This window comes from Paraburkholderia sp. JHI2823, from assembly GCF_038900695.1.
GTDB lineage: Bacteria > Pseudomonadota > Gammaproteobacteria > Burkholderiales > Burkholderiaceae > Paraburkholderia > Paraburkholderia mimosarum.
In genome coordinates this window covers 115343-173013 of sequence record NZ_JAYMRY010000011.1, presented here as the reverse complement: position 1 = coordinate 173013, position 57671 = coordinate 115343, and the positions used below count along the sequence as shown (strand labels likewise).

Below are 57671 nucleotides of genomic sequence, written 5' to 3'. Positions count from 1 at the left end.
CTCGGACCACAAGGCTGACGCGCTCGAATACATCAAGTGGTTTGCGCAGCCCGATGTGCAGAAGAAGTGGTGGCAACTCGGCGGCTACTCGGCGGCGAAGTCAGTGGTCGATGCGCCGGACTTTCCGAAGAGCGCGCCATTTGCGCCTGCATTCCTGAAGTCGATGGCGATCGTCAAAGACTTCTGGGCCGAGCCTGCGTATGCCGAGTTGCTGCTCGACATGCAAAAGCGCGTGCACGACTATGTGGTTGCCGATAAAGGCTCCTCGAAAGAAGCGCTCGATCTGCTCGTCAAGGACTGGAACAAGGTCTTCAAGGCTGAAGGGAAGAACTAGCGTCCCCGCACATGAACGCGCGGAGCGGCAAGCCGATCAATCTTGCCGGTCCGCGACAACAAGGAGTCAGGCATGTTGGCAAACAAGCCTTTTCCTCCGGAAGGGTTGCAGACGCAAGCGCAGACGCGCGCTGCCGCGCGCCTGCGCGGGCTGTCGGACCGGACGATCGCGTGGCTGTTCATTCTTCCGACTATCGTGCTGCTGCTCGCCATCAACATCTTTCCGTTGATCTGGGCATTGCGGCTGTCGTTCACGAACTTCAAGTCGAACATGCCGAGCGTGCCCGCGCGCAATGTCGGCATCGACAATTACACAGACATACTCACCGACGAAGACATCTGGTACGCCATGCAGGTGACGGCGCGCTTCGTATTCTGGTCGGTCGGGCTCGAAGTGCTGCTCGGTTTCGGGCTCGCGCTGCTGATCAACCGGCAGTTCCGCGGCCATAGCTTCTGGACCACGCTGATTCTGCTGCCGATGATGCTTTCGCCCGCTGTGGTCGGCAACTTCTGGACCTTCCTGCTTCAGCCGCAAACAGGACTTTTCAACCACATCGTGAGCTTTTTCACGGGCATTGCGCCGAACTCGTTTCAGATGATCGGCGACGTGCCTCTCGCGCCGTGGACCATCGTGATGGTCGATACGTGGATGTGGACGCCGTACGTGATGCTGATCTGTCTCGCGGGATTGCGTTCGATTCCGGACTACATCTACGAAGCGGCCGAAGTGGACCGTGCTTCGCCGTGGCGGCAATTCTGGTCGATCACATTGCCGATGACCCTGCCGTTCCTGATGCTTGCGATCCTCTTTCGCGGTATCGAGAACTTCAAGATGTTCGACATGGTGAACCTGCTGACATCAGGCGGCCCGGGCTCGGTAACGGAAACTGTGTCGATCACGCTCAAGCGCGCTGCATTCGAGAAGTGGCAGACGGGGTACTCGTCCGCACTGGCGATCATCCTGTTCGTGGTGGTCTTCGGCGCGGCGAATATCTATGTGAAGGCGCTCAACCGGGTGAAACAGCGATGACAGACCTTGCACTTCAACAGTCGGTGGTGGCGGCATCGCCGCGCAGCAAGACGTTCGCCGCCTTCATCGTAATCGCCTACGCACTGATTGCGGCGCTGCCGATCGTATGGATCATCCTCACGAGCTTCAAGACGCAGGAAGACGCGGTTGCCTATCCGCCCGTCGTGGTTTTCCACCCGTCGATGGAGGGCTATGTGAATCTGTTCACGATCCGCTCGCGGCAGACGCCCGAGTTCATCGCAAGCTTGCCGCCCGCTCAGACGTGGTATGACCGCGATGTGCGCAAGCGCAATATGGTGATTGCGGGGCCGTCGAAGGTCTTGCCGCGCTTCGTCAATTCGCTCGTGATCGGCTTCGGCTCGACCTTCCTTGCGGTTTTTCTCGGCACGTTGGCAGCCTATGCGTTCTCGCGCTTCAGGATCCCGCTTGCCGACGACTTGCTGTTTTTCATCCTGTCCACGCGGATGATGCCGCCAATCGCGGTCGCGATTCCCATCTATCTGATGTATCGCGCCATCGGCCTCTCCGATAGCTACCTCGGCATGATCGTGCTCTATACGGCTGTGAACGTGTCGCTCGCGGTGTGGCTGCTCAAAGGATTCATGGACGAAATCCCGCGCGAATATGAGGAAGCCGCCCTCGTCGACGGATATACGCGGTTGCAGGCCTTCGTCAAGGTCGTGCTGCCTCAGGCGATCACGGGTATTGCCGCGACGGCCATTTTCTGTCTGATCTTTGCATGGAACGAGTACGCGTTCGCATTGCTGCTGACGAGCGGCGATGCACAGACGATGCCGCCGTTCATTCCGTTCATCATTGGCGAGGGCGGACAGGACTGGCCGGCCGTCGCGGCCGCCACGACGCTGTTCGTTCTGCCCATCCTGATCTTTACCGTTGTACTGCGCAAGCATCTGTTGCGCGGGATCACCTTCGGAGCAGTGCGCAAATGAAAGCTCAACCCGCCATGCCGCGCCGCCGCCTGTTCCGACGGCGTTACTGTGAGGGGGCATCGACCGTGCTTATCGGCCTCGGCATTGCGATGCTCGTCCAGCCATTCACGGTCGGTCTCTACACCTGGTCGTTTCCCGTGATTCTGGTGGGTGCGCTGGCTTTCGTCGTGACCAGTCACTTCCCGGAGTGAGCCATGTCGACGATCGTTCTCTCCAACCTTCATAAACGCTTCGGCGCCTTCACTGCGGTGCATGATACGAATCTCACCGTGAGCAACGGCCGCTTCGTCGTGCTGCTCGGACCGTCCGGCTGCGGCAAAACGACGACGTTGCGCATGATTGCCGGGCTCGAACTGCCGACCTCGGGCCAGATTCTGATCGACGGCGAAGATGTGACGGGATTGCGCGCGCGTCAACGCGACATTGCGTTTGTGTTCCAGATGTTCGCGCTCTATCCGCATATGACTGTGCGCAACAACATCGCCTTTCCGCTGAAGAACGAAGGCATTTCGCGCCGCGAGATTGCGGCGCGCGTCGATGCGGCCGCGCATATGCTGCGCATCGAAAGTCTGCTGGACCGAAAGACGGGGGGACTGTCGGGCGGCGATCGCCAACGCGTCGCCTTGGGCCGCGCCATTGTCCGGCATCCGAAGGCTTTTCTGATGGACGAGCCGCTGGGCACGCTCGACGCGGATTTCCGCGAACTGATGTGCCTTGAGTTGCGCAAGCTGCACAATGCGCTCAACGCAACGACGGTCTACGTGACGCACGACCAACGCGAAGCGATGGCGATGGCCGACGACATCGTTGTGATGAGCGGCGGCGAGGTGCTCCAATCCGCGTCCCCGCATGAGGTCTATCACTTTCCAGCGACCGTGTTCGTTGGGAGCTTTATCGGCAGCCCGCCGATGAATTTTCTGGCCGTGGACGGCGGCGTCGAAGCGGGCGTGGAATCGGTCTCGCTCGGCGGTGTCGCCGTGTCCGTGCCGCGCACAGCTGCATCCGCCGCGAAAGCGCTGCTTGGCGTGCGGCCCGAGCACGTCGTGATCGACGAGCGCAGTGCGTTGCGTGGACGCGTGATCGCCGACGAGTATCTGGGCTCGCATCAGATTCTGGTCGTCGAAACGGCGCTCGGCGTGGTGCGCGTGCGGGTTGGCAAGGAAGAAGGACGAGCGGCGGGCGCGCAGGTCGGGTTGTCGTTTCACAAAGAGCGCACGCTGATCTACGACGCATCGAGCGGCGTGCTGCTGCCCGGCGCTGCGCGGCAGATGGCCGTCAACGGACGCGGCAACGGAGGTGCTTATGTCTGAGATTCGCCTGCATGGGGTGACGAAGCGATTCGGCGATATCGTCGCGGTGGATGATGTGTCGATCGACGTGAAAGAGGGCGAGTTTGTCGTATTGCTCGGGCCGAGCGGCGCGGGCAAGACCACGACGTTGCGTCTCATCGCTGGTCTCGAACGCCCCGACGAAGGCGAGATATTCATCGACGGTGCCGCCGCGACGGACATGCATCCGGCGGACCGGGACGTCGCCTTCGTCTTTCAGCAGTATTCGCTGTACCCGCATCTGACGGTGTTTGGCAACCTGGCGTTTCCACTGCGCTCCCCGCGGCGGCGCGTGAGCGAGGCGGAAGTCACCGCGCGCGTGCAGATGGTCGCGCAGATGCTGCATATCGAGTCGAAACTTGGCAATCTGGCGACGCATCTGTCGGGCGGCGAGATGCAGCGCGTCGCCATCGGACGCGCGCTAGTGCGTCAGCCCAAGGTGTTTCTGATGGATGAGCCGCTGTCGTCGCTCGATGCGAAGTTGCGCGAGGAGATGCGGATCGAACTGAAGCGCCTGCATCGCACGATCGGCGCGACGATCATCTACGTGACGCACGACCAGGTCGAAGCGACCACGCTTGCGGATCGCATCGGCATACTCGAACAAGGACGCATCGTGCAGATGGGGGCGCCGCGTGATGTGTATGGCAATCCCGCTTCGCTAGGCGCTGCGCAACGTCTCGGCTCGCCGCCCATCAACCTGCTGCCGCCCGTGTTGTTCGAGCCTTCCACGATGCCGGCGGGCACGTCGACGGTCGCGATCCGGCCTGAAGACATCGTGCTGCACGCACCTGATACGCGCGACGTGCTCAATCTTCGCGTGCTCGAATATTCACCGCTGCGACATCTGCTGATCATGGAGCGCGAAGGCACCGCCATCGTCGCGACGACGATGACCGAGCGCAATTTCACGCCTGGGCAAACAGTCGGCGTGTCGCTGCCCCCGCGCAGCCTTCTCTATTTCCGCTCCGACGGCAGGAGGATTCCGGCATGAACGGAAAAACGGTCATGGCGTGCATCGAGGCTGCGCATGCGACGCTAAAGATACACACGGACGAGATCGCCGCGCTCGATCAGCAGATCGGCGATGGCGATCATATCTTCAACCTGTTGCGGGGCGTCGATGCGCTGCTTGCGATGCGCGCCAATATCGAGGCCGAGGCGTTTTCGCCCGCGCTGGAGCAGGCCGCCTCCAAATTGCTGTCGACGGTGGGCGGTTCATCGGGGCCGCTGTTTTTTTCGTTGCTGCATGGCATGGCAAAGGCGGCGCAGAACGCGGACACCATGCGTGTGGAGGACGCGGCGCGGATCTTCGCTGCGGGTGTCGACGCCGTAGCCCAGCGCGGCAAGGCCGGCATCGGCAGCAAGACGATGATGGACGTGCTCATCCCTGTCGCGTCACGCTTCGTGGAACTAGCCGACGGGAGTGCGGCGCCCGAGGCCGTGCTCGACGCGCTGCCGCTGACGGCCGAAGAGGGCATGCGCGCGACGCGTGACATGCTCGCGACCAAGGGGCGCGCGTCGTTTCTCGGCGAGCGTGCACGCGGACACATCGATCCCGGCGCACGGTCGAGCCAGTTGATGATCAGTGCGATTTGCGCGCGGCTCGCGCAAGACAGAGAGTGAAAGGAGCGCAGGCCATGAAAAAATTTATCAACCATGTCGACGACTTTTTAACTGAGAGCCTTACTGGATTCGCCGCCGCGCACGGTGATCTCGTCGTGCTCGACAACGAACCTGTGTTCGTGCGGCGCAAGACGCTCAAGCCTGGCAAGGTTGCGCTCGTCTCGGGCGGCGGCTCGGGACACGAGCCTTTGCATATCGGCTTCGTCGGGTACGGGATGCTGGATGCCGCGTGCCCCGGCCAGGTATTCACTTCGCCGACGCCCGATCAGATGATGGCAGCCGCCAAGGCCGTCGATACAGGCGCGGGGACGCTCTTCATCGTGAAGAATTATTCCGGCGATCTGATGAACTTCGAAATGGCGTCCGAGATGTCGGAGTTGCCGAATGCGATGGTGTTGATCAACGACGATGTCGCCGTCGAGAACTCCAGTTATACAACGGGGCGGCGCGGCGTCGCGGGTGCCGTGATCGTTGAGAAGCTGGTGGGCAGTCTGGCCGAGAGCGGCGCCGATCTCGAACAATGCAAGGCGTTCGGCGACCGGATCAACAAGCGTACGGCGTCGATGGGCGTCGCGTTTTCGAGTTGCACGGTGCCCGCAGCGGGCACGCTGACGTTCAAGATCGGCGACGATGAAATCGAGGTCGGCGTCGGCATTCATGGCGAGCCGGGGCGGCGTCGCGCGCGCTTCGCCGCAGCCGATGCGATCGCGGCAGAGCTGCTGACGGCGATCATCGCCGATTTGAAGCCGGGGAACGGCTCCGAGTTGCTGGTCTTGATCAATGGACTGGGCGGAACGCCGCTCGGGGAACTGTATCTGTTGTTCAACTCCACACGCTCGTGGCTGCACCAGCGCGGTCTCGCGGTCGCGCGCGTGCAGGTCGGATCGCTTACGACGTCGCTGGAGATGGCCGGCGCGTCGATCACCTTGTGCGTGCTGGATGACGAAATGAAGCGGCATTGGGATAGCCCGGTCCACACGCCATCGCTCAGATGGGGAATGTAGCCCGTCGCCACCTGGCCGTCAGAGTCGCGCACGCGCGGCAGCGGAACCGCGCGCGGAGACAGGGTTTGGAAGCCTAACGCAGCGACTGGAAGCTCGCGCGAACCTCGTCCACGAATGTTTGCGGTTGCTCCCAGGCCGAAAAGTGGCCTCCTTTGGGCAGGCGGTTGTAATGAATCAGTTTGGGATACGCCTGCTCTGCCCAGCTTCGTGGGGCGGCATACAGTTCGTCCGGAAAGACGCTGACGGCAACCGGAATGGTGCGGCAGCCAGGGGCCGCCAGCGCGCCGCTGATCGCACGCAGAACAGCGAGCAAGCGAAGAGCGCCGAGCAGAAGCAGGCGACGCACCAGGCTAACACTGCCGGTCAGACGCGGGCGAAGGACCTGGAGAAGACGCAGGACGCAAACAAGGCACGGAGCAGGGAGCACACGAACGTGCGGGAGATCGCTCCGGCTGGCCACCGGAAAGCGCGCACCGACCAGCAGAAGAGGCCGGAAAGAACCCGCGACAAGGGCTGGCTACGTGAGCTTTAGACGCCGACCGCGGCACGAGTCCGAAATCCTTACGCGAGAACCGTGGGGCGGCGTCGCCCACGGTTGAGAAGCAAGTCCGCTCCCACCTTGCTCGCAGCATCCGGCCCGGTCGACGTCAACCGAATTGCAATTAAGCAGCTTCGCTCATCCTTGTTTCGGCACAAAACCCGCCGATTTATTCAGGATGATTTAAGAACATATATACGCCGAATACCTATCATTTCGGTACCAGGTGTTATTCGTTCCATTGTTTCACTGATGCGGAAATTCCCTTATCCAGCATAGTCATGGGTTGAGCCGTAAGGTGTGACTGCAGTTTGGTATCTGCGCTACCAATATCTCATAAGTAATCTTTCGTTGTGCGATCCATTGCGCATGAGGACGGGTAAGAATGGCACGCCGCGCGATATTTCGACAGCGGCTATTCCATCAGCACAGTTGACAAGGAATCCTGTTTGCGCCACTGTAGATCGCCGACTCGACTGAACGCACTGACGTTTGCGTGACGTGTGCAGGCTTCGGACGGGCTGGTAAGGCGGCAGGCCGGTTCACTGAGGTCCGAAAGGGCATGTGCGCGTGAGATAGACGGCAGCAGGATAGAAAGAGTATTCACTTTTCTATTTCATGGGTGCGCTATGGATGCCTCAGTATTTGAAGCGAATACCTCACATATTCAGCGTGTCCTCGCGGAGCGTTATGCTCCATTCCCGCCGCCAACAGAAGCCACACGTGAGTATGCCGAGGCTGTGTACACATTTCTGGAAGAGATAGGAGCACGCGCATCCGGCGTCATTGTAGTCGCTGTAGTGCCGGCAGGAAGACGTGGAGTTCGCGTGCTCGTCTCGCTTTCAGCAGCCCTCTTGAGGAATGCCAACGCATTGATCGGCGGCCCTGGTAACGGTGGATACAACGGTATCCGCGCATCAATGGAAGCCGATATCAAAAAGAAATTTAAAGGGGTTGCTGGTCTGACTCTGAGTACCAGATTACTAGAGGGCATGGAGCTCGTATGTAAAGCCAGTTGTGCAGAACCGAAGATCATCGCCTCGGCTGTTTTGAAAGCTGAGTATATGACCAGCTTTTGTATTATCGGATTTGGGCAGGGGCTCTCAAGTTACGAAACTATCGGTGACTCGAGTGGCACCTTGTACCTCGAACCATGCCAGGAGTGTAAGAATTTTGGTCGTCTCTTTGCGCGGCACCTCACCGAGCCACGAAATGGAGATCTCTGAATCGCCCTGATGTGCATCCGACGAATCCCGACGTGGTGGGCTTTGGCTGGAAACATGCAATGGTTTCCAGGAATAAGGGAGACAGCTGGCGTTTATTGGGAGGCGACTGGGTCAATCCGGATCACTGGGAATACGCCTCAATGCACATGCACGATGACGTTCATTGTCTCTACTTCGAGCCGGAGTTCACCAACCGACGCCTCTAAATTCTGAGCGATGGCGGCGTCATACAAACACAGAACTGGGACGGCGAATCCACAGACTTCAAGAGTGCCATGAACCGGAATCTCGCCAACCGCCAGTTCTACTCCACTGATGTTAGACGTGGCTTCTGGGGCACGATGGGAACAGCCGAATTTGCTCCGGTCGTCGGGGGCGGTCTGCAGGACAACGGCAATGTCTGGTGCGAACTAGCAGGCAGCTTTAACGAATGGAAGAAGGCCGAAGAAGGCGATGGCGGTTGGGTCGCATTCATCAAGCATGCCGGTGGGCAATTGCTCGCCAATAGCGAGGGTGCTGCGGTCGCCAAATTGGAATGGAAGAACCTGGTAAGACCGTGAGACAGATTGCCGTCGTTATCAGCCGTTGTGCTCCAGCAACGGTCTAACAGCCTGATGTCCATTAATTTTGCTAGCGCGTTCAAGGTGTTCTTTGATTCCGCTAGCACGGCTATTGAGCGATGTGAAAGATTAGCGGGCGCAGGGCGGGGCGAGCGGTATATCAACAGTGGTGCGTGCGATCGAGTGATACCTCTCTCGGCTATGCCTCGCGGAGGAAACGTGGCGTACTGTGGGGGTACTTGCATGTTACCCGGTGGATTTCGACGATCCGCATATCATGACCGGGACCGCGCTCGACGCAGCGTACTTCCATGCGTGCCAGAAAGTGAATGCGCGTCGAGCCGCGAAAGGCGTGCTAGCCAAATTGATGGCCCTCCATTAGCGTTCCTATGAACACGGCTAGCAGAATTAACGAAATCCAACACCGGTAGCCCACGTCGCCGAATAACCTGGGCGGTGCGGCCGTTATAGCTGCTGCTGAGCTGGTTCTTGAATCCGGTGAACCTCGGGGTGCGAGTCGCATCGATCGAATGCCACGTGAACGCGGTGCCGAGCCGAATGCCCAGCGCGCCGGACTAATCGCACAGGAATAGCGCGCGCAGTACCCTACCATGGTGGTCTGCCGCCCGGTGCACAGGATCTCGCTCAGCCTACCCCGAATATCTGCCCAGCTTGCCAGCCGATCATTGGCGGCGCATTCGCGGCGAACAGGAACTCATCGCGACTTAGGAGCCGCAGCGGTCCATCGCGACGCTTCCAGCTTTGCTGAATACAGCTGCAGACCGAAAGGGGCTGCTGACACTGCTAGACAGACTCCTTGCCGACGAACGCGTGCAAAAAGCAACTCCGAGCGCGCAGCAATGGGAGGCGTTGCAGCGCGTTCGCGCGGTGCTTGGCGCGCCGCGCGCGGTACGGCCTGTCGCTGCGCTGGAACATACACCGTCGTAAGAACGCGCGAGTGTTTGTAAGAGTATCAGACGCTCGCGCCGATGCGCACGGCCGTCCCCATACATGCGTGAGTAACTGGCTGCAAAGGAAATGTCATGGTTGAGCGCTTGCTGGGGTAATGTGCGGGACACCGTATCTGAGGGGGAAATCGACGAGTTTTTGCAGAGGTACGGATTCCCACCTTTCAATTCGATCGAGCGAGTGCCTGGAAGAACCACGCGATCGGCGCGCAGAGCCGGAGAGGGAAGACTGAGCCGCAGTGGTCGATCAGCGATATGCGTCTTCCCCAAGCGAGGGGCCGCGGCATGGCCTACGCGCTGCCCAAGCTTCACGGTGTCAATCTCATGATCTGGGTCAAGCTTTTGGCCTGGAGGGCGAGTAGCGTGATTCCAGGCTGACAGGTAACCGCGGCGGCAGTGCCGGCCGCAATCGTCTGCGTATAAAACTGGTGGGGTGGAACGGCTGGCGTGGGTCGGCGCCGCGAACCCGAAGTCGCGCCGGCCTTCCATTACGCCAGTCGTAGACCAACGCTGCTGGACCCCCGCACCATGCTGCCCATATCGACCATTTTTCGCACAACGAGGCGCCCATCGCGGCCCGCTGGAGTGGCGGGTCGCGGCAGGGCGGTAGCGTTCGCGGTGTCGCTCGCGGTCGTTCTGGCCGGTTGCGCAACACCGGTGATGCAACCCGCGGTCGAGGTGCCCGACAGGTTCGCGGCCACCTCAGCATCGACGGAGGAGCCCGAGGCCGCCTGGTGGGATAGCTATGGCGATCCGGTGCTGTCCGATCTGGTCCGTCGAGCGGCGCACGAAAACCGGGACATCCGCATCGCGGCGGAACGCGTGCGCGCCGCGCGAGCCGGAGAAACGATCAGCCGGTCGTGGCTCTGGCCGACCGTGATCGTTGGCGCCAACGGCTTCAATCACACGACGACCTACGATACCGCCCTGAAGAACTTCGTGCCCGAAGCGGCGAATACGCGGGCGGGGCAGGTCGGTATCGCCGCCTCGTGGGAAGTCGACCTGTTCGGCCGCCTGCGGGCAGGTGCGAAGGCGGCTGCAGCCGATGCTGCCGCAGTCGAGAATACCGCGCGCGGCGTGCGCCTTCTCGTGATGACCGATGTTGCGACGAACTACTTTACGCTCGTCGGGGCGTTGCGCCAGCTGGAGACCGTGCGCGCGATCTCGGCTGCGCAGGACGAGACGCTGCGCCTCGTGATCGCCCGTGAACGCGCCGGGCTCGCGACGCCGTTCGATGTCGAGCGCGTGCAGACGGAATCATCCAAAACGCACGCGTCGATACCGCCGCTCGAGACGCTTGCTGCGATCTCGCGCCATCGCATTGCGGTGCTCGTGGGAGACCAGGCTTTCAACGCCGAGAGCATCGCGCCATCGGGCGTCGAAGCCATCGTTCCGCCCGCGCATCCGGGGCAACCGGCCGCCCTACTGCAGCGCAGACCGGACCTGCTCGTCGCCAGCGCGCAGCTCGATGCTGCCAACGCGCGCAGGCAACAGGCGATGGCGGAATGGTTTCCGCGGCTCATTCTCGGCGCAGTGTTCGGCCGTGAGTCGATCGACCTCAACGGCGTTGCGCTCGGTCCTGCGCGCTTCAGCAACGTAGCGGGCCTCATCGCCATGCCGATCTTCAATGCGGGGCGGACGCGCGCGATCAACGACATCGCCGAAAGCGGTCAGAAGGAAGCGGTGCTGCACTATGAGGACGCGATCGTGCGAGCGCTCGAAGACGTCGAGAACGCGCTGGTCGCGCTCGACGACGAGCGTCAGCGGGCGCAACTGCTGAACGACGCCGCGTCGAGTGCGGAAGCGGCGCTGGGCCGCGCGCAATCGCTCTACAACCGCGGCCAGATCGATCTGCTGCCGCTGCTCGATGCTCAGCGGACGCGGTTGGCCGTCCGTGCGATCGACAACGACAGCCGCACGCAATTGCTGCTCGCCAGCGTCCAGCTCTACAAGGCGCTCGGTGGCGGCTGGGAGGTGTTCGAGCCCGCGGCCGCACCAGACGGCACGCCGGGTTCCGGCAAGTCATCCAATTCCTCAGGTGTGGACCGAGACAAGGAACCATCGTGAAAAACTCTCTACGCACGCTGTTCGCGGTGTTGCCGAGTGCTGCGATGCTGGTCGCATGCGGATCGAAGCCCGCCCCCGAGGCGCTTCGCGCGGTCCGCACTGTCGAGATCCGCTATGACGATAGCGCCGTGACGGACCGGTACGTCGGCACCGTGCAGTCGCGCCATGAAGTCAACGAGGCGTTCCGTGTTGGCGGCAAGGTCGTCAAGCGCAAGGTCGACGTCGGGCAGAAGGTTCGCGAAGGCGATGTACTGGCGGTGCTCGACGACACCGACTATCAGCTTGCCGAGGAAGCGGCGCGACAGCAGCTCACCGCGGCCGTGTCACAGGCGAGGTTCGCCGAGTCCGATCGGCAGCGGCTCACCTCGCTCAAGACCGACGGCTCCGTAAGCGTCTCCGACGACGAGAAGGCACAGACCGGCGCGCAGACAACTTCGGCGACGGCAGAGGCCGAGCGCAAGAAGCTCGAACTCGCACGCAACCGGCTGAAATACACGGTGCTGCGCGCGTCGCAGAGTGGCGTCGTCACGGCCGTGCGGTTCGAGGTGGGCGAGGTTGTCGCCGAAGGACAGCCGATGGTATCGATCGCGAACGAGGGCGAGCCCGAAATCGTCGCCGATCTTCCGGAAGATCGTCTTGCAACGTTCAGCGCGGCGCGATACAAGGCGTGGCTCGCCAGCGCGCCGGAGCAAAGCTTCGAGGTCCAGTTGCGCGAGCTCTCGCCGCAGGCGGCGGCGCAAACCCGGACCTACCGCGCCCGCCTGAAGCCCGCGGTACCGAGGCCGCTGCCGCTCGGCGCGACCGCTACGCTGCTGGTCGAACGTCCGGCCGGCGAAGCGCCGGCGGCCGTGATTCCCGCCTCGGCACTCACGCAGAACAAGGGGCAGCCCGCCGTCTGGGTGGTTCGTCGCGAGGGTTCCCGGTCGGTGGGTACGGTCGACCTCGTCCGCGTTTCGGTGCACGGCTATCGCAATGACGACGTGCTCGTTTCCGGTCCGCCTGCTGGCGAACTCGTCGTGACCGCGGGAGTACAGAAGATGGCCCCGGGCCTGAAGGTCGCGCTTGCAGGCGCACCGGGTGTTCCGCAAACCGGGCAAGCTGTGCAATGAAGCCGTTCAATCTCACCGAATGGGCGCTGAACCACCGCGCCATCGTGCTGTTCCTGATCCTCGTGATCGGCATTGGCGGTACGCTCAGCTTCGCCAGGCTCGGCCAGCTCGAGGACCCGAACTTCTCGGTGCCGTCGATGACGGCGCTCGTGATCTGGCCCGGCGCCACCGCGCAACAGATCCAGGACGAGCTGCTCAACCGCATGGAGAAGAAGTTCGAGCAGCTCGATCATTTCGAGAAGGTCGTGACCTATGCGCGCCAGGGCTATGGCGGCATGACGATCACCGTGAAGGGCGGCACGTCCCATGAGGACCAGCGCGAGGCCTGGTACCAGGCGCGCAAGAAGTTCACCGACATCAAGCTCGAGCTTCCTGATGGTGTAATCGGCCCGATCTTCAACGACGAATACGGCGACGTGACCGGGTTGCTCTATGCCGTCAAAGGAGACGGCGTCAGTCAGTGGGAGCTGTCCGACGTATCGGAAACCATCAAGCGGCAGCTGCTCAAGGTGCCGATGGTGAAAAAGATCGACATCTATGGCAAGCAGGCCAAGAAGGTCTACGTCGAATTCTCGAACGAGCGGCTCGCCGCGCTCGGGATTACGCCGCTGCAGATCGCTGAAAGCCTCAGAAGCCAAAACAGCGTATTGGCCAGCGGCCAGGTCGACACGCACGGCGACCGCGTGCTCGTGCGCGTGAGCGGCCAGTTCCACAGCCTCGACGATATCCGCAACGTTCCGATCGCTGCCGGCGGGCGACTGCTCAAGCTCGGCGACTTCACGACGATCACACGCGGATACGAAGATCCGCCGATCTATACGGTACGCCATAACGGGCAGCAGGTGCTGATGCTCGGCATCACGATGACCGACGACGGCAACATTGTCGACCTGGGCAAGGCGATCGAGCAGGCAGTCGCAAAAGTGCAGCTCGAGCTGCCCTACGGCGTTGAACTCGAGCGGGTGGCCGATCAGCCGACCGTCGTCAGCGAATCGATCTGGGAGTTCGAGCGCTCGCTGCTGGAAGCGCTGACCATCGTGCTCGCGGTCTGTCTCATCAGTCTCGGGTGGCGCACGGGAATCGTGGTCGGTATTTCCGTGCCGATCGTGCTCGGTGTCGTCGCCCTGGTCATGCGTGCGATGGGCTGGAATCTCGAGCGCGTCTCGCTCGGATCCCTCATCATTGCCCTCGGTCTGCTGGTCGATGACGGCATCATCGCGGTCGAGATGATGGTCGTGAAAATGGAGGAAGGTTGGGACCGCGTGAAGGCGGCCGCCTATTCATACACGGCGACTGCCATGCCGCGGCTGACCGGCGCGCTCATTACGGCTGCCGCCTTCATGCCGATCGGTTTTTCCCAGTCGACCACCGGCGAATACGCGGGCGGCATTTTCTGGATCGTCGGCACGGCAGTGCTGTTCTCGTGGGTCGTCTCGGGGATCATCACGCCGTATCTGGCCGTCAACCTGCTGCCGAAGGACATCGGAAAGCAGCAACATGGCAGCGATCCATACGACACGCCTTTCTATCGCAAGCTGCGAACGTGGATCGACCTGGCGCTCGTGCGACGCTGGTGGGTCATCGGGGCGACGTTGATCGCGCTCGCCGCCGCGGTTGTCGCGAGCCGGCTCGTACCCCAGCAGTTCTTCCCGAGCAGCGCGCGACCGGAGCTGGTCGTCGAGCTGCGACTGAAAGAAGGGGCGTCGTTCGCCGCGACGACCGAGCAGGTGAAGAAAATGGAGGCGCTGCTCAAGAAGGACCAGGACGTGCGTTTCTTCACGGCCTACACGGGAGCGGGGCAGCCACGCTTCTATCTCGCGCTCAATCCCGAACTGCCGAACCCGGGCTACGCCGTCTTCGTGGTGATGACGAAAGACACGAAGGCCCGTGAGCGCGTGCGCTCGCGCCTGATGCAAACCGTCAACGAGCAATTCCCTCAAGCCTGGGTTCGAGTCACCCGCCTCGAACTTGGTCCGCCAGTTGGGTTCCCGGTCCAGTTCCGGGTCGTCGGCTCGGACACACAGAAGGTCCGCGAAATCGCCCGCGAAGTCGAAAGAGTGGTCGCGTCGAGCCCCAAAGTGCGTGACGTGCAGCTCGACTGGAACGACCCGGTTCGTACGTTGAAGATCGACCTCGACCAGGACAAGGCGCGCGCGCTAGGGCTGGCTCCAGCCGACGTCACCTTCGTGACCCAGACATTCACGAACGGCGCACCGCTGTCCCACTTGCGCGAGGGGGAGGACCTGATTGAAATAGTCGCTCGCGCGGTGCCTTCCGAGCGGCTCGATCTAGGCGTGCTGAAGGACGTGAACCTCTATACCCGCGAGGGAACGGTGGTGCCGCTGTCGCAGGTCGCACGCGTGCGCTATGAACTTGAAGAGCCGGTGCTCTGGCGCCGCAACCGCGACATGGCGATCACCGTGCGGGCAGACGTCAAGGATGGTGAGCAGGGCGTGTCCGTGACCCAGGAAATCCGGCCGCTCCTGAAGGACATCGAGGCGCAGCTGCCCTTCGGTTACCGCATCGACGTGGGCGGCGCGGTCGAGGAAAGCGACAAGGCCAATCGCGCGCTGATGGCGGTCTTTCCCGTCATGCTGGTCACCATCCTGACGATCCTCATGCTGCAGCTGCAGAGCTTCTCGCGCATGACGATGGTGTTCCTCACGGCCCCGCTGGGGCTCATCGGCGTGGTCGCGGCGCTGCTCATCTTCCAGGCGCCGCTCGGGTTCGTCGCCATTCTCGGCATCACCGCGCTGTGCGGGATGATCATGCGAAACTCAGTGATTCTGGTGGACCAGGTGCAGGCGGAAATCGCGCAAGGGCGGGATACCTGGACGGCGGTCGTCGATGCCGCCGTGCATCGCACGCGTCCGGTGGCGCTGACCGCCGCGGCCACGGTGCTCGCCATGATTCCGCTGACGCGAAGCATATTTTGGGCGCCTATGGCGATCGCAATCATGGGCGGCCTTACCATTGCGACCTTGCTGACCATTTTCTTCATGCCGGCTCTGTACGCGGCGTGGTTCAACGTTCAACGCAAGACCGAATCGCAAGCGGTAGAGTCGTCGCCTTCCGACCCTTCTGAACGGTGAGCGCGCGACTGGAAGACGCGATGCCCAAGCGAAGCTGCCGATCAGGCGGGACCCTCAGTGATCGATGACGACCTGAATGCGGTTGGCCTCTTCGGCGTGCTCGCCAATGACGACGACGTGCCTGCCGAGGCATTCGAGCAGCGACATACAGCGGTCGAGCGTCTCGCGCTCGGCGGCGGCAAGCACGAGAAGGCCGCGCGAAGCCGCGAGCCGCGGATTGCCGAGCACGGGTGCCGACACATATTGCTGACCAAGCGCGTGATGCAGATCGGCGAGCTCACGCGCCGTTTCCTCACCGATCGTGCTCATCGACACATGCACCGCGTAGGTCGGCAGCACGTTCGAGATCTCGAGCGCAACGTCGAGCACGGCGCCGTCGCCAGCCAGCATCGTGATGACGAATTCGCAGTCGGCAAGGTCTCGCCAGTCGTTCGTCGCAATGGTGTTGCCCCGCGTGGCGCCTTCGGCCTTGCTCGGGTCGGGGTGGAGCAGTACGGTTGAGTATCCCGCGCAATTCAGGTTTGCGGCAATGGCCGCCCCCATGCTTCCAGACCCGATCACCGCGACACGCGTCTTAGCCGCCGTCGCCACTGCGGCAGGGCCGTGCGATGTGGCATATGGTGTACTCATGCTTCTCATTGCGCTCACGGCGCTGCTTCAACTTGAATAATCCCGCAACGGCCGGCGCGCTCTCGCAGGCCGGCCGTCGTCACGTTAGCGCTCAGATCTCAGATCAGGTAATCCGTGCGCAGCGGCTCCATGAGCTTCGGGTTGTCGGAGTAGTCCACGGGGATCGCGACCACGGCGGGACCTTCCACCTGCATGGCGGCGCGCAGCGTCGCGCGCAGCGAGTCGGCCGATTCGACCGCGAAGCCCCTGGCACCGAACGATTCGGCATAGGCCTTGAAGTCGATCGGGCCGAACTCCACGCCGGAGCGGCGCTGGTACTTTTTCACTTCCTGGATCTCGACCATGTTGTACATGTTGTCGACCCAGATGACGTGGACGATGTTGCTCTTCAGGCGCACGGCCGTTTCGAGCTCCATGCTCGACTGCATGAAGCTGCCGTCGCCGGACACTGAAATCACCTTCTGGCCGGGGCGCACGAGCGACGCGGCAATGGCCCACGGCAGGGCGACGCCCATCGTCTGCTGGCCGTTCGAGATGAGAAGCTGGCGGGCACGGAAGCTATACAGGTAACGCGCGATCCAGATATGGAAGCTGCCCATGTCGACGCACATCGTCGTGTCGGGGCCCACTATGTCCTGCAGCTCCTTGACGATGCGAAGCGGGTGCACGGGGCTGCCGCCGAGCGTGGCCGCCTTTTGGGCAAGCGCGAGACGGGCGCCGGCCAGCGTCGTCAGCACGCTTTCGAACTGGGGCGAGGTCGTGCGCGACGGGACTTCCGCGGCCAGTTGCGTCATCGTCTTCGCGATGTCGCCGATCAGCTCCACCGCGGGCCGGTAATAGCGGTCGGTATCGGCAGGCTGCACGTCCACATGGATGAGCGGGCGGCTCACGTCCTTGTTCCAGAGCGGCGGGTCGTATTCGACGGGGCTGTACCCGACCGTCACGATCACGTCGGCCTGTTCGAGCAGCACGTCGCCCGGCTGGTTGTTCCAGAGGCCCACGCGTCCCGCGAAGCGGCGGAAATTGTCGGCGTCGATGGTGCCCGCGGACTGATAGGTGCCCACCACCGGGATGTTGGTGCGGGTCACGAACTCGCGGATCGCCTCCGCGTTTTCGGGGCGGCTCGCCAGCAGACCGACCAGCAGCACGGGATTGTGCGCATTGCGGATCAGGGCGGCGGCCTCGCTGAGCGCTTCGGCCGCCGCGGCGCCAAGCGCCGGCGGCACGTATTCGGTCAGCACGTCGCCCTGCGTCGGTGCGTTGACGATGTCCATCGGCAGGCTGACGAACGACGCGCCCGGGCGGGACCCCTCTGCGGCGCGGAACGCATTGCTCATTACCTCGGAAATCGTCGTACCTGTGACCACTTCCGCTGCGTAGCGCGTGACGGGCTTGAACATCGCCACGGTGTCCATGGTTTGATGCACCTGCTTCAGGCGGTCGTCGAGCCTCACGCCGCCGCCGATGGCGACCATCGCGTCGCCTTCGGACGTGGCCGTGGCGAGGCCCGTGGCCAGGTTCGAGCAACCCGGGCCCGAGGTGACGAGCGCGACGCCCGCCTGGCCCGTCAGACGGCCGACGGCCGCCGCCATGAATGCAGCGTTCGCTTCGTGGCGGACCACGACGGTTTCAATGGTCGAGTCGACGAGCGAGTCGAACACGCGATCGATCTTCGCGCCGGGAATGCCGAACACGTGCTGGACGCCTCTCGCTTCGAGGTTGGCGACGACGAGGTCGGCGCCGCAGGTCCATGTCTTCTCTATTTGATTAGCTTTCCTGAGCATGATGCTCTCCATATGATGTGTTGAGTCTGGCTGCGCCATCTGTGCCGATGCGCGATCCTCGTGTTTGGCGCTTAGCCTTCCGCAGCTTCGATGGCCTTTGCCATGTCCTCGGAGTGCAGTGTGGCGCGTTCGAAATGCTCGGTTCGTGGCAAATCGATGCGCAATCGTGAAATTCGCGCCACTTCAACCTTTGCTTCAATCAGCCGGTAATCCAGCACGTGGCCGCCGCCTTTTCGGTCGTCGGTAATGAAGTGAACGTGGAAGCCCGCGACGTTGATGCCCTGCACGTACTCGGGGCAACGGAAACCGACGAGGGTGCCGGAGGTTTCCTCGAACGTGAAGATCGGCTGACTTTCGATCGCCTCGAGCATCGGCCGGTACGGCATGGTCTGGCGCGGCACCGTGCGCGTCTCCACGCGCGAAAACCGGCCGTCGATGCGGAACGCGCAAAAGACGTTGGGCGAACCGATCAGCTCATCGATCACGGCCTGAACCTCCTGCTTCGTGCGGGGCTCCTCCAGCGAGCCGAACATCGTGGGGCGGAAGTGGGTCACGACTGCGAACGGCGTTCTCTGGTCGTGGCTGACCGCGCGGGCGCTGCCGTCTTCGCGCAACTGGTGCACCTCGCTGTCGAATGCGACGAGCTCGCCGTCGAGTTCGTTGAAAGTGCCGAGGCCGAAATCGCCATGCTTGAGCAATTCTCCGATCGTCATGTCGCCGTCATACACGCCGTCGATGAGGGCGCTCATCAGGGAGGTCTGGTACAACTCGCTTTCCGTTTGGCCGTCGCGTACGAAACGTGTGAATGATCGCGCGATGTCGCTGACGCACGAGCAGGGATTGGAGTCGATCATGCGGTTTCCTGAAAGAGTGTTGCGATGGACTAAGTATGTTTCCGAGGCGTTGCGGCGTCTAATATTGCGAACAGTCGTTTTCGATATGAGTTCGATATGGAGTTTCGCCATCTGAAGTACTTCGTTGCCGTTGCGGAAGAGCGGCACTTCACGCGTGCAGCGGAGCGTCTAGGCATGGCGCAGCCGCCGGTCAGCCAGCAGATTCACAAGCTCGAAAGGGAAATGGGAGCGCCGCTCTTTCGGCGCCTCACGCGGGGCGTCGAACTGACGGACGCGGGATGCGTGCTTTACGAAGACGCCGTGCGCATCCTCGAACTCGTGGAGCAGGCAAAGTGCCGTGCACAGAGCGCGGCGCGAGGGCAGAGCGGGTGCATACGGGTTGGGCTAGCGAGCTCGATCGTGTTTCATCCGGTCATACCGGACGTCATGGCGTCCTTCCGAAAATCGCATCCACAGGTGTCGATTTCGCCGTCGGAGAGCAATATTTCTGCGCTGATGGAAGACCTCGCCGAAAAGCGCATCGACGTCGCCATCATTCGGCAGACCGTGCAGACAACGGAACTCGTGAAGATCGAGCCGCTGCTCGATGAGAACATGCTGATCGTTCTGCCCGTGCAGCACGCGCTGGCGGATGAGGACAGCGTGCCGCTCGATGCGCTTGCGCACGAGCGTCTGATCATGTTTCCGCGCGCCATCGCGCCGTTGCTGTACGACGACGTGATCGCCGCGTGTCAGCACTGCGGTTTCAGTCCGCAACTGGGTGAGCAATCTACGCAGGTGGCGTCGGCCGTCAGCATGGTTGCGGCGGGATTCGGCGTGACCATCGTGCCGAATTCGATTCGCGATCTCCATCACCAGGGCGTGACGTACCATGAGATCAAGGGTACGCAGCCCACGGCCCGCGTTCTGCTCGCTTACCGTTACGACGACCACTCGAAGGTAGTGCGCGATTTCGTGGATGCGGCGAAGTACGCGGGCATGCGGCACCGGGGCGGCGCTTCGTTGCTGCCCGCGTGAGGGAAAAGGCCAGGGGCGGTTTCGCGGGTTCCGTTCAGGCTGCGATGTCTGTTGATTCGGTATCCGATGCAAGTTCGATCAATGCCGCATCGTCTTTCTCGAGATGAGGGGGGAGCCACTCGCAAATGAAATTGATCCACGATCGTGTGCGCGCATCGACAAACCGGCGCGAGGGATAAAGCAGGCAGACTTCGCGCGTATCGATGGTGTACTGGGGCAGCACGCGCACGAGCGTGCCGTCGCGCAACTCGTCGAGTGCGGCGTAGGCGGGCAGCGGCGCGATACCCATGCCCTCGCAGACAGCCGTGGCAAGCGATTCGGCAATATTGATGCTGACCACGCTGTCTACCGCCAGGGTAACGGGCGCGCGGTCGGGACCTTCGAGTCTCCACGTTTGCGAAGACGATGTCGTGGTACGAAGCGTCAGGCAGTCGTGCAACTTCAGATCATCCGGCGATTGCGGCACGCCGTGCGCGGCGAGATAGGCAGGTGAGGCGCAAAGAATGCTGTGCGACCAGCCCAGGCGGTGCGACGCGACGTTGGCGTCCGGTGGTGGCGAAAACGCGACCACCGACGTATCGCAGCTGCCGTCGAAGAGATTGGCCAGCGCCTGTGACAGGCTGAGTTCCACGTGGACGCCGGGATAGCGCGCCCGGTAGGCCTGGATCGCGGGCATGATGTGCCGATGGCCGAGACTCGCGAAGCTGTGCACGCGCAGCAGTCCGCTCGGGTGGTCGGCGGCGAGGGCGGTGTCGTCTTCGGCCCGCACTACGTCGGCCAGGATCCTGCGACAACGTTCGGCGTAGGCCAGTCCTTCTCGCGTCGGGGAAATGCGGCGCGTGGATCGGTGCAGCAGGCGCGTGCGCAGATGCTCCTCCAGTTCGCTGACTGCCCGTGACGCGGTACCGAGACTCACGTCCAGCGAGGCCGCTGCAGCGGTGAAGCTGCCCGTATCGATCAGACGGACGAGGATCTGCATGTTGTGCAAGGTGTTCATGCGACGGTGTGCAATCTCAAGTTTGAAAGTGCGTGAATTCTGCGGCGCCGCAGTTTCGATGCCGTTTCAGCACCGTCGCGGCGTGTTTCAAATGAAACGAAGTTCGCCGCAGCGCGCTGCCGCCAGGCGTTCCCGCGCGATCGGTGTGAGGCATTGCACCCTCGCATTGCAACTGTAACGAAAGCGCGCGGCCGCCGAAATGGCGCTGCAATGGCGGCGGCCGATTCTCGTTGGCCAGTGCACGCCGCGCGAGAGACGGGGCGTGCGTTCGGCTCCATCCTCGTCGTGCCGACGTTGACCGGGCGCATCGAGAGTCGACGCGCGCGGCTTGCCCGGCGCAAGACGTCGCCCCTGAATGCAATCGTGACTTCCCGACCGGTCTCCGAATCCTCAGCGCCCCGCGCCCAACATGAGTTTTTGTCTTCGCGTCTGCGCCGCGCCATAGCCGACTTTGCCGCCCGCGACGGGTTGATCTGGCTGCACCTCTTCAAGACCACGTGTGCGGCGCTCATCGCACTCGGCGTGGCGATGGCGCTCGAACTGCCGGCACCGCGCGTGGCGATGGTGACGGTGTTCGTGCTCATGCAGCCCGTGAACGGCATGGTGCTCGCCAAGAGTTTCTACCGTGTGCTCGGCACGGCGGCGGGCGCGGCGGCTGCCGTGGTCTTCGGCGCGCTGTTTCCTCAGCAGCCCGAACTGTATCTGACGATGCTGACGCTGTGGACCGCCACGTGCACGGCGCTCGCCGTGCGCTTCCGGCATTTTCGCTGGTACGCGTTCGTCCTCGCCGGCTATACGGCGGTGCTCGTCGGCATACCGGTGGTCACGCATCCCGATGCGTTGTTCATCGCGTCGCTCACGCGCGCGGCGGAAGTGACCATCGGCATTCTCAGTTCGGCTGCGATCAGCGCGCTCGTCTTCCCGGTTCGCGCGAGCACCGCGCTCATGCACGGCCAGCGCCAGCGCCGCCATGCGATTCTCGAACTGTGCGCCGACGTGCTTGCCGGCCGTTGCGACGATACTGCGTTCCAGCAGCGTTTCGCGCGGCTCGCGGGCAGCATCGCGGGGTTCGAGGCCGCCCGGACGTTCGCCTCGTACGAAGACCCGAACCTGCGCTTGCGCAGCCAGCGGCTCGCCAGAGTCGACAGCGAATACGCAGCGATCTGTTCACGGCTGCACATGCTGCAGCAGCAGATCGAACGACTCGACAGCACGGGCGCGGCTGCGCTGATAGAGGGGGTGCGGCCGTCCCTGCTGCAGGCGGCGGATCTCATCGACCGGTTGCGTGAGGGCCTTTCCGACGATGCACTCGATCAGCAGTCCGTAACGGCGTTGGCGCGTCTAACCGCCTCGCTCGCACCGGCTGCATACAAAGCGGCGGCCGATCATGGGCCGATCTCTTCGGCTGTGGAGGCGCGCACTGCGCGCGAAGCGCTGCGCCGGCTTCTCCGCAACCTGCTCGACTACCTCCACGCCGGCGCCACGGGTGCAGGCCCGGGTCCTTCGCCTCACGCTGCTGCCACGCCTACGCGGACCAGCTCCTACGTGGTCGCGCTCACTTTCGTGCGCAACGCGCTGACCGTGGGCGCCGCTGGTGCGTTCTGGCTGTTCACGGCATGGCCGAGCGGCGGATTCGCCGTGATCGCGGCCGCGATCGTCGCAGGTCTGACTTCTGCCGCACCGCGCCCCGAAAAGCTCGCCTTGCAGATCGCGTTGGGCGCCGCGGCGGCCGTGGCGCTCGGCTACGTCTACATGTGTTTTGTCTACCCCGCCATCGATGGTTTTCCACTGCTCTGCGTAGCGCTCGCGCCGATCGTCGCAGGCAGCGCATTCCTCGCGAGCCGGCCGGCCGTATCGGGTTACGGCATCGGGCTGTGCGTCTTCTTCGTGGTCCTCGCCGGCCCGGACAACCTGATGGGCTACGCGCCGGACGAACTGCTCAACAACGGGCTCGCCGCGGTCGCCGCGCTCTTCATCGGCGTGATCGTGGCGATGATCGTATTTCCGTTTCAGGCGCCGTGGGTCGTGGGCCGCATCCAGCGCGATCTGCGCCGCGAAGTGGCGTTCGCATGGAGGACCCGGCTGGAAGGGGCGGATGCGCGCTTTCGCTCTCGCACCCACGATCTCTCCTCGCAGTTGCGCTTGCTGCTGACACCAGGCACGCGCCGCTACGACGAAGCCTGGCACTGGCTTCTCGCCACGCTGGAAGTGGGGCAGGCATTGCTCGATCTGCGCAGGGAACTGGTCGCGCTCGCCCCCCTGCGCGCCTCGGAGCGACCCCGCTGGCTGCGCTGGGCCGAACAGGCCGGCCGGCGGGCAGCGGATGTCTTCGATCACCCCGACGCGCGTCGCACGGCGCTGGCCGTGCGCGCAGCGAGCCGTGCACTGGACGAGGTGGCCGCCGAACTGCGAACGACCGCACCAGGGCCGCGTCAGGCCGCGCTGCAGCACCTGTCGGGCGACCTCTACATCATGCGCAGTGCGCTGCTCGACCCGGACGCGCCGTTTCACCGACATGACGCCAACCGCTGCTGACGCCCGGCGATATGTGCGACATGTGCGGCCGTGCGAAAGAATCCTTTCCGTAGTGCCTGCTTAATTAGGCTATCACGACGTCTTATAGTTTTCCCCGTTGCAGCACGTTTTGCTGCTTGTCTGGAGTCCAGTCATGAAATCCCTGAAATACCTCGTTCTCTCACTTTCCCTTTGCGCCGCCGTTGCTCACGCACAGGGCAACCAGCCTCAAGCCGACGCCGCGAGCGCCCAGGCCGCGTCGAACAACGGCGCACAGCCGGTGGCCCAGTCGGCGGGCCGCGCCGAGCTGCAAAAGCAAGGCTCGAAGAAGGACGAGTGCGTCGGTCCCGTGTCGTTCTGCAACATCTATTTCGGCAGCTGAGCGGCCTGAAGTCGCGCAGTGATACCGCATGATGGCGCGGCAGCGGGGCATTCCACCGGCGCGTCGCCATGCGCGGCCAGCCCGAGGCGGGGCAGGCGAATGTTTCGGATGTAACCTTGCAGTGTGCAGCCCGAAACCGGCGGGTAACCGCGCTCATCTAGCATCGTGTTGCCAGCCTGCGCCGGGTGCGCATGGCGGCGAGGCAAGGGGAAACTGTGAGCGCGGACGAAATTCTTGTTATCGAGGACGACCCGGTGATGCGCGACCTGATCGTCGCGACCCTGCACGATGCAGGCTTCACCTCGACGGCGTCGCTTGCGGCGGCGCTTTCGGGCATGCCAGCGCGGCTGCTGGTGGTCGACATCGGCGAGCCAAAGACGGGCGGCGCGGATAGCTTGCGCGCTATGCGCGCGCGTCATCCCGGCGCGCGGATCATTGCGATTTCGGGCCGTTTCAGGTTCAATGCCGCCACGGCGGCCTCCGTCGCGCGGCAACTGGGCGCCGACCGGGTGCTCGCGAAGCCGCTCGACTGCGACGCGCTCGTCGCCAACGTAAGACAACTCATGGGCGAACCCGTCCAGTGAAGCCTGCTGCGCGAACTCCGTTCACACCGGACCCCGGCGGACCCGCCGGTGCGTACGACGGCTGGCCAATCCAGAGCCGTTACCGCACGACGGTCGCGGGTGGGCTGTTGCTCGTCGCGCTCGTCTGCGTGGCCGCCTTCTACAACGTTCGCGAGGACCGACAAACCAGCCTTGCCGCGGGCCATCGCACGGTGGCACTCGTGGCGCGCGTGCTGGCGGACCAGATCGGCAGCACGATCGACGGGATCCCGGCGACGCTCGAGCACGAGGCCGACTTGAGGCCCGGTTCGACCGCCAGCGACGCGTTCGCGACCTTCGAGCAGGGGGCGCGCGCGCGAATTCCGCAAATTCGCTCGCTCGCAGCCGGTGGCTGCGGGTTCGAGCACGGCATCGTCGACGGGGCGCATACGGGCGGCACATGGGTTCACTCGTGCTGGCCATCGCCTGCGCACGCCGCCGCCCCGCCGCCTGCCGGCGAGGCGACATTCCCACTGCTCGTTCGCCTCGCCGCGAAGGACGGGCGGGGCGTCGTCCCGATCGTGGCCAACCTCGACTGCGCCGCGTTGCTCGCCCGGCTGGGGGGCATCGCGCGCGACGAACACCTCATCGTCTCCGTGGCAGGCAAGGAGGCCGCAAGCGGCTTTCGCTGCTCGGTGGGGGCTTCCCTTGAGCCAGAGGCGTTGAACGATCTCGAAACCGCGCGATTCGCGGTGCCGGGCTATCCGCTGACTGTCGAGGTCGGCCGTCCGCGCGCGGACATCCTGCGCGAGTGGCGCCACAACACCTGGGCGACACTCGCGCGCACGCTGACGATCTCGTCGCTGGTTCTCGCCCTGCTGTACGTGATGGTGGGCCAGGTTCGCCGCCAGGCGCTGGCCAACCGGGAACTGCGGGTCGGCGAGCAGCGTTGGCGCGCCGTGTTCGACGAGGCGCCGGTGGGCATCGTGATGCTGTTGCCCAATCAGCCCTACATGGTCGCCAATCCCGCTTTCAAGCGCATGGTGGGATATTCGCTGGACGAACTGCATCAGTTGGGCGCCTCCGACATCACGCATCCCGACGACATCGAACTCACGCGCGCAAAGATCGCGGAACTCGAACGCGGCGAGCGTTTCACCGTCAAGTTCGAAAAGCGCTACCTCCACAGGGACGGCCGGGTCATCTGGACCGAGATCACCATCTCGCGGCTCCCGGAAACGGGCGCGCTGGGCGGGATGCTGGTCGCCGTGATCGACGACGTGAGCGCGCGCCACGAGGCCGAGGCCGAACGCCTGAGGCTCGAGGCACAACTGCGCCAATCGCAGAAGCTCGAGGCGCTCGGCACGTTCGCAGGCGGCATCGCACACGATTTCAACAACATCCTCAGCGCGATTCTCGGCTACGGCGAGCGCGTGTTCCGCGCGCTCGGCGCGGATTCGCCGCTGCGGCGCGACGCCCAGCAGGTGCTCAACGCAGGCATGCGCGCGAGCCTGCTGGTCGAGCGCATTCTCGCCTTCAGCCGCAGCGGCATGACGGCGCGGCTGCCGGTCCATGTGGAGCCGGTCCTCGTCGAGACCGTGGATCTCTTCAAGGCCAGCCTGCCGCCCGAGGTGCAGGTCGCTCTCCAGCTCGATGCGCCGCAGGCCTATGTGCTCGGAGATCCTACGCATCTCCATCAGGTGGTGATGAATCTGTGCAGCAACGCGCATCACGCGCTGGAGGGGCCGGGAACGATCACCGTGTCGGCGCGGCAGGTCGCAATCGGTGAAGCCCGCGCGCTGAATTCGGGCACGCTCCAGCCCGGCGAGTACGTGTGCATCGGGGTCGCGGATACCGGAGCCGGCATCAGCCCCGAGGTCCAGGAGCGGATGTTCGATCCGTTCTTCACAACCCGCAAGACCATCGGCGGGACCGGCCTCGGCCTTTCGCTCGTGGACGGCATCGTCAAGGAGTATGGCGGCGCGATCGAAGTGCGCAGCGAACCCGGGCGCGGCACGCAGTTCAACATCTATCTGCCCTTGTGCGCGCAGCGGCCGGCCTCGCCGCCGGCGCCCACCGCCGAGGCCCGTCGCGGAAACGGCGAGACGGTCCTGCTGGTGGACGACGAACGCGCGCTGGTGGAACTCTGCGAGGATCTGCTGGCCGAGCTCGGCTACGAGCCGCTCGGCTTTTCTTCGCCGGGCGAGGCGCTGGAGGCGTTCCGCGCCGATCCGCAGCGCTTCGATCTCGTGCTGACGGACCATTCGATGCCGGAGACGACCGGCATCGAGCTGATCCGGCAGATCCGCGCGGTGCGCCCCGACTTGCCGGTCCTGCTCATGAGCGGCTACGGGACTCACGTCGTCGAGGAGGAATCGCGCGCGCTTGGCGTACGCGCGGTACTCAAGAAACCGGTGCTGCGCGCCGACCTTACCGAGGCAGTTCACGATGCCTTGGCCGTGGGTCGCCGGACTGACCGGGCAGTTGAAAAGCGGGACGCCGGTTCTGTTAAGAACGACTAATCATCGGCATTGGCTTAACGGCACTTGGCACGAATGCGCAGGTATTCATCAGATTACAGCGCGCCGGGAAGCAGGTCGCCGTGCGACCGGATGCCGCTATAATTTCCCCGGTTAACCAGAGACTTGCCCGTTATGAACGAGATCAATCTTCCTCACGTGCTCGTTGTCGACGACGACGAGGCGGTGCGCGATCTGATCGCCGCCTATCTGTGCGAAAACGAAATGCGCGTGAGCGTCGCGGCCAACGGCAAGCAAATGGCCGAGGCGCTGAAGGAGCACGCGATCGATCTCGTGGTGCTCGATCTGCGCCTGCCTGGCGAGGACGGCATCGAAATCGCACGCAAGATTCGCGAGCAGTCCACGTTGCCCGTCATCGTGGTGTCGGGCCGTCGCGACGAAGCGGACCGCGTCATGGCGCTGGAGCTCGGCGCCGACGACTACCTGACGAAGCCTTTCAGTTCGCGCGAGCTGCTCGCGCGCGTGCGCGCGCTGCTGCGCCGTTCCACAGCCGCGGCTGCCGCGAGCGGGCGTCAGCTCGACGCGCGCGCATACCGCTTCTCGGGCTGGGAGCTCAACCTCGGCACGCGCAAGCTCATCTCGCCCGAGGGCGAGAACGTGCCGCTCACCAATGGCGAGTTTTCGCTGCTCAACGCTTTTCTGGCTTCGCCGGGCCGGGTGCTGACGCGCGAACATTTGCTCGAGGCGAGCCGGCTGTACGACGATGTCTATGACCGGTCTATCGACGTGCAGATCCTGCGCCTGCGCCGCAAGATCGAGGAAAACGCGTCGCGCCCCAGATACATCAAGACCGAACGGGGCGCGGGCTATGTTTTCTCTGTCGCGGTGGAAAGGCTGAGCAAGGCCGCCACCTGGGACGACGGCGGCGCCGTGGAAGTGTGAGCGCGGGCCCGCGGGCCCTGGCGAGGCTGGCGCGAGGCCTGCCGGGCGCTTCTTTCTGCCCTTAGAGGGCGGTTTCCTCGCGGTCTTCCCAGGACATCGCCAGTGTGCCGACACGCTGTTCGGCGGGTAACGCGAGGCGTGCGGGCTGCCAGCCGCGATGGCTACTGAGGCTCGCGAGCGCAGCTTGATCGCGTGCGAGCGCGGGGGGCAGATACTCGCGCATGTAGTCCAACCATGTCCGCGTTCTGGCGTCGACGTAGCGGCGTGATGGAAAGAGCGCGCAGATATCCTTGCTCTCCAGCGTGTATTCCGGCAGCACGCGCACGAGCGTCCCCGCGCGCAAGCCGGCGAGCGCCGAGTAGACGGGCAGGGGCCCGATGCCCATGTGAGCGCGAATTGCCGCGGCCAGCGACTCGGCGATATTGATCCGGAATACGCTGTTGATCGCGATGTTTTCGGCTTTGCCACTGTCCGCCTTTTCGAGCACCCACTCGCGCGACGAACACGTAGGCGTGCTAAGGGCGAGGCAGTCGTGATCGATCAGGTCGCCGGGATGCAACGGCGTGCCGTGCGCGTTCAGATAGCGTGGCGAGGCGCAAAGGATGCTGCAGCTCGAACCCAGCCGGTGCATGACGATTTCGGAGTCCGGCAGCCCGGAGACCGCGAGAATCGAGGTGTCGCATTTACCGTCGAACAGATCCGGCAGATTTTGCGAGAGCTGGAGATCGATCGTCACTTCGGGGTACAGGCGGCGATACGCGTGAATGGCGGGAACGAGGTAGTGCTGTCCGAAGCTCGCGAAGCTATGGACCCGCAACATGCCGCGAGCGAGACTGCCTGCCTCGGAGGCCTCCTGCTCGGCTTCGTCTACGGCGCGTACGATCTCGCGGCAGTGGCCGAGGTAGGTATGCCCCGCATCGGTCAATGCGATGCGGCGCGTGGAGCGTGTCAGCAGCCGGACCTTGAGGTGTTGCTCCAGTTCGCTGACGGCTCTCGATGTCGAGGCCGCGCTCGAATCGAGCGAATCGGCCGCCGCAGTGAAACTGCCCATGTCCACGACGCGCACGAATATCCGCATGTTCTGCAAGAGGTTCATAAACCGTTCCCGAAGGCTGGAGGTTGGCGGCGCGTTTGGCCCCGGCATCAGTGCCGGCGGCCATTCTAATCGCCGCGCAATGGACGAAAGTCTGCGGGTGCGGGATTACTGCGTTGTTTCGCGCCACCCGCGGCCGCATTGCAATTGAAACCGGGCTTCACGCGACGCGGGGCTCAGAACCTGTGACGCAGGCCCAGCGCGAGCACGAGCTGGTTAGGACCCGTGGCGTGGGAGAAGTTCGAGATCTGCGCACCGGGAATGCCGGTGCCCGCCAGCCCGTTCGCGCGTTGGTAGATGGCTTCTGCGTAGGCATCGGTGCGCATGGACAGGGCATCGATTCCGATCAGGCCGAACTGATGCCAGGTCGGGCTCGCATGGCCCGAGGGCGAGTCGAACGAACCGCTCGTGAACGTATACGCCGTGGCCACCGTCCATCGGTTCGTCAGTGCATAGCGCGCATTGAGCTCCGCATTGCGAAAGACGATGTCCTCGCCGCGCAGCGCGATCGGCGTGTCGGCGACATTGTTGATCGACGTTGCGTTGTCGAGCTGGGTCCTCGTGACAATGGCCGACACGTGCAGGCGGTCCCACGTGCAGGCGCCGCCCAGGCCCGCGGTGCGCTGCCGCGCCGCGTTGAACGGCGCGCCGGCGGGCTCGGCGCCCTGGGTGTTGGCGGTCGCGAGGTTGCTTTCGCCATCGAACTGCACATAGCTCGCGCCCACCGAGCAGGCACCGTGCGCGTAGGTGCCCGCCACGCTGAAGGCGCGGTTGTTCGAGAACGCTCCGGCTTCGTTGGAAAAGCCATACGTCGCGCCGAACTGGAAGCCGCGCATCAGCGGGCTCGTGTACTTCACGGCGTTGTTGGTCCGCGTGTAGTTGGCCAGATCGTCGTTGTCGAAAGGATGCGCGAAAGCGACGCCGCCATAGGGCGTGCCGCCCAGCGCGAACGGCTGGACGAACTGAAGCATCGAGTCGAACTGCCGCCCGAACGTGACGGTGCCGGAAGCATGGGAGGCCAGCCCGGCATACGACTGGAAGCCGAACATGCGCCCCTGCTGTCCCGTTGCGCCGTTCATGACGGAAAAGCCGTTTGCCAGCACGAACAGCGCGCTCAGGTCGGGGCTCAGAGGCTCGTTGCCGGAAAGCGTCCAGCGGTTGACGTTGATATCGGCCGATTTCGCCTGCAGCGAGCGCGTGCCCCGGCTGCCTCCAAAATCGTCCACGTAGGCGAGGCCGCCGTCGATCAGACCACTGAGGGTCACCGTGCCCTGTGCTTGAGCGGCGCAAGGGAGGGCCAGCGTAAAAGCGCAGCAGGAAACGGTTTTGAGCGATCGCTTCGCGCCCGCCCAAGCGGATTCGTAAATGGTATTGAACATGGTCCTGGTATGGGCTGCGTCCGGATTGGCCGCACGCCTGGCCGGAAAGATAAGGATGGCTAAGCTCAGCGCAGCACGCGCGAGCGCAGCAGGTGTGCGACAAACGCGCTTTCGCTGACTTCGCGTTCGATCTCGCGCGCGTGGCATGACGATGCCTGAGGTCCCGAGTCCTCGCCCGGGTGCCGGAGAAGGTCGCCGGAGCGGGCATCGTGCGTGAGCCACGCGTGCACCTTGCGGGCCAGTCCGGCCAGTCGTGCGCGTTCCGTGTCATCGAGCATCGCATCGACATATTCGAGCGGGCACAGCGCGCCAACCAGCGTTCTCAGGCGCTGCATCAGCACACTGGCGCACGCGGCCTGCTGATTCACGACCAGCGACTCGAACCGCGTGGCGCCGATCGTGGCTTCCAGCGTGTCGATATCGAGGCAGGCGCGTCGCCGCAGCTTTCTGAGCGTTTCGCCCCCTCGCTGCACGGGCTGGCTAAGATGGCGCGCAACGGCGTCGAGATACGCGGCCGTGCCCTCCAGCGCGCGCGCCGCGCTGCTGCCGAGCCGATGGTGGTCGCGCTCGGGCCACGCGAAGAGGCTGACGACGAAGCCGACGAGCACACCGGCGACGCTGAGCTCCGCCCGCGCGACAGCCAGCGCCCAGGGCGCCCCGGCGGGCGTGCCGAGATGCGCGACCAGGATGAAGTGCGAGGTCAGGAACAGGATGTACGAGAAGTAGCTCACTGCGCGCGTCGCCAACGTTCCGGTGGCGAGCGGGAGCACAACGAGCGCGAGCAGCAGCGGGTCGTGAACGAGAAACGACAGCGCCGTGGCCAGCACTGCGCCAAGCAGCGTCCCGCCGATGCGCAGGCCGGATACCTTCACCGTTTGCGCAAGCGTGGGCTGAAGGATGAACATCGTGGTGAGCGCCAGCCAGTAACCCTGTTGCATGCCCGAGAGGCGTGCGAAGGTGACCGCGAGCATGGCTGCAACGGACAGGCGCGCAGCGTACCGGGCGTACGCATTGCGGATGGCGAGTTCCGCGATCCCCGCGGTCAAACGGCCAGGGCCTGCACGCTCGGGCGGTGCCCCGCGTGCGCCTGCTGCGACTACCCGCGCAGCAGGCATGCGCAAGTCGCGAGCGAGCAGAACGGCGAGGCGCTCGAGGAGATCGAGATTGGCCCGCAGCCACGTCAATCCCTCGCCGGGCCCGTGGGTCGCCAGCCAGGCCGGCTCGCAGGCACGCAAGGTTCGTTGCACGCGCGCGAGGCGCTGCTCGACGACGCCCGGCAATCCGCCAGGACCGTCGCGCAAGCGTGCCGCACTCGCGTCGATCTGCAAGGCGAGCTGGGCGTAGGCGGGCGCGAGGAGGCTGCCTGCTTCACGCCGGGCGGCATCGTGGCCGCCGGCGAGCAGCGTTTCCAGGCCCGCGAGCAGGGCGATCGCCTGCTCCGCGTCGTCGACCCACCGCGTGCACGCCGAAGGCGCCTCGCCGCAGCAGTTCGCGATGGCCGCCGTCATCGCATCGAGCTTCGTGCGCAGCTCCGCGCGCCCCTGTTCGAGCCGCGCCCGGTTGCCCTGGGCCGCGTGCCCGAGGCGGTTGACGAGCGAAGACATCGCATGAAGATACGCGAGCGTTGCCTGCTGCGCGCGCTTCTCGCCACTGGTTTGCCAGAGGCTGCCCCCCGCGAGCGTCGCCCATACGCTCCCGATCAGATAGAAGGCGGCGTAACGCGTCGCGGCGTCGATGCCATGCGCCGGGAAACATGCGGCTACCGAGCAGGCTGTTGCCGTCAGCAGGCCGCGCATTCCCGACGCCGGACCTCGCGCGCGCACGCAGGCGCCCGCGTAGGCAACCGCGCCGACCACGGCAATCGAAAGTACGGGTAGCGCGTGAGCCGCGACCGCGCAGGCCGACGCGAGCGCGCCGGCCACGCCGAACAGGAGTCCTTTGTAATGGCGTTCGAAGCCCGGGCGGCCGGGCTCATCCGCGAGGCAGGTCCAGAACGCGGCGATCGCCGACCAGCACAGGAGCGGCATGTGCAGCACGACGGCCAGCACGGCGGGCACGACGCAGATCACGCCGCCCCGCAATGCGTCCGCCATGGGCAGCTGGTGCCGGCCGTGGTGCCAGAAACGCAGTAGTTGCTCGCGTCCGCTCACGAAGCTTTGCATAGTCGTGTGGGTCTGGGCTATCGGGCCGCGTTGGCTCGCGGCACGGGAATCACGGTGAGCGACCGGACACCCTGCGCCCCGCGAACGAGCACACCCTCGATATCCGCCGTTGCGGACGGGCCGCTCATCAGGCATGCGTAGCGCGCCTCGAAGAACTCCCGCCGATGATAGGCGTGATGGAGGTTGTCGACGATATCGGACGGATCGACGAGCGCCACGAGATGCTGCGAGAGATAGCCGAGCGCATTGACGCGATACTCGTGCTCGCTCAGCCAGATGGAGCCGGTCTCCGCGACCGCGAACGCGGGACGCACGATGCCCACGTCCACATCCTCGAGATCGTGCGGACGCTCGACATCCTCGATGCGGCGGGTGCCCTCGACCTCGGGCACGGCGGAGCAGACCACGCGGGCCTGCGGGAAGCGCGAACGGATCCAGGCTTCGAGATTGCCATCGGCGGGGGCGTCGCACCAGGTGCCGCCAAGGCGCGCGAGCGACTTCCTGAACGTCTCGAGCGTGGGCGGAAGATTCCGGTCGAACATCGGCACTTCCGGCAGCGGACGCGGCGCGGGCGCCACTTCGCGAAGACGGGAGAGAATCAGATCACGGCTGCTCATTTCTTGTTCCTCTTCAGGTACCAGTCACGGAAGGTTTCGGTCGGCGCTTCGGGCACTTCGCGTTGCTTGCCCCACTCGTTGAGCGGGTTGTAAAGCACCACGCGCGGCAGCGTGGAGACAGCCTTGTTGGCGGTCTTGATGGCGGCGCGGTAGAGCTTCGGGCGGGACAGCACCTGGCCTGCGACCTTCATGGCCTCCTGCTTGACGAACGGCAGCTCGTGCTTTTCGGCGATGATCTGCCGCCACTTGTAGATCTGTTCGTGGATATTGATCTTCACCGGGCAGACGTTGGTGCAGCTGCCGTTCATCGTGGAGGCGAAGGGCAGCGAGCTGTACTTCTTGAGGTCGTAGGTCGGGTTGATGATCGCGCCGATCGGACCCGAGTACACGCCGCCATAGCTCAAACCGCTGCTGCGCCGGTACACCGGGCACGTGTTCATGCACGCGCCGCAGCGGATGCACTTGAGCGAGTACCAGAAGTCGTCCATCGCGAGCCGCTCGGAGCGGCCGTTGTCGACGAGCACGAAGTGCATCTCGCCGCCCTCGCGAGGCGCACGGAAATGCGACGTGTACTGGGTGATGGGCGAGCCGAGCGCGTTGCGCGACAGCATGCGGATAAAGAGGCCGAGGTGCTCCAGCTTCGGAATGAGCTTCTCGATACCGATCGAGGCGATATGCAGCGGCGGCACGTTCGCGCTGAGGTCGGCGTTGCCTTCGTTCGTGCAGACCGTGACGCCGCCGGTTTCCGCCACGGCGAAATTGCAGCCGGTCATGCCGGCGTCCGCGTTCAGGAAGAGCGGGCGCGTGGCGTTGCGCTGCGCTTCGGCAAGCTTCGGAATGTCCTTTTCATTCGGATCCGTGCCGAACTTGTCGGCAAAGGTCTTCGCGACGTCGGTGGCCAGCTTGTGGACCGCAGGCACGACGATGTGCGAGGGCATCTCGTCGTCGAGCTGCTGGATCTGCTCGCCGAGGTCGGTCTCCACGACCGTGATGCCGCGCTCCTCGAGATACGGGCGCATCTCGCACTCTTCGGTCAGCATCGACTTGCTCTTGACGAGAACCCGGGCGTTACGCTCGCTCAGGATCTCGTACACGATGCGGTTGTGCTCCTCGGCGTCTTTCGCCCAGTGCACCTTCACGCCATTGGCGGTGGCGTTGCGCTCGAACTGTTCGAGATAGTCGGGCAGATGCGTGAGCGTGTGCTCCTTGATTGCCGAGGCGAGCGAGCGCATTTCCTCCCATTCGGGAATGGCGTGGACTTCGATGTCGCGGGCGCTGCGCAGGCCCCACAGACGCTTGTCGTGGAATTCGATGTGCTTTTCGTCCGCGATGAACTTCTTCGAAAAGCCCACGTGATCGACGCGTTTCATGCTCGTGCTCCATTCAGAATCTGGGCGATATGGATGAACTTCAGGCCGAGTCCGAGGCGGTCCGCGCAACCCTTCTGGTGCATGAGGCACGAAGAGTCGGCCGAGACGATGTATTCGGCGCCGTTACGCTTGTGGTCGCGCACCTTGTCCGCGCCCATGCGGGCCGACACGGGCTCCTCCGAGACGCAGAACGTGCCGCCGAAACCGCAGCATTCGTCGGGCCGGTCCGGCTTGATGAACTCGATGCCCTTGACGCCGTTCAAGAGCGTCATCGGCTTCGAGAAGAACGGCCCCGCGATTTCCGACATGCTCGCCGTCTTCAGGCTGCGCAGCGTGCCGCAGCTGTTGTGCAGGCCGACCTTGTGGGGAAACTCGGCCCACGGGAATTCGCGCACCTGCAGAACGTCGTGAATGAACTCCACGAGTTCGTAGGTGTTGCGGCGCACCTTTTGCGCGTCGCTGGTCTGATCGGCAGCCGTCAGGTTGTCGCGGACGTGGTGCACGCAGCTGCCGCTCGGCGCGACGATGTAGTCGTAGCCGGTGAAGTTGCGCACGAACAGGTTTTCCGTGGCGGCGGCTTGCTTCTCGCAGCCGCTATTGCCCATGGGCTGACCGCAGCAGGTTTGATCGAGCGGATAGTCGACGTTGCAGCCGAGGCGCTCGAGCAGCTCGAGCGTGGCCACGCCGACATCGGGGAAAAACGAGTCGATGAAGCACGGAATGAACAGGGCGACCTTCATGGCAGCATGTCCTCAAATGGAAGGGGCAATTCAGTGATAGGCATGGTCGCTGGAGACGCGGCCGCGGAATACCGCATAGGCCACGTACGTATAGGCGACGATGATCGGCAGAACGAAGAGACCGCCGCCCCAGAACATGAACGTCTGGCTGGAGGCCGGTGCGGCTGCCTGGTCGATCGTGAGATCGAACGGAACGACGTATGGCAGGTAGGACGCCGCGAGCGTAACGAGAAGCAGCGCGCAACTGAGCGCAGCGAGGACGAAAGGCGTGCGGCCCTCGCCACGGCGCGCGGCCAGTGGCAAGCCGATCAACGTCGCGAGGCTCAGCAGCGGCAGAACGAAGAGTGTCGGGTGAAGCTGCCAGCGTGCTTCGATCACGCGGTGGTCGAAGAGCGTGGCGGCGAACATCGCCGCGAGAACAAGGACCGTCACCGGCGTCAGGCGGTTCAGGGCCGAGCAGCCGAACTGGCGCAGGTCGTTTTCGCCCTTGAGCACCAGCCAGCCGGCGCCGAGGAGGCCATAGGAAAGCACCGCGCCGAGACCACACCACAGCGGGAATGCAGTGGCCCACTCGAAGCCGTTGCCGGTGTAATGCATGTTCTCGACAGGCACGCCCTGGGCGTAGGCACCGAGCGCGACGCCCTGCGCGAACGCGGCGAGCAGCGAGCCTGCGAACAGCAGCACGTTCCACACCCAGCGCGAGCCGTGCGCCTTGTGGCGGAATTCAATTGCGACACCGCGCATGATCAGTCCGGCCAGCATGGCCGAGAGCGGCGCGTAGAGCGCCGGGAGCGCGATCGAATAGATCGCCGGGAACGCCCCGAACAGGATGGTGCCCGCGATCACGAGCCAGGTCCCGTTGCCGTCCCAGACGGGCGAGATCGAGGCGACCATCTGGTCGCGCCGGGCGGCGCTTGCGGCGAAGCCGCTCAGAATGCCGACGCCGAGGTCGAAGCCGTCGAGCACGATATAGGCGGCGAGGGCGAAGGCGAGTTCGACCAGCCAGAACCAGTCAAGCATGTTGTTCTCCCGATTAGTGATTGGACGATGAGGCGCGCGATGTCGCGGGCAGACGGGGTTCGTACGTCTGCGGAATGACGTGCCCGTTCCAGACGGTGAGCACCTTGCCGCTGAAAACGCCGCTGCGGATGATGTGCAGGATGTAGTAGACGCCGAAGCAGAAGATGAAGCTGTAGACGAGCACGTACATGATCAGCGACGCGAGGGCGAAGTGAGCGGAGAGGCCGGGCGTCATCGCGTCCGCGGTGCGCAGCACGCCCCAGACGGTCCAGGGTTGACGGCCGACTTCGGCGGTGAACCAGCCGGTGAGGACGGCGGCGAAGCCAAGCGGGAAGCTCAGGGCGACTGGCCACAGGAGCCACCTGCGTTCCTCCAGCTTGCCGCGCCGTGCAACGTAGGTGCCGATCCAGGCGAGGGCGAGCATCAGCATGCCGCAGCCGACCATGATCCGGAATGCGAAGAAAGGAACGAGGATCGGCGGCCGATCGGCGAGGGGGAAGTCCTTGAGGCCGACTTCGCGCGAATCGAGCGTGCTGGAGGCGACGAGGCTGCCGAGGACCGGAATCTTCCATTCGTAGCGATTGCGTTCGGCCTTGACGTCGGGCACCGCGAAGATCACTTCGGCAGCCGGCTGCTCGTCGACCCAGCGGCCTTCGACGGCCGCGAACTTCACGGGCTGGTCGTCATGGATGTAGTCGCCCGTCAGGTGCCCGAACAGGATCTGCAGCGGCACGAGCACGGCGGCAAGGCCGAGTGCCATGCGGAACATGACGGTGGCCTCCACGCGGCTCGTGTCCTTGAGCAGGTACCAGGCGCCCACGGCCGCGACACAGAACGCCGTGGTCAGATAGGCCGCGAGCAGCATGTGGGGAAAGCGAACCCAGACCACGCTGTTGAAGACGATGGCGGCCCAGTCCGTAGGCACGTAGACGCCGTTCTGCACGACATAGCCCACTGGATGCTGCATCCACGAGTTGTTGACGAGGATCCAGAACGCCGAGAGCGTGGTTCCGAGTGCCACCAGCATGCACGACATCAGATAGAACCACGGCTTGACGCGGTTGCGTCCGAACAGCATGACGCCGAAAAACGTGGCTTCGAGCGCGAACGCAGTGAAAGACTCGTAGCTGAGCAGCGGCCCCTGAATCGGACCGCTTGCACGCGAGAGTTCGCTCCAGTTCGTGCCGAACTGGAACGCCATGACGATGCCCGACACCACGCCCATGCCGAACGCGACGCCGAAGATCTTCAACCAGAAGTCGAACACGCGCCGGTAGACGGGGTTGCCGGTCGCGAGCCGCATGGCCTCGAGCACGGACAGCCACGCCGCGAGGCCGATGGTGAACGACGGAAAGATGATGTGAAACGAAACCGTCGCGGCGAACTGTATCCGCGATAGCAGGAGTGCAGAGGCTTCCACGTGCTTGCTCCAGTCAGGTGGGGGTTGGCTGGAGTTTGGGTCTCGCATGTTGCTGGCCGGTTGCGATCCGGCGCTCACGCGTTACAGCTGTAACTTCTGGTGAAGCAAATCACCGGCGCAGTCAACGTGGCGCGCAGCCGCATCGGGCACGCGGACCCTCATGAAACTAAAACTGCAAAGCCGCGCGCCCATGCCGCGCCGCGCCTGCTGCGCGCACTGAGTCTGCATGAAATGGCCGTGCTGCTGCTGCCTGCATCTGCGCCGGTCGAGGCAACAGCTGGCACGCCCGACTATTTCGCGCTTCAGAGCGACGGGCCCGTGGATGTCGTGGAAACACGCTTTGCGCTGAGCGACTCGCGCAAGGCGCTACTTCAATTGCTCGAAGGCGCGTGATTCGTCTGCCCGCGCGCTGTACATCGAGTTCGCGCCGCCGGGCGAAGCCTGAGGCAGCGCATGCGCAGGCCCGCCCATTTCCCGCCGATCCTGAAAGAAACCCCTTCCGGCATGCGCCTTAATCTTAGGCGTCTGCTTAATTAAACTGTAGCCACTGACTTACGAACAGGGCTGTTCGTAGAAGTGCTAAACAACGTATGGAGGTCAATACCATGAAGTCTCTCATTCAAACAGTTGTCGTCGCTGCTGCCCTTGCCGCTCCGGTCGCAGTGTTCGCTCAATCGAGCCAACCCATCACCCGTGCCCAGGTGCGGGCCGAACTGATCCAGCTGGAAAAGGCTGGCTATCACGTCGGCGACGGCGACAACACGACCTATCCCGCGCAGGTCCAGGCAGCTGAAGCCAAAGTGGCTGCACAGCAGGTCGCTGCAAACGGTGGTTATGGTGGTGCTGTGAGTGGCTCGTCTGACGCGGGCGGCCCGGCAGTGTCAAAGGCCGGCTCGAATGTGGTGTATAGCCACCACTAATGCAACGGGTTTCGGATGCGCGGGCACGATGCCAAAAGTATCTTGCCCGCGCATTGCAGTCCGGGCGCGCAGCAACCCTGCGCGTTCCTCTTTATAGAACGGGCTAGCTGGCGCCGCCCGCATAATACGTCTTGCGCTTACACGGAGGCCTTCTGCGTCGTGCCGGTCGCTCCGGGAGTGTCTGCGGCGTCGCGGTACTTTGCGAACTTCGACGTGTGCCCGATGCCCGGGTTAAAGCAGTTGCAAGGATCCAGGGTCTGGTAGTGGTTTTTCAGCGCTGGCTTCGCATAGTAGAGGTGGCCTACATTGTGTTCGGCGGGATATTCCGCCCCCCGCCGATCCAGCAGCTTCCACATCTTGTGCTCGAGCGCCATGCAGTCGTTGCCCTTTTTTATGATGTAATCCTGATGGAATACATGGCATAAGAAATGGCCGTAATAAAGCTTCAGGATGATCGGGGCTTCGATGTCGGGCGGCAGTTTCTCGAACCAGTTCCGCTCGTTGCGTGGCAGGGCGATATCGAGCGCAAGGATATTCTCGACGGTTCGGCTATGCACCGCGCGGTAGCGGTTAGCCGCCCCGGCCGCCGCAAAGCGGTGCAGGAAGGCCTTCTTGCCTTCATCGGGCGTGCACTCGAAAAAGGCCCCATCCCCGGTTGTGAAATACTTCTTCAGAAAGTCCCGCGCCTCGGCCGCACCCTCGGAAGACACCTTGAGCATCAGATGATGCTCGAACTTCTTCTTGTACGCCCTCATCCGCTCAGGAAGGTGGTTAGGGAACAGATGACTGAGCCCTTGCATGATTCGATCGGTCAAGTTCGCCGGGAGTAACGGAATCCGTTCGAACAAGGCGTCAAAGCGTGCCTTCAATCCGAACATCGCGGGCAGCCGCGAAGTGCCGAGGTACTGGATCATCAAAAACATATCCTTGCCATACTTCTCGGCGATCTCGAACGCGTCACGATGAAGGTACTCGCCGGAAATGGGCAGGTGCCTGAATTTGCCGAGTACTTCGCGACGTATGGTGGTCAGGTCGGCAGTCTTGTTGGTGCCGATGTAGAACACCCGTGCATCCTTCTCCGTCGGAAACGTGTCGAGCCGGACTGCAAAAACCATCACCTTGCCGGCTGAACCCGATGCTTCGAACAAGCGATGCGCGTCCGCGTTGAAGCGCGCGGGCGTGGGCTCGTCGATCTGTCGAACGTGCTGAACGTAGTTCTTGTCGTGACCTGCTCCAGCATCGGGAATCACATCCTTTTCGGTGAACTGGCCGCGGTCCAGGCGGCCCAGAACCTCTTCCTCGGTACCGTCGAGCCGGATTCCCAGATGATTCACCAGATGCAGGTTGCCGGCGTCGTCCACGCGCGCGAAGACCGACATTTGCGTGTAAGCGGGGCCACGCTGCACCAGCGCTCCCCCCGAGTTGTTGCAAATGCCGCCGAACACCGACGCGCCGATGCAGCTCGAACCTATGACCGAATGCGGCTCCCGTCCAATTGGACGCAGGTCGTTCTCCAGCTGATCGAGCGTGGCACCCGGCAGGCAGACGACCTGCTTACCTTCCTCGATCAGGTAAATCTTCTTCATGCGCGTCGTGCTGACGATCACGATATCGCGATCGTAGTCATCGCCGTCCGGCGTCGAGCCACCGGTCAGCCCGGTATTGGACGCCTGCGCAAGCACGATCACGTTCGCCTCGATGCAGGCTTTGAGCACCTGCCACTGCTCGACCAGAGAGCCCGGACGCACGACGGCGAGCGCCTTGCCGTTGCCGAAGCGAATCCCCGTGCGGTAACGGCGAGTCTGGTCGTCGTCAGTTAGCACGAAGTCTTTCCCGACGATCGCCTCCAGACGGGCGACCAGACGACTGGAGTCGGCGTCACGCTTGACGGTGGCGGCCGTGGGCCATTGATGAGCGGCAGACATCGATTTCTCCTGAATTCGACAGTTTCTGGATACCCGTTCCGTACTGTGTCCGCGATAGCAGGCGTGCAGAGGCTTCCACGTGCTAGCTCCAGTCAGGCCGGGTTGGCTGGAGTTTGGGTCTCGCGTATTGCTAGCCGATTGCGATCTGGCGCTTGCGCATTACATCCGTAACAAGGGGGGCACACGACCGTCGCAGTCAACGTGGCGCGGAGCCGCATCGCGCACGCGGCCCTTTGTCCCTGGCCCGATATTCTTGCAAGGCTCGGGCCCGCGTCCGCAGCATTGTCCATGTCGATTCCGACGGGACCCGTTAAAATGCGCGTACGATCAAATCGATACGCCGACTTTTCCCTTACAGGACGGCCGCCCGAACTGTCGGCAATCCGAAATCGCTTGAGCTACCTGCCAGGCCTTTACTGTCGCGAGGTTTCCAGTCATGGCCGACATCATCTTGCCTCACATACTCGTCGTCGACGATGACCCCGCCATTCGCGACGTAACGACCGAATACCTCGGAGGGAACGACTTTCGCGTGTCCGCCGTGGCTAACGGAGCGGAAATGGCAGCCGCGCTCAAAAACGGTGCCGTCGATCTGATCATTCTCGATCTGCGCATGCCGGGCGAAGACGGTATCCAGATAGCCGGGCGCATCCGTGAAAAATCATCGCTCCCGATCTTGATCCTTTCGGGTCGCCTGGAAGAGGCAGACCGCGTGATGGCGCTGGAGCTGGGAGCGGACGACTATATGACGAAGCCGTTCAGTTGCCGCGAGCTGCTGGCGCGTGTTCGTGCCCTCCTGCGCCGATCGAGGAACACACAGGTCGCCGCCGGGCGGCAGGCCAATGCGCGAGGCTACCGTTTCGCAGGTTGGGAACTGAACATCAACACGCGACGCCTGGTCTCCCCAGCGGGCCAAACGGTGGGATTGACCAACGGCGAGTTCTCGCTGCTCGCCGCGTTTCTCGCCTCGCCCGGCCAGATCCTGACGCGTGACCAGCTGCTCGAATCGAGCCGCCTCTACGACGAGGTCTACGACCGCGCCATCGATGTGCAAATCCTGAGGCTGCGCCGAAAAATCGAGGAAGACCCCTCGAACCCGCGTTACATCAAGACCGAACGCGGCGCGGGCTACGTCTTCACCGCGCAGGTGGAAAAGCTGCCCGCGCCGGTCGAGTGGGAAACGCGCTGAGCGGCAGCTTTGTCGCCGCGTTCCTGCGCTTCACATGCAGTACGCGACTGGCGGGACTTTTCGTTCGCCATTGATCTAGCCCGAAACCGAAACGGCCAGGTCATCGCCGGTCATTGTCCCCATCGAACAATGCTCGCGGCAATGCGGGGTGGCCACGTTTGTCCAAGCTTCGCGAACTGAACAAAAGAGCCTCGATGAGCACGGAAAGAATCAGGCGCAGGGTTGCATGGCCGCACCAGTACAGGTTGTTGGCAGCAGGGTGCCTGCTCGTACTCCTTTTGTGGATCGGCGCGGTGACGGAAAGCTTGCGATCGCGCCAACTGGTGCTCCAGTCCAACGCCAGGGAACTATCGAGCCTCGCGAGCGCGCTTGCAGAGCAAACCGCCCGGTCGTTGCAGGGCGTCGAATTCATTCTCCGGCGCACCTCCGGCTGGTCGCGCGACACAAAAAACGCAGCGGACGCCGGCGAGGCCGTGAACCGCTTTCTTCGCGAGGAAATCGCCGGCGTACCCCAGATCAGGCAACTCGACATCGTCGATGCCACGGGCCAGCGGATAGCAACGACCCTCCCCGGCAACCCCGCCGCCAATGTTTCACAGCGGGCCTACTTCAAGGCTGTGCAGCGCGCATCGGGCAACGCGCTGGTGGTGAGCGAGCCGCTCGTCAGCATGGTCGACGGCCGCCCTACGTTTGCGATGGCTAGCCGTCTCGAGGACGCAGATGGCCGATTCGAAGGCGCCGTTGTCGCGCTGATCGAAGACGGCTACTTTCGCGACTTCTACAGGCGCGTCGATCCGGACGAACGCACCAGTATCACGCTTCGGCGCGAGGACGGTGTGCCGGTCGTGGCGTCCGCAAGCGGGAACGAACCCGGCAAGCACGGTCGGCCGGTACTCTCCGCCCGCAAACAGGTGCCCGGATTCCAGCTGGCCGTTGACGTCACGCGCGACGAAGCGCTCGCGCTTCAGGCATGGCGCCTATCTACAATCTACGACTTCATCGGCGCCAGCGTGCTCTCGCTACTCGTGGCGGCGCTAGGCATCGCGCTCATGAGGAGGATGCAGCAACTCGGACGCTTCACGCGCCGGCTACAGTGGAGCCGGCGACGCTGGAGAACCGTGTTCGATAACGCGCCGGCGGGAATCATGCTGCTGCGGCCGCGCGGGCGTTACCTCGCCGCCAACCCCGCGTTTCAACGCATGGTCGGTTACTCGTCAACGGAACTCCAAAACCTGACCGAGGCCGACATCACCCACCCCGAAGACGTCGAGCTCACCCGGCAGCATGTCGAGCGGCTGTTGCGAGATGGCTTGCAAAGCATTCGCTTTGAGAAACGCTACCAGCACCGCGACGGACACACTGTCTGGACAGATGTGCGGCTCGCGCGCGTTACCGTGTCGGATGAGACGGCCAAGGACCCGGCACGCCAGGAAGATGTCATCGTGGCGACCGTGGAAGACGTCACGCAGCGCCGCGAGGACGAGCAGGCGCGCCGCCAGCTCGAAAGCCAGCTGAGGCAATCGCAGAAGCTGGAAGCGCTAGGCACGTTCGCCGGCGGCATTGCCCATGACTTCAACAACATTCTCGGCGCGATCGTCGGCTATGGAGAGCTCGCGCTCCAGGCACTCGCGGACGAGACACCCGGGCAGCGCTATGTGGCGCAGGTGCTCAAGTCGGCGGACCGTGCACGCTCGCTGGTCGAGCGGATTCTCACCTTCAGCCGCAGCGGGCTCACCACCCGGCAGCCCGTCCAGGTTCAGCCCGTCGTTCACGACTCGATCGAAATGCTGAAGGTGCGCCTTCCCGCCGGCATCCGGCTGGAAGTCGAACTGAACGCACCGGAGGCCAGCATCGAAGGCGATCCGGCGCATCTCGACCAGCTGGTGACCAACCTTTGCGTCAATGCGATTCACGCCATGCCGGGCGGCGGAACGCTCAGCGTGGTCCTCGACACGGTCGACCTCGATGCCGCATGCTCGCTGTCGCACGGCGCCGTGGAAGCGGGGCATTTCGTGCGGCTCGCCGTATCGGATAGCGGTGTAGGCATGGCGCCCGACCTGCTCGAGCGCATCTTCAATCCCTTCTTCACGACGCGCAAGGCTGGTGAGGGAACCGGATTGGGACTGGCGCTCGTCGACGGGATCGTTCGCGAATATGGCGGCGGCATCGACGTCCGGACGGTGGTCGGCGCAGGAAGTCAATTCACGCTTCTACTTCCAACAATCGATTCGCACACCAGTCAAGCACCCAGGGACAAAGAGGCTTGCCCTTACGGTGAAGGGCAGACCATCCTGCTCGTCGACGATGAAGAAGCGCTCGTGCGGATCGGCGAGGAGCGCCTCGCGGAACTGGGCTACGAGCCGGCAGGCTTCGTCTCCAGCGACGCGGCGTGGCAGGCTTTCCGCGCCGATCCTCAGCGCTTCGACGCGGTCGTCACGGACCAGACGATGCCCGGGATGACCGGCGTCGAACTCGCCCGGATGATCCGTTCCGTACGCGCCGAGATACCCATCATTCTTGTCAGCGGATTGAGCAGCCCCGCGCTGGAAACCGAGGCGCACGAGGCGGGCGTCAACGCCCAATTGCGCAAGCCGTTGCCCAGGGCGGAACTCGCGCGCACGCTGAAGCATCTACTGCCCGACTAGGTTCTCGCATCGCCGCACAGCTGTCTACGGTGCCAGGCCTCGTCGCCCAGAGCCATTCGCGCCCCGGCCGGTCAACGCCGCAGCGGCTTGTAACAACGCTTCGCGCCTGAATGGCTTGGCCAGCGCCCGTTCCACGCCCAACCGGCTGGCCAGCATCGACATGGCCTGAGCCTGTGTCGGGAAATAGCCCGAAATCGCGATGACGGGCACGGAGGGAAAGACAGTCCGGACGAGAGCGATCCGCTCCGGATCCATCGCCTTCGGCTGATTGATATCGACCACCGCGAGATCGACCGGGCCTGCAAGGAAATCCGGGACGCTCGTGCCCGTTGACTCGAGCACGTCATAGCCCGCATCGCGGAAGGTGAGGGAGAGCAGCGCCCGCATCGACATGTCGTCCTCCATCACCAACACTCTCTTACGATCTTCCACAATCGATCCTTTACGGTTGTCACCAATTGGCCTCAGTGCGGCATCGACTGCCTGCGCGTCACTGGTCAGCCGATCTCCCGATGCTGCCCAAGATCCTTGCTGCCACAATCCCGAGCTCGTAAAGGAGCACGAGGGGGCCGGCAAGGAGCAACTGAGACATGACATCGGGCGGCGTCACGACTGCGGCGACGACGAATGCGCCGACGATGATGTAAGGGCGAATCTGCTTCAATCTGGCAATATTCACGAGCGCGCTGCGGACCAGCACGACGATGACCACCGGCACCTCGAAGGCCACGCCGAATGCGATGAACAAGCGAACGGTAAAGCGCAGGTAATGGTCGATGTCCGTCATCATCTGCGCGCCGAGCGGCGCGTTGTAGTGCGCCATGACATGAAGAATCGCGGGACATACAAGAAAATATGAAAAGGCCATCCCGGCGAGGAACAGCACATAGCTGCAGACCACGAGCGGCCCGAAGAGCTTCCTTTCATGCCTGTAGAGGCCCGGCGCCGCAAACGACCACAGCTCATGCAACACGACCGGCAACGCGACGACGAATGCAACCATCATCGTGACTTTCATCGGCACGAAGAACGAGCCCGTGACGTCCGTGACGATGAGCTTGCCGTTTTGCGGCAGGTTGTCTGCCAGAGGCCGCACCACGAGGCGGAAGATCCCCGGCGCCCAGTACACGAGCCCCACGAAAGCCACGAGGACTGCTGCGGCTGCTCTCACCAAACGCCGGCGCAGCTCCACGATGTGGGTCAGATACGGTTGGTCGGTCTGGCCGGCTTGCTCATCGGCTCCGTACGGGAGTTTTTGTGTACTGCTCATCGTGTGTCACCTTTTGTCTGTCGCGCTGTCACCGGGCAATTCCGATGAGGATGCGGTTCCTTCTTCTGAAGGCCGCATGGCGTAGCGGACGCGGCTGCGCAGCACCACTGTATCGGCGCTTCCTGCGCGCCTGGCTCGGATCGCCGGCGCCTGTCGACGGTGCATTCCAACGCCATGGCGCGTTTGCACGACGCGATAGCCGCGCGAGTCCAACCGCATCATCCTGCCTGGGTGGAGTGGCCACCAGGGTCTCTGACGTATTCGTTTCCACGAACGTGACGGCGTTGCGCGTGAGCGTCGAGCCCGGGTCCGCGAGCGCGGCGAACGTCTGTACGCCCGACTCGATCTGCGATTTCATTGCGTGCAGTTGCTCGAGTTCGAGTTCCTGAGTGACCTGCGACTTCAGATCATCGAGGTAACGCCGCGATCGTCCAATGAGGACCCCCACCGCGCGCGCCACGCGCGGCAGGCGCTCGGGCCCAAGCACGACGACTGCAACCGCCGCGATCAACAGCAATTTCGAAAAATCCACGTCCAACATCGAACTGCTCTCCGCGAAAAGAGAAACGGCGTCCTATCGAAGCGCCGCCGCAAATCAATGGCCTTTTCCGCCGCGCTCACCTGCGACTTCCGCGTCCACGCTTTGCGAAAGCGACTCCACCTCCTTCACGCCATCCTTGAATCCCTTCACCGCGAACCCAAGATCGGAGCCGATATTTCGCAACTTCGCCGTTCCGAAGACAAGAGAAACGATGACCAAAACAATCAACCAATGCCAGATACTCAGCGATCCCATGATGATGCTCCTTGAAAATGCGTTCGTTGTGTCGAACCTGAGGTTAGCCGGGTGGGCCGGAAATGTAACGTTAAGCGTCTTGCCTGCGCTCGCAGGTCTTTAGCGCAACAAGACAAATCAATGCGATGAATGCGAGAAACGAAGGGCCGAGCAACGCCATATCGTGAAACCGTTGCGTCGCGACGGCACCCGCGGTGGCACCGCAGGCGAAGCAAGAACATATCGCTGCGAGCACGGCTGCGCCGCGTATTCCTGCGAAATCGCGTCGCGGTATCGTCGATCGAAAGAAGCCTTGTAACGCCCTCAGGAGGTTCCCTGTGGTCATGACCGACGAGTAAGGCTGCGTGCCGGAATGCGTGAAAATCGTCGTCTGTAAAGCGGCAACGAATGAGATTCCCGGTATCAGCCATGCCTGTGGCATACGGGCTATCGCGGCGGCGAACAGGAAAGCAGTCTCAAGCAGCAGCGCAACGATGGGTGGAAACGACTCGTTACGCGAAGCAGCCAGACGCAACAGATGGGCGCCCAACACGCCGCCTGCAAATCCGCCCAGAGGGACCAGATGCACAAGTGCAGCGTGGCGATTTCCGTCGGCGAGACTAACCGCCGTCACCACGATGTTTCCCGTCATCGAATTCGCAAATATCCGGCCGTGGCCGACAAATGTGAACGCGTCGAGAAATCCGCCGCACAACGTGAGCAGTATCGCGACTGCCGGGTTTGCTTTCACTGATTCCATCTTCGTTTCCTGACGGCGGAAGGGCCTATCGTCGTCCGTCCTTGTGGGCGCTCCCGCCTGGGTACGCCGCCGCTCATGCAAGGCGCCTTATTTGTGCGCAACGTAAGGCATCACCATCTTGCGCGGATCGACGATCCGGTCGAAGTCCGCTTCGCTAACGTAGTTGAGCTTGAGTGCGGCTTCCTTGAGCGTGAGGTCATTGTCATAGGCGTAATGCGCGATCTTGGAAGCCTTGTCGTAACCAATGACCGGCGACAGCGCGGTGACGAGCATCAACGACCGGTCCACGTACTCCTTGATCTTCTTGAGGTTGGGCTTCGTGCCTTCCACGAGGAACTTGCGGAAGTTCGTGCACGAGTCCGTCATGATCGTGATCGAGTGCGTGATGTCGAAAATGATGAGCGGCTTGTAGACGTTCATTTCCAGGTAACCACTTGCGCCACCGATTCCCGTGGAAACATCGCTGCCCATGACATGCGCTGCCACCATGGCAAGCGCTTCCGCCTGCGTGGGGTTGACCTTTCCCGGCATGATCGATGAGCCGGGCTCGTTTTCCGGAATGATCAGTTCTGCGAAACCGGCACGGGGTCCGCACGACATCAGCCGGATGTCGTTAGCGATCTTGTAGAGCGACACGGCCAGCGTGCGCATGGTACCCGACAGGTGAACGAGCGCATCGTGGGCGCCCTGCACGGTGAACTTGTTTGGAGCAGTCACGAACGGCAGGTTCGTGAGGCGCGCGATTTCGGCGGCGACGGCGGGCGCAAATCGTGGTGTCGTGTTCAGCCCGGTACCCACCGCAGTACCGCCGAGCGCAAGGCGGTAGACGCCCTTTAGCGCGTCGTCGAGCCGTTCCAGGTTGTCGGTCAGCATGCCCTCGTAGCCGGACCATTCCTGACCGAGCGTGATCGGCGTCGCATCCTGCATGTGGGTTCGGCCGATCTTGACGATATCCATCCAGTCCTTCGCCTTCGCGCCGATGGAGTCGCGCAGGTTCGACACGGCTGGCATCAGGCGCTGCTTGACGTTCATCGCGGCTGCCATGTACATGGCCGTGGGGAACGAGTCATTGGACGACTGCGACATGTTCACATGGTCATTGGGATGCACTGGAGTGTGGCTGCCCAGCGGCGTGCCCGCGATCTGGCAGCAGCGGTTCGAGATCACCTCGTTGACGTTCATGTTGAACTGCGTGCCGCTGCCGGTCATCCACACGTGCAGCGGGAACATGTCGGCGTGCTGGCCGGCGACGATCTCGTCACACACCTTGACGATCAGGTCGTGCTGCTGGTCAGTGAGCCGCTTCTCCGAGTAATTCACGTTGGCCGCTGCCTTCTTCAGGATCGCATAGGTGGTGACCATCTCCCTCGGCATCAGATCGGGGCCGATGCTGAAGTGCTCGAGCGATCGCTGGGTTTGCGCACCCCACAGTTTGTCGGCAGGCACGTTGACGAGGCCCATGCTGTCAGTTTCCTGACGGAAGCCCGCCGCCGGCGCCGATGCACCCGCATCGGCGGATTGTGCAAACGCTCTTGTGCTGGCAAGTGCCACCGAGGCAAGAAGGGTGGACTGCATCATTTCCCTGCGATTCATCTGCGTTCCTCTATCTATCCAATTGCGACGCCCTGTCCGGCCCGTCGAGAAAGTCAACGCCGCTTGACTGCAACGGCACCCGAGTCGGGCGGCCGCCGTTTTCGATATTCGACTGCCCGTCCCGATGACAAGCATTTGACCGGCGAGCGGTTAGCGGGGCGTTTCAAACCCGGGCGTTGCCATTGCAACTGAAACGCGGGAAACGGCGCCGGTTTCAGCCGTAACAGACGGCGCAGTCGGAGGTGACACCGAAGTAGCTGGCGGCCCGTTTCTATCGGGCTCCGGTGCAAACAGGGGCGCGGCTGCGAAAGCCCTTGGCTGTCGTTGTCACCCATGCAGCGGGGCGGGGCCGCATGCGCGTGAAGCGCCGATGCGACGACTGTTGCGCGATTTTGTCGAGCGCGACATTCGCGTAATTTTGATCGGCTATCATCCGGGAAAACCCGGGCCACCGTCTCGCGTCCTATCCTGGACGCAGACTGGGTGTAGCCCGGGAGTAAGCCTCACCGGGCGCGCGCCAGACCGGAGATCCCGGAAGGCGTGCGCATCAGGTGTCCATCCCAACGCCGGGCTGCCATGCCCGGACATCGGCCACGGCCACAAGCCCGGAGCCGACATGCACGGATATCGTCGACCATGATCGCCGCCGCTTGCTCACGCGCGTTCCAACGCGCACTTGTCGAGGACCCCGAATTCGCGCGCCTGCGCGGTGCCGCACGCTCGACGCTCGCTTGTCTGCTCACGGCGGGCCTGGGCGTGTCCTGGGCGCTGCACCATCACGAAACGCCGACGCTTGCCGTACCTGGTGCGTTGTTCGCGATGATTGCGCCGTTATTTCTGCGCGAAGCGCGCTGGTCGAGCTGGCTCGTCTCGATACTTGTTCTCTATTTGTGCACCTGCGCCTCGTTTGCCGGTGCCGCCGCGCTCGCCTCGCAGCCTGCGCTGCGTGACGCCGGGGCGCTGCTCGTCGTGTTTCTGGGCATCTTGTGCCAATCGCTCGGCGCTCGCGCGGTGGGCGCAGCGATGCTCGCGCTGGTGTCGTTCTACCTCGGCCTGTATCTGCATCCTTCTCACACGCGGCTGATGACAATGCTGACCGCCATGGCGATGGCTCCTTTCATCGTCGCCTTCGTCGGGCGCGTCGTCATTCCGGTGACGCGGGGCGGTGCGCCGGCGCCGTCGCTCATGCGCGCGTTGCCCCACACCCTCGCGGCTGCGAAGGCATGGGGCCGCGCAGCCGTCCATGATGTCGCCGACCTCCTCGTAACCGGACGCCCGACCGGGCGGCCCTTTTCCACCGTGCTCGCGCACCGGCTCCACCGGCTCGCGTGGCGGCCGGCCCTCGTCGCCAGCGTCGCGGCCCTGCTCGCGATATTGGCGGGCGGCGAATTGTCCGAAGACCGTTCGATGTGGGCGGTCATCAGCACGTTCGTCGTTTTTCTTGGGACGACTTCGTATCAGGGCACACGCGCACGGGTCATGAAGCGCATTGCCGGCACGCTGAGCGGCGCGGCGGTCAGCGTGCTGCTCATTACCCTATGCGGACACCTAACCTGGCTGCTCGTGGCCGCCATGGCCTTATCGGTTTTCGGCTGGGCCTACTACATTTTTCACGCATACGCTCGCGGTGTGTTCTTCATCACGACGCTCGTCGGGCTCGTTTACGGCCAGCTTGGCTTCGCCATCGTGCCGCTTGCCGAATTGCGCATCGAGGAAGTCTTTGCCGGATGCCTCGTGTCGCTCGCCGCAGCCTTGCTGCTCATGCCGTCCACGACGGCACGCGTGGGCGTCGTGCTGGCTCGTGAGTAACAGCGGACGCTCGGCTTGAAGTTCGCGCCGCTGCTGCGCTCAAGCCTCGTCGAGGTGAGCGAATGCCCGGTCCGCCCCGTCGCGCACGGCGGGTTTGGCTTGACCCGCGACGCGGCAAAGCAGGCTGCGTTGCTCGCGTCGCGAGCGCCGCTGAGTTTCGCATTGAGGCGTCCGCCCTCGAAGATCGGCAAACACAGGCCCGGAATCAGGTTGATCTGCTGGCTCGCGTGCGTGAACAGATCGAAAAGATGCAGCGCATTGACGCCAAAGAACGCCTTGATGTCGAAGCTTGGGTAGAACGCGGCCTTGGCCGCGTCAATGCGGCTGAACGACGACTGCACGTACCAGCGCATGGCCTGGAGATCCGGCCGGCGGGCCAGCAGCTCATACGAGAGCGTGGGCGGCAAGGTCGCCTGCGGCAGCGGCAAAGGCACGGGCCGGATCTCCGGCAGGTCGTCGGGCCCCGCGCCGAGCAGCGCGCGCAGCTCCTCACGACCACGCGAGCTTCACGACGGCAATGAGCGCGCTGGGGCTCGACGCTTCGCTGCCGCGAATGGCGATCGCGCTCGACCGATTGGCGGTCAATCGGAAAGCTGATCGTCCCTGGAATTTGACGTCAACGAAGTGCACCATGCCGGCCACGGAAAATCGCGGCGGTGTCGACAGCATGCGAACCCGTGCGGCTTGCGGAATCGCGACGTAGTCGATCCAGATTAGTCCGCCAGGCGTCTCGCCTTGGGTAGGGGTCGTCGGGGCAAGGGAACGATGCGTGGAATGATGTTTTGCCCCTTGAGAAGCCGGTGCGCCAGCGCCCCTAGCAAATGCAAACCTACCAGTGCGGCCAGTCCATAGGCGGCCATTGCGTGAAGTTCTCCAAACCAGTGAGACAGCTCGCGGTTTCTGGACAAAAGCGTCGGCAACGTGAAGAGTTCAAAGAAGCTGGCTGGATGTCCTGCCGCATTGGTCTTTAGCCACCCGAGCAGAGGAGCCGCAAGCATCAACACGTAGAGCAAGCGATGGACCATGCCTTCGATGAAGTATGCCGCCGTACCGGTTTTGTTCACGGAAGGCGGCAATTGGTCGCGCACACGCAACCGGTTTGTGAGGCGAATGAGTGCGAGGGCGAGGATGGCGATGCCGATCGACTTGTGCAAGGCGAGGAGTCCCTCGCGGTCGTCGAGCAGCCAGCCGATGACAAGATTGCCGATCAGCGCGATGGCCAGCAACCAATGCAAAAGACTGACTGAAATGGGGTAGCGCGAAGGGGCTTTCATGCAATGATGTCCGTTGGCGTATCGATTAGCCCAGCAGGGCGTGGTAGTGCTTTCTGGTCCCGTCGATCCTGCGCAGCGCGTTCTTGGCGGTCGTCATGTCGTTTGCACGAATGGCCTGATCAACCTCGGCAAGTTCGTCCCGCAGAGCCTGCATACCTTCGTCGTAGGTGGGTTGGTCGTCGCGATAAGCTTGATGACTAACTTGCTCCACATCACGTTCCAGACGGGCCACGTAACTGCTCAAGGCGGGCATCGTTGTGCTTGCCATCGCTCCCTGCATGGCGAGCTTCATGTCCTTCATCAGCATCTTGATTTCTCCGGCTTGTGCGAATGACGAAACCGCGAGAAGTGACGCGCACAGCAACAGATTGGCGCGATGGTGGCACGAAAGCTTGAACATGGGCGGTCATCAGGCGTGAGATATCGATTCAGCAATTGTACGGAGCGTAAAGTTAACGCAGGCTTAAGGCCCCAGGCACGGGACGGCGCGGCCAGCGGGTGCGAACTCGCAAGCGAACCTGAGCGCACAGATCGATGACCGCTGTCTGCCGGCGGAAATGCCCAATGAATTTCACACATGAATTTCAGATAAGGGCCGAGCGAAAATGTGGCACGGCGGCAGCGAAAGGTTGTGGCCACATTAATTGGGCGCGGGAGGCTGTTCCAGTCTCATAAACCGACCGATGAAAATCGCAAATTTCCATGCAAGCAATAAGAAAATCTCTGGCTGTCAAGCCTCGATTCATGGGAAACGTTTGCGCTTGTTGTAATAAGAATTCGCCGTTTTTCTGAACAAAAACCGATATGCGATGGTGGGATAGATGTAGTAGTCTTTTAACATTATTGAGGTGATGATGTGAATGTCTTTCAAGAACCGCCAGCTCGTAAGCCCGGCCGTGCCCCGATTTCGTGAGTGTGCCAGCAGCGAGTTTTTTGCAGTTTCAATAGGCTGACTAATTCCACGCTGCGAATATCGACGATCAGTCCCCAGCTGTAGTCAAGCTGCTTTCATTTTACTATTTTAAAAATACGGGGTGATCTTTCGTGCAATATCTGAAGAACCTGAGAGTGTTGACCCAGTTGATGCTGGGCTTTTCCGCGGTGATCGTTCTGTTGATCGGCCTCGGTTTATTCAGCCTCTTCGAGATGAGTGCAGAAAACAGTCATGTCTCGCAGATGCGCGACAACTGGTTACCCTCCGTGCGCAGCAGCCTGCAGATGCAGGCGGGGCTGCGCGAGATTCGCCTTGGCGAATACCGCCTTGCGACTTCTGAGACCCCTGCTCAAATTCAGGAAGCCGATACACGAATCGAGGCCGGCATCGCAAGTTATGGCCGTGCAGTCGCGGAATACGAGACATTCATCTCCGAGCCGGAGGAGAAGATAGCGTTTTCGGATATCCAGACGCTGATGCCGCAATATCTGCAGATCGATCGGCAAATTCGTGCGCTGATCAAAGCGGGCAAGGGGGCCGACGCCATGGCTGTCGTCAGGGATCAGGCGGCTACGCTTCGCGATGCCATCGACAAAGACATCACGACGATTGTCGACGTCAATGTGGCGGGATCCAGGCGCGAAGGTGAAGCCGCAGACCAGGCGTATTCGCACGCTATTGCACTCGTGGTTGGCCTGATCGTCGCTGCGTCGGCAAGTGCGCTGCTGTTGGCGCTGGTCATTGCGCGCGGCCTGGCCAGGCAGCTTGGTGGTGAGCCACGCGAGGCGGCTGCGCTCGCCAGCGACATCGCGCAAGGCAATCTGTGCACGGCGGTCCCGTTGAAGGCGGGCGATCGCAGCAGTCTGATGTTCTCGCTGGGTCTCATGAAGGACCAGTTGACGACAATCGTTCGGGGCATCCAGGCCTCCAGTGAGTCAATTTCGGTCGCTGCCGGCCAGATAGCGCAAGGCAATACCGATCTCTCACGGCGCACTGAAGAGCAGGCCGCGTCACTTGAGGAAACCGCCTCCAGCATGGAAGAGCTCACCAGCACGGTCCGTCATAACGCGGATAACGCAAGGCAGGCAACCGCGATGGCCGGCACGGCATCGGAAATCGCTCAGCGCGGCGGCGAAGTGGTCGGACGGGTGGTCGAGACCATGCACGGGATCTCCGGCAGCTCGGCGAAGATGGCCGAGATCATTAGCGTGATTGAGGGTATCGCGTTCCAGACGAACATCCTGGCGCTCAACGCTGCAGTCGAGGCGGCCCGCGCCGGTGAACAGGGACGGGGGTTTGCCGTCGTGGCTGGCGAGGTCCGCACGCTTGCGCAACGCAGTGCCACCGCGGCCAGGGAAATCAAGGACCTGATCAGCGAGTCGATAGATCGGGTGGACGCTGGCTCGAAGCTGGTGGAGACAGCGGGCAGCACGATCACCGAAATCGTCGAGTCGGTGAAGCGCGTGACTGACATCGTGGGTGAAATTTCTTCGGCATCGGAAGAACAGAGCACCGGGATCGAACAGGTCAATACGGCGGTAAGCCAGATGGACCTCGTGACCCAGCAGAATGCCGCGCTGGTCGAGGAAGCTGCGGCTGCTACGCAGTCGATGGCCGAGCAGGCCCAGGCGCTGCGTCGAGCTGTGGCAGTCTTCAGGATTGCCGATGCATCGCCATCCCGGGTGGTTGCGTCCCGCAATGAGCTGCGTCGGCCGGAACCAGTAGTTCGCACTCCTTCCCGTGCAACTTCGACGAGGCCATCGCCAGTCAGTACTGCCGACAGGGAGGCCGCAGTCGCGACGGATACCGGTGCCGGGGACTGGCAGACATTTTGAGTGGAATCCCGTCGATTTCGCCGCTCGCGAGGGACATTTGCCGAAAGCGCCCGCGTTGCGCGAAGGTGGCAACGTACAGGGAACTCAAAGCGCAACTGGCCAAGCTCGAAAACGAGGCGGCTGCCGTACGGCAACAGGAGCGTCGCCGTACGAGGTTTCAGGCGAACAACCTTCACGCCGCGTTCAAGACTCTGCTGCTACTTGCCGATAACGCACTTACGCGTTATTGGACGATCACGATGAGCCACGAAGAAAAAGATCTGGCACGCAGTTCGCTTCAGGCCGCATTCCTGCGCCATGAGGACAGCCTTGCACCCCCCGGGCGTCAGCCCGGCGAGGACAACCCCGCCGTTTATCGCACGCTGCTCGAATCCACCAGGGCGATCCCCTGGAAGATCGACTGGGCGACGATGCAGTTCGCCTATATCGGCCCGCAGATCGAAGCACTGCTCGGCTACGCGCCGTCCACATGGAGAACGGTCGAGGACTGGGCCGCACGCATGCATCCTGACGACCGTGAGGACGTGGTGAATTTTTGCGTTGCGCAGTCGCAGGCGGGCACCGACCATGAGGCGGACTATCGCGCACTTACGGCGGACGGCGGCTACGTGTGGATTCGCGACGTTGTCCACGTCGTGCGCAAAGAGAACGGCGACGTTGACGCGCTGATCGGCTTCATGTTCGACATCAGCGAACGCAAGCGCACGGAGGAACGGCTCGCGGAACTCCAGCGCGAACTGGAACGCCTCTCGCTGTCCGACAGTTTGACGGGCATCGGCAACCGTCGCATGTTCGACACGGTCATTGCACGCGAATGGGCGAGCGCGGCGGCATCGGGAAAGCCGCTTTCGCTCGTGATGATCGACATCGATTTCTTCAAGTCATACAACGACTATTACGGTCACCTGCAGGGCGACGAATGTCTGAAGCGTATTGCGCGCGTGCTCGGCGAGGCAGCCGGGCCGAACGCGTTCCTGGGCCGGTTTGGCGGCGAGGAATTCGTGCTCGTGCTCGCGCAAACCGACGCCGATCAGGCCGTGCGCATCGCGCAGCGTTGCCGCGCGCTGATCGGGGAGGAAGGCATCGCGCATCTGCGATCCCCCCACGGTCAGCGTGTCACGGCGAGCTTTGGAGTGGCCACCGTCGTGCCGAACGAAGGCATCGACATTACGGCGTTCATCAACCTGACGGATGCCCAACTCTACCAGGCCAAAGATCAGGGACGCAACCGCATCGCGGCGGTGGATCGGGCGGGTATCGGCGGCGAGGGATTCAAGCTGCAGTCGCGCTGATGCTTTCTTTCATAGTGCGACGATCCTTTCGGCACATGGGCGCTTCACGGGAGTGAGGCGAGGGCAGCCCGCTCGGTGGTCAGGCCGTTTAGCCGATGGCGGCTACAAGGTAGAGGTCGGCTGGCATTGCTTGCTCCACCGGCATTGTCAAAGGCGCGGCTTTCAGACGAATATGCTGGGACTCAACGGGACGGTGAAAGCGGCGCGAGCAGACGAAGAGGGCCATGCTGTGGCACTGCTGTGACCCTCAAGCTCTCGCGCAACGGCTTTGGAGTCCGAAGGATTCGCATCGCCGCCTCGCTCATTCAAGAAGAGCTTTCGTCAAATTTCCCGGAATGTCACAACTAGCAGGGCGACATACATACCTGCTATCCGAACTTCGGAAGCACCAACCGCCACTCGCGCATCCATCCTGGGTCCGTCGCGCCGAAGGCTTACGCTAACGATCAAGCGCATAGCGCCTGCAATGTTCCAGGTATTCCTCTTCATGGGCGAGCGTTAGATCAACCATGCAGCGCCATAGCCAGGAGGGAACATTGACCGATCGTGGGCGTCTTGTCTGCAGCTCAGCCAGCCAGCTTTTGCGGGTGGCAGGATTCATTTGCTGTGCGTGGGCCTGACCGATCACGAGCGCGAGGAAGCGCGCCGCCTTGACCGCGTCCGCTTCGGTGAGGCGCTCAGCATCGAGCTTGAGATCCTGGGGCATCAGCTCGCGAATCACGACCGCGCAGCCGTCCAGACGAGCCGCGCACATGCGGTTTCCGAGCAGCGGTGACACGTGTCTCGCCCCCTCCACGACACGCCTTGCGTTGTCACGCGGCATCAGCACGCCGGCCTGTCTCGGCGCCGCTGCGGCGACGGCTTCCTTCACGTCGATCAGGCATGGAGGCCCGCCTGCTGAACAAGTCCCGTCGATGTCGAGCAGCACCGCGTACCGGCGCCGTCCGAGGGAACTGCATCCTTTAACCCAAAATGCTGCGTCGAGCACGTCGATTTTCCCCTCGGCTTTGGCCTGTGGATATAGCGCTTGCCGGACTTCCCGACCGGACTGCGATTCGAATAGCGCACGAATATCCTGCGCTTCAACAGGGGATAGCGGCCAGAAGCGCTTGCCTTGAGGAATGCGGGCACTGCCGTCGATCGTCTGCTGGTCGAGCTTCCGCCAGGACCGGTGCAGCGCCGCCTTCATTGCAACCTTGACGACAGCCGGTCGCTGAACGGGCTTCGTCCTGTCCGGGCGGGCATCATCGAACGCCTGCTCGTAGCCGTCGAGAAGCGCTTGCGCCATACGAAAGGTGATAACGCCTGGCATGTCCGCGCTGCGCGCCGCAGTTGCCAGCGAAAGTCCCAGTCGTAGCAGGTCGTGCACCGGATTGCCGATCACGCTCTGGTCCAGGTCTCTGATCTGAACCGCTACCTCGCCATCCGCATCGGCGAGCGGCCCGAGATTGCCGAGATGGCAGTCACCGCATATCCAGATAGCCGGCCCGACGGGCAAGGCGTTCGCGGCCTGGCTATCGAGCCAGTCATAGAAGCGCTTCGTGCTGCCACGCACATAGTCGTAGGCCGATCGCGCCTTCTTTTGCGCGCGAATCCGTGCGAGTATCGGCGCCCTCTCGCCCGGATCTGGGGGCTGTTTCGAAGTCTTCTTGCTCACGACATTTCCTTGCGAAGCC

General features: G+C 63.2%; 49 protein-coding genes and 1 pseudogene (1 of these 50 cut by a window edge). 27 read left to right on the top strand and 23 right to left on the bottom strand.

Annotation, left to right across the window (positions count from 1 at the left end):
• The 8 genes from VSR34_RS15260 to dhaK form a co-directional block, all read left to right on the top strand.
• Positions 1 to 334 carry the 3' portion of an extracellular solute-binding protein gene (locus VSR34_RS15260; protein ID WP_028213836.1) on the top strand. 998 nt of this gene lie to the left of the window's left edge, so only the last 334 of its 1332 coding nucleotides appear in the window; its start codon lies off the left edge, out of view; its stop codon occupies positions 332 to 334.
• Positions 335 to 406: 72 nt separating this feature from the next.
• Positions 407 to 1363, top strand: coding sequence for a sugar ABC transporter permease (locus tag VSR34_RS15255; protein WP_028231547.1), 957 nt, complete (start codon positions 407 to 409; stop codon positions 1361 to 1363).
• Complete coding sequence (locus VSR34_RS15250) at positions 1360 to 2313, top strand: carbohydrate ABC transporter permease (protein ID WP_028213834.1); 954 nt, start codon at positions 1360 to 1362, stop codon at positions 2311 to 2313. The genes VSR34_RS15255 and VSR34_RS15250 overlap by 4 nt, the downstream gene beginning before the upstream one ends.
• Complete coding sequence (locus VSR34_RS15245) at positions 2310 to 2504, top strand: hypothetical protein (RefSeq protein ID WP_028213833.1); 195 nt, start codon at positions 2310 to 2312, stop codon at positions 2502 to 2504. The genes VSR34_RS15250 and VSR34_RS15245 overlap by 4 nt, the downstream gene beginning before the upstream one ends.
• A 3-nt stretch (positions 2505 to 2507) precedes the next feature.
• Complete coding sequence (locus VSR34_RS15240) at positions 2508 to 3623, top strand: ABC transporter ATP-binding protein (protein ID WP_028231546.1); 1116 nt, start codon at positions 2508 to 2510, stop codon at positions 3621 to 3623.
• Positions 3616 to 4635, top strand: a complete 1020-nt coding sequence (locus VSR34_RS15235) for an ABC transporter ATP-binding protein (RefSeq protein WP_028213831.1) — start codon at positions 3616 to 3618, stop codon at positions 4633 to 4635. The genes VSR34_RS15240 and VSR34_RS15235 overlap by 8 nt, the downstream gene beginning before the upstream one ends.
• The gene (gene dhaL / locus VSR34_RS15230; protein WP_028213830.1) at positions 4632 to 5267 is read left to right on the top strand and encodes a dihydroxyacetone kinase subunit DhaL; all 636 of its coding nucleotides are present in this window, start codon (positions 4632 to 4634) and stop codon (positions 5265 to 5267) included. Before VSR34_RS15235 ends, dhaL begins: the two co-directional genes overlap by 4 nt.
• Positions 5268 to 5281: 14 nt before the next feature.
• Positions 5282 to 6271 (top strand): dihydroxyacetone kinase subunit DhaK, encoded by a 990-nt coding sequence (dhaK, locus tag VSR34_RS15225; protein WP_342962828.1) that lies wholly within the window; start codon positions 5282 to 5284, stop codon positions 6269 to 6271.
• 73 nt (positions 6272 to 6344) lie between these two features.
• On the opposite strand, the pseudogene VSR34_RS15220 reads toward dhaK, so the two are convergent.
• Positions 6345 to 6527: pseudogene (locus VSR34_RS15220) on the bottom strand (epoxide hydrolase); the annotation flags it as partial.
• On the opposite strand from VSR34_RS15220, the gene VSR34_RS15215 reads away from it, so the two are divergent.
• The 6 genes from VSR34_RS15215 (at position 6441) to VSR34_RS15190 (ending at position 15831) form a co-directional block, all read left to right on the top strand.
• Positions 6441 to 6803: a hypothetical protein gene (locus VSR34_RS15215; RefSeq protein WP_342962843.1), complete on the top strand. Its 363-nt coding sequence runs from the start codon at positions 6441 to 6443 to the stop codon at positions 6801 to 6803. The pseudogene VSR34_RS15220 and the gene VSR34_RS15215 overlap by 87 nt on opposite strands.
• A 635-nt stretch (positions 6804 to 7438) precedes the next feature.
• Positions 7439 to 8035 carry a hypothetical protein gene (locus VSR34_RS15210; RefSeq protein ID WP_342962827.1) on the top strand — a complete coding sequence of 199 codons (597 nt, stop codon included), beginning with the start codon at positions 7439 to 7441 and terminating at the stop codon, positions 8033 to 8035.
• A 275-nt stretch (positions 8036 to 8310) separates the two neighbouring features.
• On the top strand, positions 8311 to 8595 hold the full coding sequence (locus VSR34_RS15205; RefSeq protein ID WP_028213827.1) for a hypothetical protein: 285 nt from the start codon (positions 8311 to 8313) through the stop codon (positions 8593 to 8595).
• Positions 8596 to 10091: 1496 nt separating this feature from the next.
• Positions 10092 to 11630 (top strand): TolC family protein, encoded by a 1539-nt coding sequence (locus tag VSR34_RS15200; protein WP_342962826.1) that lies wholly within the window; start codon positions 10092 to 10094, stop codon positions 11628 to 11630.
• The gene (locus VSR34_RS15195) at positions 11627 to 12739 is read left to right on the top strand and encodes an efflux RND transporter periplasmic adaptor subunit (RefSeq protein ID WP_028231524.1); all 1113 of its coding nucleotides are present in this window, start codon (positions 11627 to 11629) and stop codon (positions 12737 to 12739) included. Before VSR34_RS15200 ends, VSR34_RS15195 begins: the two co-directional genes overlap by 4 nt.
• Positions 12736 to 15831 (top strand): efflux RND transporter permease subunit, encoded by a 3096-nt coding sequence (locus tag VSR34_RS15190; protein ID WP_342962825.1) that lies wholly within the window; start codon positions 12736 to 12738, stop codon positions 15829 to 15831. Before VSR34_RS15195 ends, VSR34_RS15190 begins: the two co-directional genes overlap by 4 nt.
• A 54-nt stretch (positions 15832 to 15885) precedes the next feature.
• Here VSR34_RS15190 and VSR34_RS15185 read toward each other — a convergent pair whose 3' ends face one another.
• From VSR34_RS15185 to budA, 3 genes are all read right to left on the bottom strand, one after another.
• Positions 15886 to 16461, bottom strand: a complete 576-nt coding sequence (locus VSR34_RS15185) for an NAD(P)-binding domain-containing protein (RefSeq protein WP_342962824.1) — start codon at positions 16459 to 16461, stop codon at positions 15886 to 15888.
• Between the two features lie 98 nt (positions 16462 to 16559).
• Entirely contained in the window at positions 16560 to 18245 is a 1686-nt protein-coding gene (gene alsS, locus VSR34_RS15180; RefSeq protein ID WP_342962823.1) for an acetolactate synthase AlsS, read from the bottom strand.
• Positions 18246 to 18316: 71 nt separating this feature from the next.
• Complete coding sequence (gene budA / locus VSR34_RS15175) at positions 18317 to 19099, bottom strand: acetolactate decarboxylase (RefSeq protein WP_342962822.1); 783 nt, start codon at positions 19097 to 19099, stop codon at positions 18317 to 18319.
• Positions 19100 to 19195: 96 nt separating this feature from the next.
• On the opposite strand from budA, the gene VSR34_RS15170 reads away from it, so the two are divergent.
• Positions 19196 to 20116 (top strand): LysR family transcriptional regulator, encoded by a 921-nt coding sequence (locus tag VSR34_RS15170; RefSeq protein ID WP_342962821.1) that lies wholly within the window; start codon positions 19196 to 19198, stop codon positions 20114 to 20116.
• Between the two features lie 34 nt (positions 20117 to 20150).
• Here the strand turns inward: VSR34_RS15170 and VSR34_RS15165 are convergent, their stop codons facing one another.
• Positions 20151 to 21113, bottom strand: coding sequence for a LysR family transcriptional regulator (locus VSR34_RS15165; RefSeq protein ID WP_342962820.1), 963 nt, complete (start codon positions 21111 to 21113; stop codon positions 20151 to 20153).
• Between the two features lie 417 nt (positions 21114 to 21530).
• On the opposite strand from VSR34_RS15165, the gene VSR34_RS15160 reads away from it, so the two are divergent.
• The 5 genes from VSR34_RS15160 to VSR34_RS15140 all read left to right on the top strand — a co-directional run bounded on the left by VSR34_RS15160 (position 21531) and on the right by VSR34_RS15140 (position 27973).
• On the top strand, positions 21531 to 23648 hold the full coding sequence (locus tag VSR34_RS15160) for an FUSC family protein (protein WP_342962819.1): 2118 nt from the start codon (positions 21531 to 21533) through the stop codon (positions 23646 to 23648).
• Between the two features lie 133 nt (positions 23649 to 23781).
• Positions 23782 to 24009: a hypothetical protein gene (locus VSR34_RS15155; RefSeq protein ID WP_342962818.1), complete on the top strand. Its 228-nt coding sequence runs from the start codon at positions 23782 to 23784 to the stop codon at positions 24007 to 24009.
• A 215-nt stretch (positions 24010 to 24224) separates the two neighbouring features.
• Positions 24225 to 24593 (top strand): response regulator, encoded by a 369-nt coding sequence (locus tag VSR34_RS15150; protein WP_342962817.1) that lies wholly within the window; start codon positions 24225 to 24227, stop codon positions 24591 to 24593.
• Positions 24590 to 27073, top strand: a complete 2484-nt coding sequence (locus tag VSR34_RS15145) for an ATP-binding protein (protein WP_342962816.1) — start codon at positions 24590 to 24592, stop codon at positions 27071 to 27073. The genes VSR34_RS15150 and VSR34_RS15145 overlap by 4 nt, the downstream gene beginning before the upstream one ends.
• Before the next feature lie 132 nt (positions 27074 to 27205).
• Positions 27206 to 27973 carry a response regulator gene (locus VSR34_RS15140; protein WP_342962815.1) on the top strand — a complete coding sequence of 256 codons (768 nt, stop codon included), beginning with the start codon at positions 27206 to 27208 and terminating at the stop codon, positions 27971 to 27973.
• A gap of 61 nt (positions 27974 to 28034) precedes the next feature.
• Here the strand turns inward: VSR34_RS15140 and VSR34_RS15135 are convergent, their stop codons facing one another.
• The 8 genes from VSR34_RS15135 to VSR34_RS15100 all read right to left on the bottom strand — a co-directional run bounded on the left by VSR34_RS15135 (position 28035) and on the right by VSR34_RS15100 (position 37774).
• A complete protein-coding gene (locus VSR34_RS15135; protein ID WP_342962814.1) occupies positions 28035 to 29069 on the bottom strand; it encodes a LysR family transcriptional regulator in 1035 nt (344 codons plus the stop codon).
• Positions 29070 to 29242: 173 nt separating this feature from the next.
• Positions 29243 to 30367: a porin gene (locus tag VSR34_RS15130; protein WP_342962841.1), complete on the bottom strand. Its 1125-nt coding sequence runs from the start codon at positions 30365 to 30367 to the stop codon at positions 29243 to 29245.
• A 143-nt stretch (positions 30368 to 30510) separates the two neighbouring features.
• On the bottom strand, positions 30511 to 32538 hold the full coding sequence (locus VSR34_RS15125) for an FUSC family protein (RefSeq protein WP_342962813.1): 2028 nt from the start codon (positions 32536 to 32538) through the stop codon (positions 30511 to 30513).
• An 86-nt stretch (positions 32539 to 32624) separates the two neighbouring features.
• The gene (locus tag VSR34_RS15120; protein ID WP_342962812.1) at positions 32625 to 33224 is read right to left on the bottom strand and encodes an LUD domain-containing protein; all 600 of its coding nucleotides are present in this window, start codon (positions 33222 to 33224) and stop codon (positions 32625 to 32627) included.
• Positions 33221 to 34594, bottom strand: a complete 1374-nt coding sequence (locus tag VSR34_RS15115) for a lactate utilization protein B (protein WP_342962811.1) — start codon at positions 34592 to 34594, stop codon at positions 33221 to 33223. The genes VSR34_RS15120 and VSR34_RS15115 overlap by 4 nt, the downstream gene beginning before the upstream one ends.
• Positions 34591 to 35334, bottom strand: coding sequence for a (Fe-S)-binding protein (locus tag VSR34_RS15110; protein ID WP_342962810.1), 744 nt, complete (start codon positions 35332 to 35334; stop codon positions 34591 to 34593). The genes VSR34_RS15115 and VSR34_RS15110 overlap by 4 nt, the downstream gene beginning before the upstream one ends.
• A gap of 30 nt (positions 35335 to 35364) precedes the next feature.
• A complete protein-coding gene (cydB, locus tag VSR34_RS15105) occupies positions 35365 to 36354 on the bottom strand; it encodes a cytochrome d ubiquinol oxidase subunit II (RefSeq protein WP_342962809.1) in 990 nt (329 codons plus the stop codon).
• Positions 36355 to 36367: 13 nt separating this feature from the next.
• Positions 36368 to 37774 carry a cytochrome ubiquinol oxidase subunit I gene (locus tag VSR34_RS15100; protein WP_342962808.1) on the bottom strand — a complete coding sequence of 469 codons (1407 nt, stop codon included), beginning with the start codon at positions 37772 to 37774 and terminating at the stop codon, positions 36368 to 36370.
• Between the two features lie 99 nt (positions 37775 to 37873).
• On the opposite strand from VSR34_RS15100, the gene VSR34_RS15095 reads away from it, so the two are divergent.
• Complete coding sequence (locus VSR34_RS15095) at positions 37874 to 38167, top strand: hypothetical protein (RefSeq protein WP_342962807.1); 294 nt, start codon at positions 37874 to 37876, stop codon at positions 38165 to 38167.
• A gap of 212 nt (positions 38168 to 38379) precedes the next feature.
• Entirely contained in the window at positions 38380 to 38694 is a 315-nt protein-coding gene (locus tag VSR34_RS15090; RefSeq protein ID WP_342962806.1) for a DUF4148 domain-containing protein, read from the top strand.
• Positions 38695 to 38831: 137 nt separating this feature from the next.
• On the opposite strand, the gene dld is transcribed toward VSR34_RS15090, so the two are convergent.
• Entirely contained in the window at positions 38832 to 40619 is a 1788-nt protein-coding gene (dld, locus tag VSR34_RS15085) for a D-lactate dehydrogenase (RefSeq protein ID WP_342962805.1), read from the bottom strand.
• Positions 40620 to 41055: 436 nt separating this feature from the next.
• Between dld and VSR34_RS15080 the strand changes: the two genes are divergently transcribed.
• Both VSR34_RS15080 and VSR34_RS15075 read left to right on the top strand, forming a co-directional pair.
• Positions 41056 to 41808, top strand: coding sequence for a response regulator (locus tag VSR34_RS15080; protein WP_342962804.1), 753 nt, complete (start codon positions 41056 to 41058; stop codon positions 41806 to 41808).
• A 323-nt stretch (positions 41809 to 42131) separates the two neighbouring features.
• The gene (locus tag VSR34_RS15075) at positions 42132 to 44453 is read left to right on the top strand and encodes an ATP-binding protein (RefSeq protein WP_342962803.1); all 2322 of its coding nucleotides are present in this window, start codon (positions 42132 to 42134) and stop codon (positions 44451 to 44453) included.
• 24 nt (positions 44454 to 44477) lie between these two features.
• Here the strand turns inward: VSR34_RS15075 and VSR34_RS15070 are convergent, their stop codons facing one another.
• The 6 genes from VSR34_RS15070 to fumC all read right to left on the bottom strand — a co-directional run bounded on the left by VSR34_RS15070 (position 44478) and on the right by fumC (position 48851).
• On the bottom strand, positions 44478 to 44885 hold the full coding sequence (locus VSR34_RS15070) for a response regulator (protein WP_342962802.1): 408 nt from the start codon (positions 44883 to 44885) through the stop codon (positions 44478 to 44480).
• Positions 44886 to 44943: 58 nt separating this feature from the next.
• Positions 44944 to 45723, bottom strand: coding sequence for a twin-arginine translocase subunit TatC (tatC, locus tag VSR34_RS15065; protein ID WP_342962801.1), 780 nt, complete (start codon positions 45721 to 45723; stop codon positions 44944 to 44946).
• A gap of 28 nt (positions 45724 to 45751) precedes the next feature.
• On the bottom strand, positions 45752 to 46264 hold the full coding sequence (gene tatB / locus VSR34_RS15060; RefSeq protein ID WP_342962800.1) for a Sec-independent protein translocase protein TatB: 513 nt from the start codon (positions 46262 to 46264) through the stop codon (positions 45752 to 45754).
• 54 nt (positions 46265 to 46318) lie between these two features.
• Entirely contained in the window at positions 46319 to 46519 is a 201-nt protein-coding gene (tatA, locus tag VSR34_RS15055) for a Sec-independent protein translocase subunit TatA (RefSeq protein ID WP_342962799.1), read from the bottom strand.
• A gap of 70 nt (positions 46520 to 46589) precedes the next feature.
• Positions 46590 to 47258 carry a YoaK family protein gene (locus VSR34_RS15050; RefSeq protein ID WP_342962798.1) on the bottom strand — a complete coding sequence of 223 codons (669 nt, stop codon included), beginning with the start codon at positions 47256 to 47258 and terminating at the stop codon, positions 46590 to 46592.
• 87 nt (positions 47259 to 47345) lie between these two features.
• Complete coding sequence (gene fumC, locus VSR34_RS15045; protein ID WP_342962797.1) at positions 47346 to 48851, bottom strand: class II fumarate hydratase; 1506 nt, start codon at positions 48849 to 48851, stop codon at positions 47346 to 47348.
• Positions 48852 to 49487: 636 nt separating this feature from the next.
• Here fumC and VSR34_RS15040 point away from each other — a divergent pair.
• Positions 49488 to 50660: an FUSC family protein gene (locus VSR34_RS15040; RefSeq protein WP_342962796.1), complete on the top strand. Its 1173-nt coding sequence runs from the start codon at positions 49488 to 49490 to the stop codon at positions 50658 to 50660.
• 713 nt (positions 50661 to 51373) lie between these two features.
• On the opposite strand, the gene VSR34_RS15035 is transcribed toward VSR34_RS15040, so the two are convergent.
• Both VSR34_RS15035 and VSR34_RS15030 read right to left on the bottom strand, forming a co-directional pair.
• A complete protein-coding gene (locus VSR34_RS15035) occupies positions 51374 to 51934 on the bottom strand; it encodes a cytochrome b/b6 domain-containing protein (protein ID WP_342962795.1) in 561 nt (186 codons plus the stop codon).
• A 25-nt stretch (positions 51935 to 51959) separates the two neighbouring features.
• On the bottom strand, positions 51960 to 52334 hold the full coding sequence (locus VSR34_RS15030; RefSeq protein ID WP_042289722.1) for a cytochrome b562: 375 nt from the start codon (positions 52332 to 52334) through the stop codon (positions 51960 to 51962).
• Between the two features lie 644 nt (positions 52335 to 52978).
• Here VSR34_RS15030 and VSR34_RS15025 point away from each other — a divergent pair.
• Together VSR34_RS15025 and VSR34_RS15020 are read left to right on the top strand one after the other, a co-directional pair.
• Positions 52979 to 54703 carry a methyl-accepting chemotaxis protein gene (locus VSR34_RS15025; RefSeq protein WP_342962794.1) on the top strand — a complete coding sequence of 575 codons (1725 nt, stop codon included), beginning with the start codon at positions 52979 to 52981 and terminating at the stop codon, positions 54701 to 54703.
• A gap of 239 nt (positions 54704 to 54942) precedes the next feature.
• A complete protein-coding gene (locus tag VSR34_RS15020; protein WP_342962793.1) occupies positions 54943 to 55995 on the top strand; it encodes a sensor domain-containing diguanylate cyclase in 1053 nt (350 codons plus the stop codon).
• Between the two features lie 439 nt (positions 55996 to 56434).
• Here VSR34_RS15020 and VSR34_RS15015 read toward each other — a convergent pair whose 3' ends face one another.
• Positions 56435 to 57652, bottom strand: a complete 1218-nt coding sequence (locus tag VSR34_RS15015) for a DUF2252 family protein (protein WP_028212714.1) — start codon at positions 57650 to 57652, stop codon at positions 56435 to 56437.
• Positions 57653 to 57671: the final 19 nt, after the last annotated feature.

Bases quoted from the DNA above. Each gene is read 5' to 3' on its own strand.
- VSR34_RS15255 (WP_028231547.1), top strand. From the start codon at position 407: ATGTTGGCAAACAAGCCTTTTCCTCCGGAAGGGTTGCAGACGCAAGCG.
- VSR34_RS15250 (WP_028213834.1), top strand. From the start codon at position 1,360: ATGACAGACCTTGCACTTCAACAGTCGGTGGTGGCGGCATCGCCGCGC.
- VSR34_RS15245 (WP_028213833.1), top strand. From the start codon at position 2,310: ATGAAAGCTCAACCCGCCATGCCGCGCCGCCGCCTGTTCCGACGGCGT.
- VSR34_RS15240 (WP_028231546.1), top strand. From the start codon at position 2,508: ATGTCGACGATCGTTCTCTCCAACCTTCATAAACGCTTCGGCGCCTTC.
- VSR34_RS15235 (WP_028213831.1), top strand. From the start codon at position 3,616: ATGTCTGAGATTCGCCTGCATGGGGTGACGAAGCGATTCGGCGATATC.
- dhaL (WP_028213830.1), top strand. From the start codon at position 4,632: ATGAACGGAAAAACGGTCATGGCGTGCATCGAGGCTGCGCATGCGACG.
- dhaK (WP_342962828.1), top strand. From the start codon at position 5,282: ATGAAAAAATTTATCAACCATGTCGACGACTTTTTAACTGAGAGCCTT.
- VSR34_RS15215 (WP_342962843.1), top strand. From the start codon at position 6,441: ATGAATCAGTTTGGGATACGCCTGCTCTGCCCAGCTTCGTGGGGCGGC.
- VSR34_RS15210 (WP_342962827.1), top strand. From the start codon at position 7,439: ATGGATGCCTCAGTATTTGAAGCGAATACCTCACATATTCAGCGTGTC.
- VSR34_RS15205 (WP_028213827.1), top strand. From the start codon at position 8,311: ATGAACCGGAATCTCGCCAACCGCCAGTTCTACTCCACTGATGTTAGA.
- VSR34_RS15200 (WP_342962826.1), top strand. From the start codon at position 10,092: ATGCTGCCCATATCGACCATTTTTCGCACAACGAGGCGCCCATCGCGG.
- VSR34_RS15190 (WP_342962825.1), top strand. From the start codon at position 12,736: ATGAAGCCGTTCAATCTCACCGAATGGGCGCTGAACCACCGCGCCATC.
- VSR34_RS15185 (WP_342962824.1), bottom strand. From the start codon at position 16,461: ATGAGTACACCATATGCCACATCGCACGGCCCTGCCGCAGTGGCGACG.
- alsS (WP_342962823.1), bottom strand. From the start codon at position 18,245: ATGCTCAGGAAAGCTAATCAAATAGAGAAGACATGGACCTGCGGCGCC.
- budA (WP_342962822.1), bottom strand. From the start codon at position 19,099: ATGATCGACTCCAATCCCTGCTCGTGCGTCAGCGACATCGCGCGATCA.
- VSR34_RS15170 (WP_342962821.1), top strand. From the start codon at position 19,196: ATGGAGTTTCGCCATCTGAAGTACTTCGTTGCCGTTGCGGAAGAGCGG.
- VSR34_RS15165 (WP_342962820.1), bottom strand. From the start codon at position 21,113: ATGAACACCTTGCACAACATGCAGATCCTCGTCCGTCTGATCGATACG.
- VSR34_RS15155 (WP_342962818.1), top strand. From the start codon at position 23,782: ATGAAATCCCTGAAATACCTCGTTCTCTCACTTTCCCTTTGCGCCGCC.
- VSR34_RS15140 (WP_342962815.1), top strand. From the start codon at position 27,206: ATGAACGAGATCAATCTTCCTCACGTGCTCGTTGTCGACGACGACGAG.
- VSR34_RS15135 (WP_342962814.1), bottom strand. From the start codon at position 29,069: ATGAACCTCTTGCAGAACATGCGGATATTCGTGCGCGTCGTGGACATG.
- VSR34_RS15125 (WP_342962813.1), bottom strand. From the start codon at position 32,538: ATGGCGGACGCATTGCGGGGCGGCGTGATCTGCGTCGTGCCCGCCGTG.
- VSR34_RS15120 (WP_342962812.1), bottom strand. From the start codon at position 33,224: ATGAGCAGCCGTGATCTGATTCTCTCCCGTCTTCGCGAAGTGGCGCCC.
- VSR34_RS15115 (WP_342962811.1), bottom strand. From the start codon at position 34,594: ATGAAACGCGTCGATCACGTGGGCTTTTCGAAGAAGTTCATCGCGGAC.
- VSR34_RS15110 (WP_342962810.1), bottom strand. From the start codon at position 35,334: ATGAAGGTCGCCCTGTTCATTCCGTGCTTCATCGACTCGTTTTTCCCC.
- cydB (WP_342962809.1), bottom strand. From the start codon at position 36,354: ATGCTTGACTGGTTCTGGCTGGTCGAACTCGCCTTCGCCCTCGCCGCC.
- VSR34_RS15090 (WP_342962806.1), top strand. From the start codon at position 38,380: ATGAAGTCTCTCATTCAAACAGTTGTCGTCGCTGCTGCCCTTGCCGCT.
- dld (WP_342962805.1), bottom strand. From the start codon at position 40,619: ATGTCTGCCGCTCATCAATGGCCCACGGCCGCCACCGTCAAGCGTGAC.
- VSR34_RS15080 (WP_342962804.1), top strand. From the start codon at position 41,056: ATGGCCGACATCATCTTGCCTCACATACTCGTCGTCGACGATGACCCC.
- tatC (WP_342962801.1), bottom strand. From the start codon at position 45,723: ATGAGCAGTACACAAAAACTCCCGTACGGAGCCGATGAGCAAGCCGGC.
- tatB (WP_342962800.1), bottom strand. From the start codon at position 46,264: ATGTTGGACGTGGATTTTTCGAAATTGCTGTTGATCGCGGCGGTTGCA.
- tatA (WP_342962799.1), bottom strand. From the start codon at position 46,519: ATGGGATCGCTGAGTATCTGGCATTGGTTGATTGTTTTGGTCATCGTT.
- VSR34_RS15050 (WP_342962798.1), bottom strand. From the start codon at position 47,258: ATGGAATCAGTGAAAGCAAACCCGGCAGTCGCGATACTGCTCACGTTG.
- fumC (WP_342962797.1), bottom strand. From the start codon at position 48,851: ATGAATCGCAGGGAAATGATGCAGTCCACCCTTCTTGCCTCGGTGGCA.
- VSR34_RS15040 (WP_342962796.1), top strand. From the start codon at position 49,488: ATGATCGCCGCCGCTTGCTCACGCGCGTTCCAACGCGCACTTGTCGAG.
- VSR34_RS15035 (WP_342962795.1), bottom strand. From the start codon at position 51,934: ATGAAAGCCCCTTCGCGCTACCCCATTTCAGTCAGTCTTTTGCATTGG.
- VSR34_RS15030 (WP_042289722.1), bottom strand. From the start codon at position 52,334: ATGTTCAAGCTTTCGTGCCACCATCGCGCCAATCTGTTGCTGTGCGCG.
- VSR34_RS15020 (WP_342962793.1), top strand. From the start codon at position 54,943: ATGAGCCACGAAGAAAAAGATCTGGCACGCAGTTCGCTTCAGGCCGCA.